Annotated in this window: 62 protein-coding genes, 1 tRNA gene and 1 pseudogene (2 of these 64 only partly in view); 31 read left to right on the top strand and 33 right to left on the bottom strand. The window is 59.8% G+C overall.

The genetic code is table 11. From position 1 onward, the window contains the following. Positions 1–191, bottom strand: a pseudogene (locus tag DSM110093_RS15370) (HAD family hydrolase); it reaches 517 nt to the left of the window's first position. Between the two features lie 156 nt (positions 192–347). Here DSM110093_RS15370 and clpS point away from each other — a divergent pair. The 7 genes from clpS to DSM110093_RS15335 all read left to right on the top strand — a co-directional run bounded on the left by clpS (position 348) and on the right by DSM110093_RS15335 (position 5,209). Then, entirely contained in the window at positions 348–671 is a 324-nt protein-coding gene (gene clpS, locus DSM110093_RS15365) for an ATP-dependent Clp protease adapter ClpS (protein ID WP_093927934.1), read from the top strand. 3 nt (positions 672–674) lie between these two features. Next, positions 675–1,667: a class I SAM-dependent methyltransferase gene (locus DSM110093_RS15360; protein WP_243265888.1), complete on the top strand. Its 993-nt coding sequence runs from the start codon at positions 675–677 to the stop codon at positions 1,665–1,667. Positions 1,668–1,686: 19 nt separating this feature from the next. Further along, entirely contained in the window at positions 1,687–2,487 is an 801-nt protein-coding gene (locus DSM110093_RS15355; RefSeq protein WP_243265887.1) for an SDR family oxidoreductase, read from the top strand. 89 nt (positions 2,488–2,576) lie between these two features. Further along, a tRNA-Met gene (locus tag DSM110093_RS15350) sits at positions 2,577–2,653 on the top strand. A gap of 148 nt (positions 2,654–2,801) precedes the next feature. Further along, positions 2,802–3,233, top strand: a complete 432-nt coding sequence (locus tag DSM110093_RS15345) for an acyl-CoA thioesterase (protein ID WP_243265886.1) — start codon at positions 2,802–2,804, stop codon at positions 3,231–3,233. 75 nt (positions 3,234–3,308) lie between these two features. After that, the gene (locus DSM110093_RS15340) at positions 3,309–4,277 is read left to right on the top strand and encodes a Gfo/Idh/MocA family oxidoreductase (RefSeq protein WP_243265885.1); all 969 of its coding nucleotides are present in this window, start codon (positions 3,309–3,311) and stop codon (positions 4,275–4,277) included. Then, a complete protein-coding gene (locus DSM110093_RS15335) occupies positions 4,274–5,209 on the top strand; it encodes an acetamidase/formamidase family protein (RefSeq protein ID WP_243265884.1) in 936 nt (311 codons plus the stop codon). Before DSM110093_RS15340 ends, DSM110093_RS15335 begins: the two co-directional genes overlap by 4 nt. A gap of 67 nt (positions 5,210–5,276) precedes the next feature. Here the strand turns inward: DSM110093_RS15335 and DSM110093_RS15330 are convergent, their stop codons facing one another. The 7 genes from DSM110093_RS15330 to hmgA all read right to left on the bottom strand — a co-directional run bounded on the left by DSM110093_RS15330 (position 5,277) and on the right by hmgA (position 12,867). Then, on the bottom strand, positions 5,277–6,956 hold the full coding sequence (locus DSM110093_RS15330; RefSeq protein ID WP_243265883.1) for an ABC transporter substrate-binding protein: 1,680 nt from the start codon (positions 6,954–6,956) through the stop codon (positions 5,277–5,279). Positions 6,957–7,190: 234 nt separating this feature from the next. Beyond that, positions 7,191–7,379: a DUF2783 domain-containing protein gene (locus DSM110093_RS15325; RefSeq protein WP_243265882.1), complete on the bottom strand. Its 189-nt coding sequence runs from the start codon at positions 7,377–7,379 to the stop codon at positions 7,191–7,193. After that, positions 7,376–8,983, bottom strand: a complete 1,608-nt coding sequence (locus DSM110093_RS15320) for an FAD-dependent oxidoreductase (RefSeq protein ID WP_243265881.1) — start codon at positions 8,981–8,983, stop codon at positions 7,376–7,378. Before DSM110093_RS15320 ends, DSM110093_RS15325 begins: the two co-directional genes overlap by 4 nt. A gap of 10 nt (positions 8,984–8,993) precedes the next feature. Further along, positions 8,994–9,248, bottom strand: a complete 255-nt coding sequence (locus DSM110093_RS15315; RefSeq protein ID WP_243265880.1) for a hypothetical protein — start codon at positions 9,246–9,248, stop codon at positions 8,994–8,996. Next, positions 9,248–10,198 (bottom strand): MBL fold metallo-hydrolase, encoded by a 951-nt coding sequence (locus DSM110093_RS15310; protein ID WP_243265879.1) that lies wholly within the window; start codon positions 10,196–10,198, stop codon positions 9,248–9,250. Before DSM110093_RS15310 ends, DSM110093_RS15315 begins: the two co-directional genes overlap by 1 nt. A gap of 54 nt (positions 10,199–10,252) precedes the next feature. After that, positions 10,253–11,506 carry a fumarylacetoacetase gene (gene fahA, locus DSM110093_RS15305; RefSeq protein WP_243265878.1) on the bottom strand — a complete coding sequence of 418 codons (1,254 nt, stop codon included), beginning with the start codon at positions 11,504–11,506 and terminating at the stop codon, positions 10,253–10,255. A 26-nt stretch (positions 11,507–11,532) separates the two neighbouring features. Next, positions 11,533–12,867 carry a homogentisate 1,2-dioxygenase gene (gene hmgA / locus DSM110093_RS15300; protein WP_243267733.1) on the bottom strand — a complete coding sequence of 445 codons (1,335 nt, stop codon included), beginning with the start codon at positions 12,865–12,867 and terminating at the stop codon, positions 11,533–11,535. Positions 12,868–12,960: 93 nt separating this feature from the next. Between hmgA and DSM110093_RS15295 the strand changes: the two genes are divergently transcribed. Both DSM110093_RS15295 and DSM110093_RS15290 read left to right on the top strand, forming a co-directional pair. Beyond that, positions 12,961–13,410 carry a MarR family transcriptional regulator gene (locus DSM110093_RS15295; RefSeq protein WP_243265877.1) on the top strand — a complete coding sequence of 150 codons (450 nt, stop codon included), beginning with the start codon at positions 12,961–12,963 and terminating at the stop codon, positions 13,408–13,410. A 26-nt stretch (positions 13,411–13,436) separates the two neighbouring features. Next, complete coding sequence (locus DSM110093_RS15290; protein ID WP_243265876.1) at positions 13,437–14,321, top strand: DMT family transporter; 885 nt, start codon at positions 13,437–13,439, stop codon at positions 14,319–14,321. Positions 14,322–14,323: 2 nt separating this feature from the next. Here DSM110093_RS15290 and DSM110093_RS15285 read toward each other — a convergent pair whose 3' ends face one another. Further along, positions 14,324–15,133: a division plane positioning ATPase MipZ gene (locus DSM110093_RS15285; protein WP_243261573.1), complete on the bottom strand. Its 810-nt coding sequence runs from the start codon at positions 15,131–15,133 to the stop codon at positions 14,324–14,326. 235 nt (positions 15,134–15,368) lie between these two features. Between DSM110093_RS15285 and DSM110093_RS15280 the strand changes: the two genes are divergently transcribed. Then, positions 15,369–16,052 carry a hypothetical protein gene (locus DSM110093_RS15280; protein ID WP_243265875.1) on the top strand — a complete coding sequence of 228 codons (684 nt, stop codon included), beginning with the start codon at positions 15,369–15,371 and terminating at the stop codon, positions 16,050–16,052. 187 nt (positions 16,053–16,239) lie between these two features. Here the strand turns inward: DSM110093_RS15280 and rpmE are convergent, their stop codons facing one another. The 12 genes from rpmE to DSM110093_RS15220 all read right to left on the bottom strand — a co-directional run bounded on the left by rpmE (position 16,240) and on the right by DSM110093_RS15220 (position 23,342). Further along, complete coding sequence (gene rpmE, locus DSM110093_RS15275; protein WP_093738122.1) at positions 16,240–16,461, bottom strand: 50S ribosomal protein L31; 222 nt, start codon at positions 16,459–16,461, stop codon at positions 16,240–16,242. 11 nt (positions 16,462–16,472) lie between these two features. Next, positions 16,473–16,856, bottom strand: a complete 384-nt coding sequence (rplS, locus tag DSM110093_RS15270; protein ID WP_243261571.1) for a 50S ribosomal protein L19 — start codon at positions 16,854–16,856, stop codon at positions 16,473–16,475. Positions 16,857–17,110: 254 nt separating this feature from the next. After that, positions 17,111–17,272, bottom strand: coding sequence for a DUF1328 family protein (locus tag DSM110093_RS15265; protein ID WP_243265874.1), 162 nt, complete (start codon positions 17,270–17,272; stop codon positions 17,111–17,113). Positions 17,273–17,333: 61 nt separating this feature from the next. Next, on the bottom strand, positions 17,334–18,122 hold the full coding sequence (trmD, locus tag DSM110093_RS15260) for a tRNA (guanosine(37)-N1)-methyltransferase TrmD (protein ID WP_243265873.1): 789 nt from the start codon (positions 18,120–18,122) through the stop codon (positions 17,334–17,336). Then, entirely contained in the window at positions 18,119–18,910 is a 792-nt protein-coding gene (locus tag DSM110093_RS15255) for a hypothetical protein (protein ID WP_243265872.1), read from the bottom strand. Before DSM110093_RS15255 ends, trmD begins: the two co-directional genes overlap by 4 nt. Positions 18,911–18,925: 15 nt before the next feature. Then, on the bottom strand, positions 18,926–19,453 hold the full coding sequence (gene rimM, locus DSM110093_RS15250) for a ribosome maturation factor RimM (protein WP_243265871.1): 528 nt from the start codon (positions 19,451–19,453) through the stop codon (positions 18,926–18,928). After that, positions 19,450–19,599: a hypothetical protein gene (locus tag DSM110093_RS15245; protein WP_243265870.1), complete on the bottom strand. Its 150-nt coding sequence runs from the start codon at positions 19,597–19,599 to the stop codon at positions 19,450–19,452. Before DSM110093_RS15245 ends, rimM begins: the two co-directional genes overlap by 4 nt. After that, the gene (bluB, locus tag DSM110093_RS15240; RefSeq protein WP_243265869.1) at positions 19,599–20,228 is read right to left on the bottom strand and encodes a 5,6-dimethylbenzimidazole synthase; all 630 of its coding nucleotides are present in this window, start codon (positions 20,226–20,228) and stop codon (positions 19,599–19,601) included. Before bluB ends, DSM110093_RS15245 begins: the two co-directional genes overlap by 1 nt. A gap of 16 nt (positions 20,229–20,244) precedes the next feature. Next, complete coding sequence (gene rpsP / locus DSM110093_RS15235) at positions 20,245–20,631, bottom strand: 30S ribosomal protein S16 (RefSeq protein ID WP_093927307.1); 387 nt, start codon at positions 20,629–20,631, stop codon at positions 20,245–20,247. A gap of 43 nt (positions 20,632–20,674) precedes the next feature. Then, on the bottom strand, positions 20,675–20,983 hold the full coding sequence (locus DSM110093_RS15230; RefSeq protein ID WP_243265868.1) for a chorismate mutase: 309 nt from the start codon (positions 20,981–20,983) through the stop codon (positions 20,675–20,677). Next, a complete protein-coding gene (ffh, locus tag DSM110093_RS15225; RefSeq protein ID WP_243265867.1) occupies positions 20,980–22,491 on the bottom strand; it encodes a signal recognition particle protein in 1,512 nt (503 codons plus the stop codon). The genes DSM110093_RS15230 and ffh overlap by 4 nt, the downstream gene beginning before the upstream one ends. Before the next feature lie 266 nt (positions 22,492–22,757). Then, on the bottom strand, positions 22,758–23,342 hold the full coding sequence (locus DSM110093_RS15220; protein ID WP_243265866.1) for an NAD(P)H-dependent oxidoreductase: 585 nt from the start codon (positions 23,340–23,342) through the stop codon (positions 22,758–22,760). A gap of 126 nt (positions 23,343–23,468) precedes the next feature. Here DSM110093_RS15220 and DSM110093_RS15215 point away from each other — a divergent pair, with 126 nt between their 5' ends. Further along, complete coding sequence (locus tag DSM110093_RS15215) at positions 23,469–24,356, top strand: LysR family transcriptional regulator (protein WP_243265865.1); 888 nt, start codon at positions 23,469–23,471, stop codon at positions 24,354–24,356. Next, on the top strand, positions 24,344–25,270 hold the full coding sequence (locus DSM110093_RS15210; protein WP_243265864.1) for a DMT family transporter: 927 nt from the start codon (positions 24,344–24,346) through the stop codon (positions 25,268–25,270). The genes DSM110093_RS15215 and DSM110093_RS15210 overlap by 13 nt, the downstream gene beginning before the upstream one ends. 196 nt (positions 25,271–25,466) lie before the next feature. Here the strand turns inward: DSM110093_RS15210 and DSM110093_RS15205 are convergent, their stop codons facing one another. Then, positions 25,467–25,823 carry a metalloregulator ArsR/SmtB family transcription factor gene (locus tag DSM110093_RS15205; RefSeq protein WP_243265863.1) on the bottom strand — a complete coding sequence of 119 codons (357 nt, stop codon included), beginning with the start codon at positions 25,821–25,823 and terminating at the stop codon, positions 25,467–25,469. A gap of 240 nt (positions 25,824–26,063) precedes the next feature. Here DSM110093_RS15205 and DSM110093_RS15200 point away from each other — a divergent pair, with 240 nt between their 5' ends. The 7 genes from DSM110093_RS15200 (at position 26,064) to DSM110093_RS15170 (ending at position 32,693) form a co-directional block, all read left to right on the top strand. Then, on the top strand, positions 26,064–26,414 hold the full coding sequence (locus DSM110093_RS15200) for an AtpZ/AtpI family protein (RefSeq protein ID WP_243265862.1): 351 nt from the start codon (positions 26,064–26,066) through the stop codon (positions 26,412–26,414). A 1-nt stretch (position 26,415) separates the two neighbouring features. Further along, entirely contained in the window at positions 26,416–27,177 is a 762-nt protein-coding gene (locus tag DSM110093_RS15195) for a F0F1 ATP synthase subunit A (RefSeq protein ID WP_243265861.1), read from the top strand. Positions 27,178–27,240: 63 nt separating this feature from the next. Continuing rightward, positions 27,241–27,465, top strand: coding sequence for a F0F1 ATP synthase subunit C (locus tag DSM110093_RS15190; protein ID WP_007118046.1), 225 nt, complete (start codon positions 27,241–27,243; stop codon positions 27,463–27,465). A 90-nt stretch (positions 27,466–27,555) separates the two neighbouring features. Continuing rightward, positions 27,556–28,113, top strand: a complete 558-nt coding sequence (locus DSM110093_RS15185; RefSeq protein WP_243265860.1) for a F0F1 ATP synthase subunit B' — start codon at positions 27,556–27,558, stop codon at positions 28,111–28,113. 15 nt (positions 28,114–28,128) lie between these two features. Further along, positions 28,129–28,689: a F0F1 ATP synthase subunit B gene (locus DSM110093_RS15180; protein WP_243267732.1), complete on the top strand. Its 561-nt coding sequence runs from the start codon at positions 28,129–28,131 to the stop codon at positions 28,687–28,689. A 98-nt stretch (positions 28,690–28,787) separates the two neighbouring features. Then, positions 28,788–29,078: a hypothetical protein gene (locus DSM110093_RS15175; protein WP_243265859.1), complete on the top strand. Its 291-nt coding sequence runs from the start codon at positions 28,788–28,790 to the stop codon at positions 29,076–29,078. A gap of 159 nt (positions 29,079–29,237) precedes the next feature. Then, complete coding sequence (locus DSM110093_RS15170) at positions 29,238–32,693, top strand: AAA family ATPase (protein ID WP_243265858.1); 3,456 nt, start codon at positions 29,238–29,240, stop codon at positions 32,691–32,693. Between the two features lie 117 nt (positions 32,694–32,810). Here DSM110093_RS15170 and DSM110093_RS15165 read toward each other — a convergent pair whose 3' ends face one another. Continuing rightward, positions 32,811–33,167 carry a helix-turn-helix transcriptional regulator gene (locus tag DSM110093_RS15165; RefSeq protein WP_243265857.1) on the bottom strand — a complete coding sequence of 119 codons (357 nt, stop codon included), beginning with the start codon at positions 33,165–33,167 and terminating at the stop codon, positions 32,811–32,813. 134 nt (positions 33,168–33,301) lie between these two features. On the opposite strand from DSM110093_RS15165, the gene DSM110093_RS15160 reads away from it, so the two are divergent. After that, entirely contained in the window at positions 33,302–34,240 is a 939-nt protein-coding gene (locus DSM110093_RS15160; protein ID WP_243265856.1) for a LysR family transcriptional regulator, read from the top strand. Between the two features lie 75 nt (positions 34,241–34,315). On the opposite strand, the gene DSM110093_RS15155 is transcribed toward DSM110093_RS15160, so the two are convergent. After that, positions 34,316–35,914, bottom strand: a complete 1,599-nt coding sequence (locus tag DSM110093_RS15155) for a phosphoenolpyruvate carboxykinase (RefSeq protein WP_243265855.1) — start codon at positions 35,912–35,914, stop codon at positions 34,316–34,318. Positions 35,915–36,293: 379 nt separating this feature from the next. On the opposite strand from DSM110093_RS15155, the gene DSM110093_RS15150 reads away from it, so the two are divergent. Genes DSM110093_RS15150 through DSM110093_RS15120 form a run of 7 tightly spaced genes read left to right on the top strand, consistent with a single transcriptional unit; the run spans position 36,294 to position 41,671 of the window. Then, positions 36,294–36,995 carry a response regulator transcription factor gene (locus DSM110093_RS15150; RefSeq protein WP_093927295.1) on the top strand — a complete coding sequence of 234 codons (702 nt, stop codon included), beginning with the start codon at positions 36,294–36,296 and terminating at the stop codon, positions 36,993–36,995. A gap of 42 nt (positions 36,996–37,037) precedes the next feature. After that, on the top strand, positions 37,038–38,726 hold the full coding sequence (locus DSM110093_RS15145) for a sensor histidine kinase (RefSeq protein ID WP_243265854.1): 1,689 nt from the start codon (positions 37,038–37,040) through the stop codon (positions 38,724–38,726). 20 nt (positions 38,727–38,746) lie between these two features. Next, positions 38,747–39,175, top strand: a complete 429-nt coding sequence (locus DSM110093_RS15140) for a serine kinase (protein ID WP_243265853.1) — start codon at positions 38,747–38,749, stop codon at positions 39,173–39,175. Continuing rightward, positions 39,172–40,077: an RNase adapter RapZ gene (rapZ, locus tag DSM110093_RS15135; RefSeq protein WP_243265852.1), complete on the top strand. Its 906-nt coding sequence runs from the start codon at positions 39,172–39,174 to the stop codon at positions 40,075–40,077. Before DSM110093_RS15140 ends, rapZ begins: the two co-directional genes overlap by 4 nt. Next, a complete protein-coding gene (locus DSM110093_RS15130) occupies positions 40,074–40,466 on the top strand; it encodes a PTS fructose transporter subunit IIA (RefSeq protein WP_093927291.1) in 393 nt (130 codons plus the stop codon). Before rapZ ends, DSM110093_RS15130 begins: the two co-directional genes overlap by 4 nt. A 16-nt stretch (positions 40,467–40,482) precedes the next feature. Beyond that, positions 40,483–40,752 (top strand): HPr family phosphocarrier protein, encoded by a 270-nt coding sequence (locus DSM110093_RS15125; RefSeq protein ID WP_093927290.1) that lies wholly within the window; start codon positions 40,483–40,485, stop codon positions 40,750–40,752. A gap of 52 nt (positions 40,753–40,804) precedes the next feature. Next, positions 40,805–41,671, top strand: coding sequence for a lysophospholipid acyltransferase family protein (locus tag DSM110093_RS15120; RefSeq protein ID WP_243267731.1), 867 nt, complete (start codon positions 40,805–40,807; stop codon positions 41,669–41,671). 79 nt (positions 41,672–41,750) lie between these two features. On the opposite strand, the gene DSM110093_RS15115 is transcribed toward DSM110093_RS15120, so the two are convergent. Continuing rightward, positions 41,751–42,626 (bottom strand): 3-hydroxybutyryl-CoA dehydrogenase, encoded by an 876-nt coding sequence (locus tag DSM110093_RS15115; RefSeq protein WP_243265851.1) that lies wholly within the window; start codon positions 42,624–42,626, stop codon positions 41,751–41,753. Positions 42,627–42,783: 157 nt separating this feature from the next. Here DSM110093_RS15115 and DSM110093_RS15110 point away from each other — a divergent pair, with 157 nt between their 5' ends. After that, the gene (locus DSM110093_RS15110) at positions 42,784–43,617 is read left to right on the top strand and encodes a DUF6473 family protein (protein ID WP_243265850.1); all 834 of its coding nucleotides are present in this window, start codon (positions 42,784–42,786) and stop codon (positions 43,615–43,617) included. Between the two features lie 78 nt (positions 43,618–43,695). Here the strand turns inward: DSM110093_RS15110 and DSM110093_RS15105 are convergent, their stop codons facing one another. The 6 genes from DSM110093_RS15105 to DSM110093_RS15080 form a co-directional block, all read right to left on the bottom strand. Continuing rightward, positions 43,696–44,622 carry an FAD-binding protein gene (locus DSM110093_RS15105; protein WP_243265849.1) on the bottom strand — a complete coding sequence of 309 codons (927 nt, stop codon included), beginning with the start codon at positions 44,620–44,622 and terminating at the stop codon, positions 43,696–43,698. Beyond that, a complete protein-coding gene (locus DSM110093_RS15100) occupies positions 44,622–45,380 on the bottom strand; it encodes an electron transfer flavoprotein subunit beta/FixA family protein (RefSeq protein WP_243265848.1) in 759 nt (252 codons plus the stop codon). Before DSM110093_RS15100 ends, DSM110093_RS15105 begins: the two co-directional genes overlap by 1 nt. Positions 45,381–45,545: 165 nt before the next feature. After that, complete coding sequence (locus DSM110093_RS15095) at positions 45,546–46,118, bottom strand: cob(I)yrinic acid a,c-diamide adenosyltransferase (protein WP_243261549.1); 573 nt, start codon at positions 46,116–46,118, stop codon at positions 45,546–45,548. Further along, on the bottom strand, positions 46,118–46,324 hold the full coding sequence (locus DSM110093_RS15090; protein ID WP_243261548.1) for a twin transmembrane helix small protein: 207 nt from the start codon (positions 46,322–46,324) through the stop codon (positions 46,118–46,120). The genes DSM110093_RS15095 and DSM110093_RS15090 overlap by 1 nt, the downstream gene beginning before the upstream one ends. Positions 46,325–46,381: 57 nt before the next feature. Continuing rightward, positions 46,382–47,215, bottom strand: a complete 834-nt coding sequence (locus DSM110093_RS15085; protein WP_243265847.1) for an SDR family NAD(P)-dependent oxidoreductase — start codon at positions 47,213–47,215, stop codon at positions 46,382–46,384. 58 nt (positions 47,216–47,273) lie between these two features. Then, entirely contained in the window at positions 47,274–47,975 is a 702-nt protein-coding gene (locus DSM110093_RS15080; protein ID WP_243265846.1) for an SH3 domain-containing protein, read from the bottom strand. Between the two features lie 212 nt (positions 47,976–48,187). Between DSM110093_RS15080 and DSM110093_RS15075 the strand changes: the two genes are divergently transcribed. Next, positions 48,188–50,629: a DNA topoisomerase IV subunit A gene (locus tag DSM110093_RS15075; RefSeq protein ID WP_243265845.1), complete on the top strand. Its 2,442-nt coding sequence runs from the start codon at positions 48,188–48,190 to the stop codon at positions 50,627–50,629. Positions 50,630–50,656: 27 nt separating this feature from the next. Here the strand turns inward: DSM110093_RS15075 and DSM110093_RS15070 are convergent, their stop codons facing one another. Further along, positions 50,657–52,027 carry a cytochrome P450 gene (locus DSM110093_RS15070; protein WP_243265844.1) on the bottom strand — a complete coding sequence of 457 codons (1,371 nt, stop codon included), beginning with the start codon at positions 52,025–52,027 and terminating at the stop codon, positions 50,657–50,659. Between the two features lie 124 nt (positions 52,028–52,151). Here DSM110093_RS15070 and DSM110093_RS15065 point away from each other — a divergent pair, with 124 nt between their 5' ends. Together DSM110093_RS15065 and tuf are read left to right on the top strand one after the other, a co-directional pair. Next, positions 52,152–52,730 (top strand): hypothetical protein, encoded by a 579-nt coding sequence (locus tag DSM110093_RS15065; RefSeq protein WP_243265843.1) that lies wholly within the window; start codon positions 52,152–52,154, stop codon positions 52,728–52,730. Between the two features lie 163 nt (positions 52,731–52,893). After that, entirely contained in the window at positions 52,894–54,069 is a 1,176-nt protein-coding gene (tuf, locus tag DSM110093_RS15060; RefSeq protein ID WP_067622157.1) for an elongation factor Tu, read from the top strand. Between the two features lie 209 nt (positions 54,070–54,278). Here the strand turns inward: tuf and DSM110093_RS15055 are convergent, their stop codons facing one another. After that, positions 54,279–54,359: the final stretch of a DUF892 family protein gene (locus tag DSM110093_RS15055; RefSeq protein WP_243265842.1), read on the bottom strand. It continues 417 nt past the right edge of the window; 81 of the gene's 498 nt are visible here — the last part of the coding sequence; the start codon falls outside the window, past its right edge; its stop codon occupies positions 54,279–54,281.

The following is a 54,359-nucleotide window of genomic DNA, read 5'->3' as shown; positions in this document are numbered from 1 at the left end:
CCTTTGATCCCGTAACCGTAATGCGGCAGATTGCGCCGCTCGGCCTCAAGAAGGCGTGCCATCAGGTGGTTGCGTTCACTATGTTCTGCCAAAAGGGCTGCAAAACGGTCATGGGAGAGTGCAAATTAGCGCTCATTATGCCACAATGTGTCATCCGCATCGAAGCCGATGGTGGTGAGTGCCTCGCCCATATGTGCTGCCTCTTTCCTAAATTGGTTCAGGGGTTATATAGACGGCTGCACGACGAACAAGCTCTACCCCCAGCCGCAGGAGCAGCAATGCACCGTGACGACGTGAAAGCAGATTGGATGACCCAAGCAACAGACCGGCACGCGCCGGGCTGGTTGATGATGGCGGACGGCCCAAAGGACGGCGACGACACCGAGTTGTTGACCAAGACGCGCCCCAAGACTAAACGCCCGCCGCTTTATAAAGTGATGTTGCTGAATGATGATTTCACCCCGATGGAGTTCGTTGTTCTGGTGCTTGAGCGGTTCTTTGGCCTGAACCATGCGCAGGCGTTTGAGATTATGCTGACCGTGCATAAGAAAGGGCTGGCCGTGGTCGGTGTCTTTAGCCACGAAATCGCCGAGACCAAGGTCGCGCAGGTGATGGATTTCGCCCGACGTCATCAACATCCTCTACAATGCACTATGGAAAAAGAAGAATAACACGTGATTGATCCGCGACTGGAACTGGCCCTGAACGGCGGTGGGCTGGACCTGCCCGAAACAGGCGAAATCGCTGTATTTCAGCCCTCTGTTGACGCTGACTTGGCCGATTTGCCGGTGGACCGTTGCAAGATCATTCACGATTTCAAACCGGCATATGATGCTTGGACCGCACGCGGCTATGATGCTGCGCATTCGGTTGAGGGGCGCTATGCCGCCGCGATTGTCTGCCTGCCGCGGGCTAAACACGAAGCGCGTGCGCTGATCGCCCAAGCCTGCGCGGTGAGCGATGGGCCGGTGGTGGTCGATGGGCAAAAGACCGATGGCGCAGATTCGATCCTTCGCGAAATGCGCGCGCGTGTGACAGTGCAGGGTCCGATCTCAAAGGCGCATGGAAAGCTTTACTGGATCGACGCAGGCTCAAGCGATTTCTTCACCGATTGGGAAGCGAGTCCAGCCCAGACCGAAGGCGGTTTTTGGACCGCGCCGGGGGTTTTCTCGGCGGATGGGGTTGATCTGGCCTCGGCGCTGCTGGTCGATGTGCTTCCTGACAACCTTGGGGCCGAGGTGGCCGATTTGGGTGCGGGCTGGGGCTTCCTCTCGGCGCATATCCTGACGCGGCCCAAGGTGAAGACCGTGCATTTGGTCGAGGCCGGGCATCTGGCGCTGGAATGCGCGCGCCACAACGTGACTGACAGCCGGGCAGTGTTTCACTGGGAGGACGCGACCCATTGGGAACCGCCACACCGGATGGATAGCGTGGTGATGAACCCGCCGTTTCACACAGGCCGCGCGGCAGAGCCGCAGATCGGGCAAGCCTTCGTCGCAGCCGCCGCAAGGATGCTATCGGTGCAGGGCGACCTATGGATGGTGGCCAACCGGCATCTGCCCTATGAGGCGGAACTGAAAAAACGCTTTGCGCAGGTGGCGGAATTGGGGGGCGATGCGCGATTCAAACTGTTCCATGCCACGCGCCCGCTGACCCGCCGCCGCTAAGCCTTTAGGGGGTATCCCGATGTCTTTCTCGATCTCTGGTAAAACAGCCATCATCACCGGCGCGGCAGACGGTATCGGCCTTGCCATTGCCCGGCATCTGGCCGACCGGGGCGCCAATGTGATGTGCGCCGACTCGAATGAGAAAAAGCTCATGGAAGAGTTGGGCGATACCCCCGATGAGGGCAACATCCGGGTCTTCGCCGGTGACCTGCGCCAGCGTCTGACCATTGCCAACCTCGTCTCTGCCACCATCGACGCCTATGACGAAGTGGATATCCTTGTGAACGCCTCGCGGCAGGTGATGCCCACTGATCCGATGGATATCGATGACAGTTCGGTGGAAACTCTGTTGCAGCAAAACCTGATGACGGCGCTGCAATTGTCGCAACAGGTGGCGCGGCGCATGATGAAACAGGCCGAAGGTCAGACCGAGGGGCAGGTTGGTTCGATTATCAATCTCAGTTCTATCGCCGCGCGGCAGCACCAGCCGGATATGATGGGCTATTCCATCGCCTCGGCAGCGGTGCAGCAGATGACCCGTTCACTTGCGCTGGTTTTGGCTCCGCATCGGATACGCGTGAACGCGATCTCTTTTGGGTCGGTAATGAGCGCCTCTCTGCGCGCGGCTGTCGCGGAAAACCGTGACTGGCGCGATGACATCCGCGCCCATACGCCGCTTGGCCGGATCGCAGGCCCGAATGAGCTTTGCGAAGCGGTGCAATTCCTCGCCGCCGAAAGCTCAGGTTTTATGACCGGCGAGATCATGACCATTGACGGCGGACGCACCCTGCTCGACGTGGTGTCGGCACCGGCGCATTAAGACGGGGCGGCACTTTTCTTGGGCAAAAACGGAATGATCCAGTTTTCGCCCTTGACCCCAATGCGAAGCTGCCTTATCCGACGCGCCACGGCGTTATAGCTCAGTTGGTTAGAGCGAACGACTCATAATCGTTAGGTCCCTGGTTCAAATCCAGGTAACGCCACCATCCTCCCCCTTGATTACAAAGTGAATTAGGCATTTTGCGGCTGTATGGGCGTGATTTCACCACGGCAAGCCCGTGGGTTGCACGCGGGGCTGGAAGGGGTAGAACTGGCGCAACGCCCCTGCGGGCTTGAGCAGTTGAAAGCACCCTTATGACCACGGAAAACTTCGTTCACGAGATCAACGTTACTTGGGGTGATTGTGACCCGGCGCAGATCGCCTATACGGCGCGGCTGCCCTATTTCGCGCTGGATGCGATCAACGCATGGTGGGAGGCGCATTTTGATGGCGACGGCTGGTTCCAGCTTCAGATTGACCGCAACATTGGCACGCCTTTTGTGAATCTTTCGATGGATTTCCGCAGCCCGGTCACACCGCGCCATAAGCTGATGTGCGAGACCTACCCAACCCGGTTGGGCAACAAATCCATCACCTTTGGCATGAAGGCCCGCCAGAACGGGGTGCTGTGCTTTGAAGGGTCCTTCACCTGTGTCTTTACCATCGCGGATGTGTTCGAAAGCCAATCCGCCCCCGAAGAATTGAGCCGCGTGATCAAGCCTCTGATCCGCGCCGATCTCGCTTGAAAGAACCGCTCCCGGAGTGGTTGAATTTTCCGTCATTGCAGCGTCTTATCGCGCTGAAAATTGAGGGAGATTCAGATGGCGATCAGAACGGCGGTAATCGGATTGGGGATCATGGGCCGGCGCATGGCCGAGAACATGGTGCTGCATCCTGAGTTCACGGTCGCCACGATGTGGGACCCTGATCCAGCGGCCTGTGCCGCAGCGCAAGGGATCGCGCCAGACGCGGTGCTAACCAAGACCGCGACAGAGGCCATGGCGGATGTCGATTTGGTCTATCTCGCGTGTCCCCCGGTCCCGCGCAAAGCCTACGCACTAGAGGCAGCGGCAGCGGGCAAGGCGATCTTCCTTGAAAAACCGCTTGGCGTGGATATCGCCGAAAGCCGCGCTCTGGTGGCCGAGTTGGCAGCCGCAGGCGTGCCAGCGGCGGTCAACTTTACCCAAGCGGCAGGCACGGCATTGACCGATCTGACACGGTCTATCAACCAAGGCGCACTTGGCGAGCTTTGCGGTATCGATATTGTCGTGACCTATCCCGCGTGGCCCCGCGCGTGGCAGCGTGATGCGGATTGGCTGCGCTTTGCGGAAGAGGGCGGCATGACCCGCGAGGTGATCTCGCATTTCTTGTTTCTGAGCGAGCGTGTGCTGGGGCCGCTAAACTTGCAGTGGGCCCACGCCGAATATCCCGATGACAAGCTTTGTGAGACTCATGTGGCTGCGCGACTGGTCAATGGCGATGGGCTGCCGGTTTCGATCCTTGGCTCTGTTGGTGGCGCGCAACCGGACCGCCAAGAAGTGACGGTGAAAGGCGCAGAGGCCAGTCGACGGATTTCCGAATTTGCCATCGACACGGTTTCAACCGGGGAAGACTTCGCGCCCACCAGCGATGCGCCCATTGACACCCGTGCCACCAGCCTTAAGGCGCAACTGGATGACATGGCGCTACTGATGGCGGGCAAGCCAAGCCGTCTGGCCACCCCAGAAGAAGCGCTGCGCGTGCAAGAACTTGTCGAGGGTATCTTGGCAAACCGAGGGGCCAGCGCATGACCGCAACCGTCAACGCAACGCCCGAGACGTGTCACTGGGGCTATTTTGAGGCCATGCGCAAACCCGTGCTGACGATTAAAAGCGGGGAGGAGGTGGTGATTAACACGGTCTCTGGCGCGCCGAATTGCCTGCCGCCCGAAGGCTTTCACGTCCCGCCCGAACTTTACGACATTCACAACGCGGGCCCGCCGCCGATGCCCGGCCATATCCTGACCGGCCCGGTGGCCGTCGAAGGCGCGATGCCCGGTGATGTGCTTAAGGTGGATATCCTCGACGTCGCGCTGCGGCAGGACTGGGGCTATAACTTCATCCGCCCCTTGGCCGGTACGCTGCCGCAGGATTTCCCTGAGACCTATCACACCAACATCCCGCTTGACGCAGAGCGGGGCATCGCCCGGCTGCCTTGGGGGCTTGAGCTGCCTTTGGCCCCGTTCTTTGGCGTCATGGCCGTGGCGCCGCCGCCCGAATGGGGCCGGATCGCCACCATTGAGCCGCGCAAGCATGGCGGCAACCTTGATAATAAGGAACTGGTGGCGGGCAGCACGCTTTACCTGCCGGTCTTCAATGAAGGGGCGCTGTTTTCCTGCGGGGACGGGCACGGCGCGCAGGGTGATGGCGAGGTCTGCGTCACAGCGATTGAGACGGCGCTACAGGGGCGCTTTCGTTTGACTGTGTTGAAGGACCGCGACCTCAGCTATCCGCAGGCCGAAACGGCGACACATGTGATCACCATGGGCATGGCCCCCGACCTTGACCGCTGCGCGGAGATGGCCTTGCGAGAGATGATCGCGCTTGTCTCCGAACGGGCGGAGATCAGCCGTGAGGATGCCTATGTGCTTTGTTCTCTGGCGGGTGATTTGCGGATCACCCAGACGGTGAACCGCGAAAAGGGCGTGCATATGATGATGGCGAAAGACCTGATCGGCGGCTGAGGCTGAACTCGGCAAAGACAAAGGGCCGCATCGCTGCGGCCCTTTCGCGTTTCTACCTAGTGGCAGATCATTCTTCTGCCCAAGCCATCCGCGCCGGGTGGTATTCAAACCCGATGTGGTGCGCGGCACCCACCAACCCCTCGCGGGTGTGGTTATAGAGCGAGCGCCAGTAGGGCTGGATCGTGACGCCATCGTCTTGCAGCATCTTCTCACCCTTAGCCATGATCTCGCGCCGTGCGTCGACATCGGCCGTGGCCAGTGCTTCGGAGAGCAGCGCGTCGAACTCGGGGTTGGCATAGCCAAACTCGTTCCACGCCTCGCCCGAGCGATAGGCCAGCGCCCAGATTTGCACGCCCAGAGGCCGCGCGTTCCAGTTGGTGGAGGAGAAAGGGTATTTCACCCAGTCGTTCCAGAAGGTCGAGCCGGGCAGGATCGTCCGCTTGACCTTGATGCCCGCGTCACGCAACTGCGCGGCCACGGCATCGGTCGTGTCCTTGCGCCACGCATCGTCGATCGAAAAGAGCTCATGCTCATAATCCGCCATACCGGCTTCTTCCATCAGCGCGCGGGCGGCTTCTGGATCGGTCTTGGGCGGTTCAACCTCTGCGTATTCCGGGTGCATCGGGCCAACGTGGTGGTTTTCGGCCACGATCCCGCGCCCGGCATAGCCCAGTTCCAGCAGCACAGCGTTGTCGACGGCGAGTTGCAAGGCGTTGCGCACGCGCTTGTCCTCGTAAGGCTTCATGCCGTCGATTTCAGCCAATTGGTTGGGGCGGATCACGATGGTCGCCGCCGTGGCAATCTCGTTCTCGATCCAACCGTCGAGCGTGCTCATCACGTCGATGTATTCGCCTTCCATGGAATAGAACGCATCGACCTCTTCGGCCTCAGCAGCGGCGATCCATGCAGATGGGTCGGTGCCATAGTCGATGTATTCAAGGCGGTCGATGTAGGGGCCGCCAAAGACCTCAGTGCCCCACCACGTATGGTCGGGGTTCTTGACCAACACGCTTTTCACGCCCACTTCGAGCGATTCCGGCAAATAGGCGCCGGTACCGACAGGGTTGTCGAGCATGGTGTCGGGGTCAAAGCCTTCGGGTGTGATCGCGGCGGGGTAGTCGGCCATGCCGGGGATCAGCGTGATATCGGACGTGGGCAGTGTCAGCTTGACGGTGTGGTCATCCACCACCTCAATCGCGCCTTCGATGGCCTTGCCGGTTTCTTCATCCACCAGTGTCGCGAAACGGCCTGCCATGGAGTTGCCTTCGAGCGATTTGTCACACCAGCCTTCGATGTTGCGCGCCACGTCCTGCGCGGTGAAATCGCTGCCGTCGTTCCACTTCACACCCTTGCGGACATTCAGCATGTATTCGGTGGCGTCGTCGTTGATCTCCCAGCTTTCCAGCAGGCCGGGGGTGAAGGTGCCGTCATTTTCCCAGATGGCGAGGTACTCCAACCAACCGCGGCTGAAGTTGGCGATCTGCGACCAGTCATAGGTGCGCGGGTCTTTCAGGGCACGCACTTCCATCTGCATCCGTACGGTGCCGCCTTCTTTGAGGTTGGCATGGGCTGCGGCGCGCGCAGGCGCGGCCATGCCAAGCATGCCATAGGCCGTGGCGGACGTGGCCCCGAAGGCGCTTGCAATGGCCAGAAATTCGCGTCTGTTAACGGGGTCTTTCTTGGCGTTCTCGGCTGAATTCAGCACGGATTGCGGCAGCGGTTTTCCGGTGCGTGTCAAAAATTCCATGATTTTCCTCTCTGTTGGCGCGGTGGCCGGGGCCGCCGCAAATCCCGAGTTTGGATCGGGTCAGGTGATGCAGTTGGCCTGCTTTCGTCGCCTCTTGCGGTGGGCGTGGGGTTGTTAGTCTGCCGATCAGGCGCGTTGCGTCAAGCCTGTCGCGGGAAGTTGAAGGGCAAGCTAGCGCAGGAACGCAGCCCGGCAAGCAGGATATCTAGGGAAAATGGTTGTAGAATGGGCGAACTAGGTCAGGTCGCGTGCCGCAGCAAAGAGCGCTTGAAGCCGGGTTCGGTCTCCGACCTCATTGGCCAGCATAAGCACCAGCCGCGCGTTGAGCGCGTGGCTTTCGGCGGTGCTTAGCCCTTCATGGGCGGTCATCAACGCGGCATAGACGGTATCGCCCTCAGCCCCTAGGTTGTCTTCAAGGATCATGCGGCAACTCCTTTCGCGCGGTCAAAGGCATGGCGGATCGCGGCGCTGTCGGGCTGATCAAAAACAGCGCAGACGTGGCCGTCAGGGCGCAGAAGATAAAGGAACCCACTGCCATAGCGCCGCGGCACATGGCCTTCGCTATCTGTGAAACAGGGATAGCTATCATGCGATTGATTGATCCCGATCCGCTTCAGCCCGGCGATCTCTGGCGCGGTGATCTCGCCCGCGGCCAGCAGGGCAAACTGCCCTTGTGTTTGGTGCAGCAGCCAACAACCACCGTCCGGTCCCAGTAAAGGGGCGTCAAGCAGGGCGCTGCCCACGGGCAGGGGCGCATCCCCTGCGGTTTGCAGCGGGCTTTGGGGCAGCACGCAGGGCTGTGACAAACGGCCTGAGTTGATAAGTTTGCGCGCAAAAGGATGTTCAGAGGCAAGGGTCAGTACCTCATCGCGGAACAAGGCTTCGATGGGTGATTTGGGCGTCATGAAGTTCGTCGCACGGGCAGAGTTGCGCATGTTCTCATCCGCGCCATGGCCGCGTTCGATATCGTAGCTGTCGATCAGGCTGGGCTGTGCCTTTCCGCGCAGCACTGCGGCGAGTTTCCAGCCAAGGTTGTCGACATCCTGCACCCCGCCATTGCCACCTCGCGCGCCAAAGGGGCTGACCACATGTGCGCTATCACCGACAAAGACCACGCGGTCATGCACGAACTTGTCCAACCGTGCGCAGCGGAATTTATAGACGCTCATCCAATCCAGCCGGAAAGGCGCATCGCCCAGCATCTGTTTCAAGCGCGGCACGACCTTTTCCTCGGTCGCTTCGGCCTTTGGGTCGGTCTCGGGTCCCAGTTGCAGGTCAATGCGGTAAATGTTGTCGGGCTGTTTATGCAGCAGCGCGGACTGGCCATTATGAAAGGGCGGGGCGAACCAGAACCAGCGCTCAGGCGTGTCATGGTCGCCAAAAGGAGAGGTGTCCATCTCGACATCAGCGATCAGGAAATGCTCGTCAAAGGTTTGGCCTTCAAAGGGCAGGTCCATGCGTTTGCGTGTGGCCGACCCTGCACCATCGCAGGCGATGTACCAGTCGGTTTCCAGCGTATATGGCCCGTCCGGCGTTTCGATCGTCAGCTCGACGTGATCGGCATGGCCCTTATGATCGGTGACTTTGTTAAGAAACCGCAGGTCTATCAGGTCGGGAAACTCTTGTGCGCGTTCGGCGAGGTACTGTTCGACGTAGTATTGCTGAAGATTAACGAAAGCAGGGTATTTATGCCCCGGCTCGGGCAGCAGGTCGAAGTTATAGACTTCCCTTTCGCCGTGGAACTGACGGCCCACTTTCCAAGTCACACCTTTTTCCAGCACCCGCTCACCGATGCCCAGTCTGTCGAAAATCTCCAACGTGCGTTTGGCCCAGCAGATCGCGCGGGAGCCGATGGAGACGACATTGTTGTCGTCCAGCACTACCGATCTCACGCCCCGCAGCGCCAAGTCGACGGCCATCGACAGGCCAATGGGGCCTGCGCCGACGATCACCACCGGATGCCGCGGCTCGGGCGCGGTGAGGCCGGGCGGGGGGCTGTAGGGGAAGGGTGTGTAGGCATAGGCCATGGTGGTATCCTCAGACAAGAGCGCGCAAAAGCAGCAGGAAAAGCAAGGCCAGCGTCGTCAGCGTCACCCGTCGGCGCGACGTGCGGTGCTCTGGCGCGCGCAGCATCTTTGACCAAACCTGTGCCGTATCGCGCAGCCCCGCATAGGGCTGCCCGCTCCGGCGCGCAGCTTGGCGGCGGTGATCCATCACCAGTGCAAAGACCAGATAGAACCAGATCGCCAGCGCCAGTATGATCAGGGCAGTAAGGAGCGCGGGCTGGGGCATCAGTCCGACAGCGCCTCCCACATCTCTTTATCGCGCTTGGCCGTCCAGATGCGCGGGGTGTCAATGTCGAGCGCTTCGTCATAGGCGCGTGCGACGTTGAAGGGCAGGCAGTGCTCATAGATCGCATAGTCACCGAATTTGGGGTCGCATTCGGCGCGCACGGCGTCCCATGCCTCTTTCAAGGTGCCGCCGCGCAGGGCCACGCGGGCCGCAGGGCTGTAGGTCGACCGCACGAAGTCGGCGGTGCTGTCGATCGCCGCGTTGACCATCTCGCGGCCCACCAGCGCGTCGCCACGCCCCGGTGCGATGGCATCAAGGTCAAAGGCACGGATGCGTTCCAGCGTGTCGGGCCAGTCGTGGAAATGCCCATCGCCGCAGTAGCAGGCGGAGTGGTATTCAACGATATCGCCCGTGAACATGACGTTCTGATCGGGCACATAGATCACCGCATCCCCCGCGGTATGGGCGCGGCCAAGCTGCATGATGTCGACCCGGCGCTTGCCGAGGTAAACGCTCATGCGGCCGTTAAAGGTGGTGGTTGGATATGTCAGGCCGGGGATGCTTTCATGGCCTTCAAACAGACGGGGGAAGCGTTCAAATTCGCTGTCCCAATCTTCTTGACCCCGCTCTGCGACCATCGCGCGGGCTTTCTCAGACATGATGATTTGCTGCGCGCCAAAGGCCGATGCCCCCAACACGCGCACGGCGTGGTAGTGGGTCAGCACCACATGGCTGATCGGTTTGTCGGTGACCGAGCGGACGCATTCGATGACCTTATTCGCCAGACGCGGTGTCGCCTGCGCTTCGATGATCATCACGCTGTCGTCGCCGATGATGACGCCAGAATTCGGGTCACCCTCGGCGGTGAAAGCGTAAAGTCCCTCTCCAACCTCAGTGAAAGAGATTTCCTTTTCGGTCATGTCGCCTTGGGATGCGAATTGCTTGGCCATGTTCTGTCCTTCTGTCTTGGTTTGCCTGCGATGCCGCAGGGCGCGTTCATGTGTTCAGGAAAAGTCGATTGCCGGGCGAATTTTGCCAGTGCAGGTGCCGAATCCCACGCGAAAGCCATCGCCTTGCGCGTGACCGGTAAGGGTTAGCGTGTCGCCGTCTTCGATAAAGCTGCGGCTGGTGCCGTCTGCGAGGGTGATTGGCTCTTTGCCGCCCCATGACATTTCCAACAACGATCCCCGTTGCGATTTTTCGGGGCCGGAGACGGTGCCGGAGCCGAGCAGATCGCCCGCGTTCATCGCGCAGCCCGAAGAGGCGTGATGCGTCAGCTGTTGGGCGGCGGAATAATACATCTCGCTGTAGTTGGTGCGGGCGATTTCCTCGGCTGCGCCCCCCTCGGGCTGGATCAGCACCGACAGGTCAATGTCATAGAGGCCGGGCTTGCTTTCGCGCAGGTAGGGCAGGAGGTCCTTTTCGCGCTCAGGCGTCGAGGTCCGGAACGGCTCAAGGGCGTCGCGGCTCACGATCCAAGGTGAGATCGATGTGGCGAAGGCCTTGGCCTGGAACGGGCCAAGGGGTTGGTATTCCCACGCCTGAATGTCTCGCGCCGACCAGTCGTTCAGCAGGACGTAGCCAAAGATCATCTCATCCGCCTCGTCGATGCTGACGGGCTGGCCCATCTCGGTCGAAGTGCCGACGATCGCGCCCATCTCAAGCTCGATATCCAACCGTTGGCAGGGGCCGAAATGTGGCGCATCGGCGTCTGGGGCCTTTAGCTGGCCATTGGGGCGGGTGATCTCGGTCCCCGAAACGACGACGGTAGAGGCGCGGCCATTGTAGCCAATTGGAATGTGCAGCCAGTTCGGCGGCAGGGCATTCTCAGCCCCGCGAAACATCGTGCCAACATTGGTCGCGTGATGCTTGCCAGCGTAGAAATCCGTGTATTCTGAGACCATCATCGGCATGTGCAGACGGGCATCGGCCATCGGCACCAGATGCGGTGCGACGGTGGCCTGATCGGCGGCATCGGCGCTGAGAAGTTCAATCAGCCGCGCACGTAAGGACGCCCATGCCGCCGGGCCAAGGTCCATCACATCGTTCCAATATGGCACGTCAAACACGGGGTCTTCGGCGAGGGTGATCAGCCCCTCCTCCTCCAAAGCGGCCATGTCGAGGATTTGATCCCCAATCGCCACGCCGCAGCGCGCTTCCAGCCGGTTGGTCGTGAAAACGCCATAGGGCAGATTGTTAAGGGGGAAATCGGTATCGGCGCTGTTGGCGCTTTCCACCCAAGAGGTCATCAGGGTCATGTCGGTCCTTTCAGGGGGCAGGCGGGTCACTTCTTGCCCGGTGTGCCGTCGAATTTCTTCTCAAGGCTCTCCCAGCAATCGATGTAATCATCCTGCAAGGGCGCTTCTTTGGCGGCGAATTCGGTCAGATGCTGCGGGAAGCGTGTCTCGAACATGAAGGACATTGTGTTGTCGAGCTTATGCGGCGCAAGCTCGGCGTTTGACGCCCCTTCGAACGCATTCCGGTCCGGCCCGTGCGGCAGCATCATGTTGTGCAGGGACATCCCGCCGGGGATGAACCCCTTGGGCTTGGCGTCATACTGGCCGTGAATGTTGCCCATCAGTTCGGACATGATGTTTTTGTGATACCACGGCGGGCGGAAGGTATCTTCGGCCACCATCCAACGGTCGCGGAACAGTACGAAGTCGATGTTGGCAGTGCCCTCCACGCCCGAAGGGGCTGTCAGCACGGTGAAGATCGACGGATCCGGGTGATCGAACAGCACCGCGCCCACGGGGCAATAGGTGTTAAGGTCGTATTTCACCGGGGCGTAGTTGCCATGCCACGCCACCACGTCGAGCGGCGAATGCCCGATCTTGGTTTCATGGAACTGGCCGCACCATTTGATCGTCACCGTCGAAGGTGTCTCGCGGTCTTCAAAGGCGGCCACGGGAGTCTTGAAATCGCGCGGGTTCGCCATGCAATTGGCGCCAATCGGCCCGCGGCCAGGCAGGTGGAACTTCTGGCCGTAGTTCTCACAAACAAAGCCCCGCGCCGGACCATCCAGCACTTCGACACGGTAGACCAGCCCACGCGGGATGATGGCGATCTCTTGCGGGGCGATGTCCATCACGCCCAACTCGGTACAAAAGCGCAGCGTGCCTTCCTGCGGGACGATCAGCAATTCGCTGTCGGCGGAATAGAAATAGCTATCAACCATACTGTCGGTAACTAGATAGATATGGCTCGCCATGCCGATCTGCGTGTTCACATCCCCCGCCGTCGTCATGGTGCGCATGCCGGTAAGCCACGTCAGCGGCGCGTCGGAATGCGGCACCGGATCCCAGCGGTATTGGCCAAGGCTGGTCACGTCCTGCGGCTGATGCGGGGCAGATTTCCAATAGGGCAGGTCGATCCGCTCATACCGCGATGAATGTTTGACCGAAGGGCGGATGCGGTAGCACCACGTGCGCTCGTTCTGATGGGACGGCGCGGTAAAGGCGGTGCCGGAAAGCTGCTCGCCGTAAAGCCCGTAGTTGCATTTCTGCGGGGAGTTCATGCCCTGCGGCAGGGCGCCGGGCAGGGCCTCTGTCTCAAAGTCATTGCCAAATCCGGGCATATAGCCCGGATGTGTGCCCAAGGTGGTGGCCGCGGTTGTCATCGTCGATGGCTTTGAATGGTTGGTCATCTGTGCCCCCTTGCAGAATCTGTTGCAACTGTAATAGTTGTATTTGTAACTAACAAGCGGCGTGATATGAAAACTGACGAATTTAATCTGCAGCACTTTCTGCCCTATCTTCTGAATCAAGCGGCAGAGGCGTCCTCACTTGAGTTTCAGCAGATCTATAAGGATCGCTACGGCATGCTGCGCACAGAATGGCGGGTGCTGTTTCATCTTGGCCTCTATGGGCGTCTCACGGCGAGCGACATTGGCCAGCGTGCACGGATGCATAAAACCAAGATCAGCCGCGCCGTGCACCGTTTGAATGAGCGCCGCTTTGTTGACCGCACCCGCAATGAGGATGACCGCCGGGTTGAATATCTGTCGTTGACCCGACAAGGCCAAGCGGCCTATGAGGATCTTCGCGCCGTGGCGCGGCGCTATGATGCGGCGTTAATGGATGCACTTGATCCCGCCGAGGCCGAGATGCTGCGGCGGGCGCTGCTCAAGCTGTCGGGAGCGGGGCCAGGGGGCTTTACTTAGGCGGCGGAAAACGCCACCGATGGCGCATGACTGATCAAACCAAAGGCCTCATGCTCACCTTTTTCGGGGTGATGTGCATTGTTCCCGAAGCGCTTTTCGTGCGGGTCATCGACGCGCCGATGCTGACGCTGGCTTTTTGGAAGGTGATTCTTGTGGGCTTAGCGATTGGCACGGGGCTGTTGCTGGCGCAGGGCGCCGCACCGTTTCGCGCTTTGCGGCGCGCCGGATGGGCCAGTGCGATCTATGTCGGCGGTGTCGCCTGCGCAGGGGTGGGCTTCGTGCTGGCGGTGCGGCTGACCTCGGTGGCAAATGTGGTGTTTATCCTTGCCTCCCTCCCGGTCTTTGCCACGATTTACAGCAGGGTCTTTCTGGGAGAGACGATCACCCGCCGCATGTTCTTTACAATTGCAGCGGTGCTCGCTGGGCTGGCGGTAATCGCCTTTGGGTCGGGCGAGACCGAAAATGCCTCACGCGCGGGCGATCTCTTGGCATTGGCGATCTCGGCCATCTTCGCGGGCGCGTTGACAGCGGCGCGGCACGCGCGGGCGGTGTCGATGGTGCCGGCGGTTGCGCTGGCGTATCTGCTGGCCGGGCTGGTGTTGTTTCCCGTGGCACAACCTTTGCAGATGCCGGTAGAGGAACTGCCACAAATGCTGCTCTATGCTGTCTTCATGGCGGCCAGTGCTGGGCTTATCGCGCTTGGACCGCGTTATATTTCAAGCGCCGAAGTGGGCCTGCTGGTGCTTTTGGAATCCGTGCTTGCACCGCTGCTCGTCTGGGCCGTGCTGGGCGAAGACCCGGGCATCTATGCATTGATCGGCGGGGTGATTGTGGTGGGCGCTCTGTTTTTATCGAACCTCGTCGCCCTCGCTCGCCGCCGCCGCGTGGTGCCGCCGCTACCTCACCACTAACCCTAAAAATCGGCGGTGACGCCCGGCAGATCCAGCGCTTTGATCAGATCGCGCAGTTCTTGCCGCGCGGCGATGTTTGAGATGTTCAACTGCTTCACCCCGATGTCTTTGAGGTCCAGCAGGGTCAGCCCGCGCGGGAACAACTCGCGGAAGATCACACGCTCATTGAACCCAGGCGCGGTGCGGAACCCGATCCGCTTGCTGAGGTTGCCAATCGCGCGCTCCATCTTTTCCTTGTTGACCATGCGCTGCGCACCCAAACGGTTGCGCACTACGACCCAGTCAATAGCGGTAAGCCCCGCCTGCGCACGCAACTGCCGCGCATTCCAAACCATTTCGGAATAGACGGACGGCCCTGTGATCTTTTCCCCATTGGCGTCGATATGAGCCAAAAGGTCAAAATCGATGAAACTGTCGTTTAGCGGGGTGATCAGCGTGTCGGCCAGCGAATGAGCGACTTGGCTCAGGCGCGTGTGCGAACCGGGGCAGTCGATCAGGATGAAATCATTGTCCGGCTCAAGCTCTGCCACGGCGGCGCTCAGACGGTGATCATACATGTTCTCACCGGGGCGTAGGGTGCTGGCCTCTACATCCGGTAGCTCACACAAAGTAGGGCTTGCCAGAGTCAGACCAGACTCGCGCATAAAATCGCGGCGGTTCTCAATATAGCGGCCAAAGGTCCGTTGCCGGAGGTCAAGGTCCAACCCGCTGACCTTATGCCCAAGTCGCGCCAGCGCCGTTGCCACATGCATGGAAACGGTCGATTTGCCCGCGCCGCCCTTTTCGTTACCGACGACGATGATATGCGCCATACTGCTGTCCCTTCGCGCCTGCTGTTCATGCAGGATATTGTTGAACCGCACTATATGTAGGGTTCACAGCTTTGGAAAGTGGTGAGGCCGCGAGTTCGGCCCGACCGTGGCCGCACTGCCGCTTTTGGACATCACGTAGATTTACGCTATTTTCAAGGTAAGACAGGCGGTGTACCACCGCTCTTCGCTGCCCCTCAGGGGGCGGTCCCAAGCAAGCGTTAAGGCGAGGCACCCCATGGCAGAACACACTCCCGGCAAACCAAGTGCCCCCAAAGCTGCCAACGCACGCGGCGTAGCGCCCTCGCTGGGCGCGGTATTTGCTGAACTGGTGCTGGTCTGCGTATTGGTGGCGCTAGTGCCGATCACTGTCTACCTTGATACAGCGGTTTGGGGCGAAGGTGTCACTGAGGACTCGCTAACCGAGCATCTGCACAACACTCTATTGGCCATCGCCGCGGGTGTCTTTGTGATGGGGGCCTATCAGAACATCGCCATGCGTGGGTATCTTGCATTGGCAGCAACCCTCTTTGCCTGCATGTTTCTACGTGAATATGACGCGGCGCTGGATCGCATCCGGCACGGTTTCTGGCTCTATCCCGCACTTGTGACACTAGCGGTCGGTGCCTTTGTGGCTTGGCGCAACCGTGGCACCACGCTTCTGCCAATGCTGCACCACCTGCAAACCCGCTCTGCCACCTTTGTCTATATTGGCGTGGTGCTGTTGCTGTTCTTCTCGCGCACTTTCGGAACCGGCGCCCTGTGGGAAGCGGTCATGGGGGCGGCCTATGATCCACAGGTCAAAACCACTGTCCAAGAAGGGACTGAGCTTTTGGCCTATCTGCTGATCGCTTACGGCGCGGTGCTGTCCCATCTTCACGGTTTTGGTGCTCAGGCCGTCTTGCAAGAACGCCGCCTGTAACCCACGCTGCCAAACACGCGCCTGCCTTATTCCGCGCGCTGCGCCCCTCCATTCATCCTTTCACAAATACCGTGCACAGCCTCAGCCCCAAATGCCCGGTCTCGCCCCCATTCCGACAAGGTCTTTAAAACGCAAAAGGCGCGACCCGCAGGGGCCGCGCCTTTGTTTTCGCAACGAGGGAAAAGGCTTAGAAGCCCAGACCGGCGTATTTGTTCTTGAACTTCGACACGCGGCCGCCGGTGTCCATGATACGGCCGGTGCCGCCTGTCCACGCGGGGTGCACGGAAGGGTCGATGTCAAGCGACAGCTGGTCGCCTTCTTTGCCCCATGTCGATTTCATTTCCACAACAGTGCCGTCGGTCATTTTGACGTTGATGATGTGGTATTCGGGATGTGTATCGGCTTTCATCGACCTGTCCTTTAAGCTTTCGCGCCCGAGAGCGGCTTGTAGTGGGCGTTTTCGACAATACGTGCGGATTTACCGCGACGGCTGCGCAGGTAGTACAGCTTGGCGCGACGAACGCGGCCACGGCGCACAACGGTGATGCTGTCGATGTTGGTCGAATGCAGCGGGAACACACGTTCCACGCCTTCGCCAAAGGAAATTTTGCGCACAGTGAAAGACCCGGCAATGCCGTGGCCGTTTTTGCGCGAAATGCAGACGCCTTCGTAGTTCTGCACACGGGTACGGGTGCCTTCGGTGACTTTAAAGCCAACACGAATTGTATCACCGGCACGGAAGTCGGGGATCTCTTTCCCCAGTTCGGCGACTTGTTCCGCCTCGATCTCTGCGATCAGGTTCATCTGACCTATCTCCTATGATGTTCGCGGTATTCCACGAAATTATGTCGCGACCCAGAGCTTCGGGTTCTATCGGGCAGCGCCGAAGTCAACTCTGACCGCAGGGCCCCCGCCGGAGGTATCGTCGTCATTGCTTTATTCGCTTGCGCCAAAACGCAAAGCACCGGAGCCGCCAAAGCGATTCCGGATGCGCGGGGTATAGGCCGCGATGCGTTCGGGATCAAGAGGGCAGTTGCCCCACCTGATCCCGCCTTAGTCTAGGCCAGCGCGATCACGCCTAAGACAACGAGCAGGAACAGCACCAGCACGATACCGATCAGCACCTTGGCCCCGGTCAGTGCCGCGCCCGAGACGCGACCAAAGCCGAGCAGTGCCGCAACGGCGGCGACGATTAGAAGTATGAGAATGAGTTCTAGCATATGTTTTCTCCCATGATGTGAAGGATCAACGTCGCGTATCAAATCTCAGTTCCGGATGCCCTTAGCTCTTGTTCTTATGGGCTTCCCACATGTCGGGTCGGCGTTTCTGGGTTAGGTCTTCGGCCTGTGCCTGCCGCCATTTTGCGATCTCGCCATGGTTGCCCGACATCAATACCGGGGGAATTGCACGGCCCTCCCAGTCGGCGGGGCGGGTGTATTGCGGGTGCTCTAGCAGCCCGCTCGCATGACTTTCTTCTTCGATGCTTTCGGCGTTGCCCAGCACGCCCGGCAACAGACGCACCGTAGCATCGAGCATCGCCTGCGCGGCCAATTCACCGCCGGTCATCACGAAATCGCCTAAGCTCACTTCGGTAATGCCAAAATGGTCAATCACCCGCTCGTCAACGCCCTCAAACCGTCCGCAAAGCATGGTTACGCCCGCGCACTCCGCCAGATCGCGTGCCATCGCTTGGTCAAACCGCCGCCCACGCGGGGACATGTAAAGGATCGGCCAGCGGCCATGGGCGTGGCTCTGTGCCTCGGCCAGTGCAGGTCCAACCACATCGGCCCGCATCACCATCCCGGCACCGCCACCTGCTGGGGTGTCATCTACGTTGCGATGCTTGCCGATCCCGAATTCACGCAGATCATGGGTGTGCATTTGCCAGCGCCCGTCTTGCAGCGCCTTGCCCGTCAGGCTCGCGCCCAGCACGCCGGGGAAGAGATCGGGGAACAGCGTGACGATCCGCGCCTGCCAAACATCTGCATAGTCCGGCGTGTCCTGCATCAAGCTGCGGGGTTTTAGGCTGGGGCGCACGCTTTGGCGACCGTGGGAGCGGGAGGGTTTCATGCAATGTCTGCCTGTTCGAGGATAGCGGTCTTAGCGCGTCGGCGCGCCTGCGGGTCATCGGCGTGTTGGCGGTTGGCGTCAAGCAAAGCTTGCAGCACTTCGGCGGGAGGGCGAACATTGACAAGCGGCGGCTGCACCAGCTTCGATACGACATTCGCCGGTAGTGCGCAAAGTTCAAGCAACGGTGTCGCCGGGCCGAGCGGCAGGCCGTGGCAGCTTTCCAGTGAGACATGCTGCACAGGGCAGGGCAGGCGGGCGGCTATGTCGGACACCATGGTATCTAGCTGCGCGGCAGGGGCGTAGCGGGCGGTAAAAGTCTCAAGGTCCAGTGTCATCGACGATGAATTGACGTGCTCCCAATAGGCGGAGCGCAGCCAGCTTTCCGGCGCGCGGGTAGAAAGATGGACTGAAAACTCGGCCTTTGGAAAACGGCGCTGCGCGATCTGCCACATCGCAAAAATCAACGTAGGGGCCGCACTGTAATCGGCCAAATCGCCGCGGCCCGGCATGTGCCCTGCTAATTCCTCAGCCGAGATCACCAGCGTCCGGCGCGGCATCGGGGGTAACGCTTCCAGCAAGGACTCGAAACGGTGTTCGACTTTCAAAAGCGTGATTGGATCGCGCCAAGTGGAATAGCCCCGCGTGGCATGGAGCAGGTCTTTCATATGCCAGCGGAGACGCAGCGCGGCATGGGGTTTCAGTATCGCCCGGTTGGCGCGCAGCGTGGCTTGGACGCTGCTGGTGCCGGTCTTGTGAAAGCCGGGATGCAGGATGATCCGGCGCGGCATTAACGACGCCTGCGATCAACTATCCGCTGCATCCGGCAGCACGCCGAGCGGTGGGTCCGCGACGATACGGCCAGAGGCCAGATCGACAGTCGGCACAGCGGCCTTGGTGAAGGGCAGGAATGTCGTGGCAGAGGTGCCCGCCAGTTGCAGCTCCAGCAGATCATCGGCCCCGTGGTTCTGCACGGTCTTCACCCGCCCCAGCAGCGTGCCACCAGTATCATAGACCTCAAGCCCGATCAGATCGGCGTGATAAAACTCGTCATCCGGCAGGCTCGGCAGTTGATCCCGCGCCGCGAACAGCGATAGGCCGCGCATCTCATCAGCCTCTTCTTTCGTGGTGATTTCGGCGATGCGGGCGGCGAAACCGTTTTTGACCTGATGCAACAGAGCAAGATTGAAGGTGCGGCTGCCGTCTTCGGTGTAAAGCGGGCGGTAGGTCTCGATATCCTCTGGTGCCGCGCAATAGCTTTTCACGCGGACCTCGCCGCGCACGCCATAGGCCCCGGCGATGGCACCGACGCAGATCAGGTCTTGGTCACTCATTGCAACAACTCCGAATTCACACAGATCGTCCCGGTCCATTCCCCGGCACCGGTTTTGCACTCGTCTTGCATTAACTGCCGATCATAGCGGATGCCAAGGACAAAGCCGAGCACCAGCACGGCCAGAAGGAACAGTAGTTTTGTCATCAACGGGCCTCGATCTTCAGGCTTGGGGCGCGGGTCTCCCAGCCCTTGGTTTCCAGTTCCGGCGTCTGGCTGTTGTCCTGCGGCCAGCCCATGCAAAGATAGGCCACCAGCGACCAGTCTTTTGGAACATCAAGATCACGGTTCAACCGCGCCGGGTCAAGCACCGAGACCCAGCCCAATCCAAGGCCGTGCGCACGGGCGGTGAGCCACATCAGGCTGATCGCGCCGACCACGGAATAACGGCGCATCTCGGGCATCGTCCCGGCACCCAGACCGCTGCCCTTTTCGGTGCTGTCATCGCAGTAAATCGCGAACTGCTCCGGCGCATCGCTCATGCCCGAAAGCTTGAGCCCGGCATAGAGCGCGGCCTTGTCACCGTCGTATCCGGCAAGGGCGCGGGCATTGGCTGTTTCGAAATTCTCAAGCGCGGCTTGGCGCGCGGTGTCGGACTGCACGCGGATGATCCGCCACGGTTCCGACAGGCCCACAGAAGGGGCGAGGGCAAAGCTGTCGAGGCAGGTTTGCACCAGCGCCTCGTCCAGCGGGTCTGTGCGAAAGCGGCGCACATCGCGCCGCCATCGCATCAAATCGTGCAGCCCAGCACGGAAGTCTTCAGAGAATTCATCCATGCCGGGCGCTCGCGGCTTATTCTGCGGAAGCTTCTTCGGCAGGTGCGTTGGCAGCTTCGGCAGCGGCAGCGGCCTTGTCGGCCTTTTCCTGCACGCGCTCTTGGGCTTTCTTGCCCGGTGTGCCCTTCTTGGGGTTGTTACGCTCGGTCTTTTCGCGAACGCCAGCGGCTTCCAGCATACGGACAACGCGCTCGGTCGGCTGGGCGCCTTTGGCGATCCATGCTTCGATCTTTTCGACGTCCATTTTCACGCGGTCTTCGCTGTCTTTGGGCAGCAGCGGGTTGTATGTGCCCAGCTTCTCGATGAAGCGGCCATCGCGCGGCATGCGGCTATCGGCTGCAACGATACGGTAGAAGGGGCGCTTTTTGGAGCCGCCGCGGGCGAGACGAATTTTCATAGCCATGGTGAGTAATCCTTTAGGTTGGTTGGGGGGACGGGAGGCCGTCCTATTCTTGGTGGGTTTTGTGGTGCCGAATGACTTCGGCGATGATGAAGTTCAAGAACTTCTTGGCGAAAGCGGGGTCTAGGTCCGCCGCTTCCGCCAAATCTTCGAGCCGCTCGATCTGGGCCGCTTCGCGGGCCGGATCGGACGGGGGAAGGTCGTGCGTGGCCTTGAGTTTCCCCACGGCCTGCGTGTGTTTGAATCGCTCACCCAGCGTATAGACGAGGATCGCGTCGAGCCGGTCGATGCTTGCGCGATGCTCTTTCAACAGCTCGGCGGCGCGGGTGGCGGTATCCATATCGGTCGCGGTCATTTCTTCTTCCCGAAGCCGCTGAGGCCGCCGGGCAGGCCCATGCCGCCGCCGCCCATGCCGCCCAGACCGCCGGGCAGCTTGCCGCCCATCTGCTTGGCCGCCGCTTCGAGCGCCTTTGGGTCCATCTGGGACGGGTCCATGCCGCCGGGCATACCGCCTTTGCCCATCATGCCTTTCATGGCCTGCTTGAGCATGCCGCCTTTGCCCATTTTGCCCATCTTCTTCATCATGTCGGACATCTGGCGGTGCATTTTCATCAGCTTGTTGAGGTCGGAAACCTCCATGCCGGCACCGCGTGCGATGCGCTTCTTGCGGCTGGCTTGTAGCAGGGCAGGGTTGGCGCGCTCTTTTTTGGTCATGGACTGGATCAGAGCGATCTGCTGCTTGAGGATCTTGTCGTCGAAACCGGCGTCTTCGACCTGTTTCGCCATTTTCCCCATGCCGGGCATCATGCCCATCATGCCCTGCATGCCGCCCATCTTGATCATCTGCTCAAGCTGCATCTTCAGGTCGTTCATATTGAACTGACCCTTGGCCATGCGCTTCATCATCTTCTCGGCCTGTTCGGCCTCAATGGTTTCTTGGGCCTTCTCGACCAGCGCGACGATGTCGCCCATGCCGAGGATGCGGCCCGCGATGCGCTCAGGCTCGAAGGTTTCGAGCGCGTCCATCTTTTCGCCCAGACCGACGAATTTGATCGGCTTGCCGGTGACAGCACGCATCGAGAGCGCCGCACCGCCACGGCCATCGCCGTCCATCCGGGTCAGCACGACACCGGTGATGCCGATACGCTCGTCAAAGTTCTCGGCGGTATGCACGGCGTCTTGGCCGGTCAGGCCGTCGACCACCAGCAATGTTTCACGTGGATTGGCCACGTCACGTACGGCTTTGACCTGTTGCATCAACTCTTCGTCGATGGACAGGCGGCCCGCGGTGTCGAGCATATAGACGTCATAGCCGCCCAAACCCGCCTGCGTCTTGGCGCGTTTGGCGATCTGGACGGGGCTTTCGCCTTTGACGATCGGCAGCGTGTCGACGCCGATCTGCGTGCCGAGGATGGCAAGCTGCTCCATCGCCGCAGGTCGGTTCACGTCGAGCGAGGCCATCAACACGCGCTTGCCGTCACGCTCTTTCAAACGCTTGGCCAGTTTCGCGGTGGTGGTCGTCTTACCGCCGCCCTGTAGGCCGACCATCAGGATCGGGGCGGGCGGGCTGTCGATCTTCAGCGCGCCGGGCTCGCCTTCGCCTTTCAGCACATCGATCAGCGCGTCATGGACAATTTTTACGACCTGCTGGCCCGGCGTGACCGATTTGGTCACCGCTTGGCCGGTGGCCTTGTCCTGCACCGTTTTGACGAATTCACGCGCCACGGGCAACGAAACGTCGGCCTCCAGCAGGGCGACGCGCACTTCGCGCAGGGCGGTTTTGACATCTTCGTCGCTGAGCGCGCCTTGTTTGGTCAGGCGGTCAAAGACACCAGAGAGCCGTTCGCTGAGATTTTCAAACATGGGCACAGGGCCTTTCGGGTCGGTTGCACTTGCCCCTACTTAAGGACGCGCGCGAAAATGCACAAATGCCCCAGTGGGCGCAACGCGCTGACTGGGGGCGATCCCGACGCCATGCCGGGACCGGAAGGCAATGCTTCCGGAGATTGAGGGGCGTTTACGCGCTGGCGCGGCGCGAGTCAAGCCGGGCAGGGCGGGCGGCAAAAGCTAGCCCAAGCAAAAGCCGCGCCCCGGTGACGGGACGCGGCTGTTTCTGGGCGCGAGGCTGCTTAGGCCGCGTCGCGCAGCGCGTCGATCTGGGCGTTGGCGCGGGCGATGGTGCCTTCGGCGTCCATGGCCAATTGGTCCGCCGCGACAAAGGTCACATCGGTGATGCCCAAGAAGCCCAGCACGAAGCGCAGGTAGCCACTGGCGAAGTCGGCGGCGGAATCGATGCCGGTGCCGCCTGAGGCGAAGGCGACGATCACGCGCTTGTCTTTCAGCAGGCCGACGGGGCCTTCTGCCGTGTAGTTAAAGGTCACCCCGACGCGGGCGATCAGGTCAATCCACGCTTTCAGCGACGCGGGAATGGTGAAGTTGTAGATCGGCGCGCTGATGACGATTGTGTCGGCGGCTTGGACCTCGGCGACCAGTTCGTCTGACAGGGCGAGGGCTTCTTGATCCAAGGTGCTGCGTTCGTCGGCGGGTTTCACGCGGGCGCTGGCCCATGTGGAATCGATCAGCGGCAGGGGCTCAATGGCGATGTCGCGGGTAACCACATCGCTGTCACCAAGGGTTGAGATGATGCGGTCTGTCAACTTACGGGTGACAGAGTTCTCGCGGTTCACGGATGTTTCGATACGCAGGGTGGCCATTTGGCGGCTCCTTGTTCCAAGGGTCAATCTGATGACATCCAATTGGGCATTGTGCTCGTGAACGCAACTGCCAGAATGAGTGTGACCATGTTCGTAAATGCACAAGTCAGGAAGGCAGGGTGAACCATGGACAATTGGGATGAGATCAGGACGGCCTATCAGGTCGCGCAGTTTGGCACCGTCAGCGGCGCGGCAGAGGTGTTGGGCGTGCATCATGCCACCGTTATCCGCCACATCGACGCGCTTGAAGGGCGGCTTGGCGTGAAGTTGTTCCAGCGTCACGCGCGCGGTTATACGGCGACCGAGGCGGGCGAGGATCTGCTGCGGGTGGCGCGGGCCACGGATGATCAGTTCAGTCAATTGGCCGGGCGGATCAAGGGGCGTGGCAGCGATGTTTCGGGCGAGTTGGTCATCACCTCGCTCGATTTTCTGGCTCCGCAGCTTGCCCCCTTGCTGACAGAGTTTCAGCGCCAGAACCCCGAATTGGTCGTGCGCTATCTGATCGGGGATCGACTGTTCCGTCTTGAGTATGGCGAGGCGCATGTGGCCATCCGCGCCGGGGCCGCACCGGATCAGCCCGACAATGTGGTGCAGCCCTATGCACAACTGGCAGTCGGGGCCTATGCGAGCCGGGATTACGTGGCGCAATTCGGCATTCCGCAGGGGCCGGAGGACTACCACAAGCACCGCTTCATCGCTGCCGATAACCGCGACAGCCGCGCGCCCTATCACAAGTGGCTCTGGGCCACGGTGCCAGAGGAAAGCGTGACGTGGCGCAGCACCAGCGGAACGGCGATGGAGGCAGCCTTGCGGGCCGGGGCAGGGATCGGTGGGTTGCCCGCCGCCATGGGGCGCAATGATCCACAGCTGGTCGAGATTCACGCCCCCCGTCCCGATTGGGGCAGTGCCTTGTGGTTGGTCACCCATGTCGACCTACACCGCACCAGCAAGGTGCAGGCGGTGCTGCGGTTCCTGAAGGAACATGCCGAGGATGCGGTCACATGTCCCGAATAAGCGCTTCGGCGCAGGGGCATCTGGCCATGCTCTGCTTCTCGGCGCTGGTGGCGGGGTCATTCTCGCTCGGGGCGCAGGTGGCGAATGAGATCACGCCCACGGCTCTCAATGCCGTTCGGTTCGCCTTGGCAACGGTGTTGGTTGGAGTCTTGGCCTGGGGACGGGGCGATATCAAGCGGGCAGGCTTTGCAGCACCTTGGCGCTATTTCGTGTTGGCGGGGCTCTTTACGCTCTATTTCGTGTTGATGTTCGAAGGGCTGAAGACCGCGCCACCGGTTGCCGCGGCGGCGGTCTTTACCCTTGTCCCGCTCATGGCGGCGGGCTTTGCTTGGGTTTTGATGCGGCAGATCATGACGCCGCGCATGGCGCTGGCATTGGCGATCGGCGGGGCCGGGGCACTGTGGGTGATCTTTCGCGGCGACCTCGCGGCGCTGTTGGCGTTCGACATCGGCCGGGGGGAGGCGATCTATTTCATCGGCTGCATCAGTCACGCACTTTATACGCCCATGGTGCGGCGGCTGAACCGAGGCGAGAGCGCGGTGATGTTCACCTTTGGCACCTTGCTGGCGGGAACGGTGCTGTTGGGGTTGTACGGCTGGCAGGATATCCGCGCGACGGACTGGGGTGGGCTTCGGCCCTTGGTCTGGATCACCATCCTATACGTTGCGGTCTTTGCCACGGCGGCCACGGTGGTTCTGCTGCAGTTCGCGGCGCTGCGGCTGCCCTCGGCGAAAGTGATGGCCTATACCTATCTCACGCCAAGCTGGGTGATCCTGTGGGAGCTGGGCTTTGGCAATGCCTTGCCGGGCGGGCTGATTTGGGGTGGTGTCCTGCTGACCATTCTGGCGCTTTACCTGCTGCTGCGCGACGACAGCCCGGAAAAATCACAAAAATTCAAAAAGATGCAGATTTGATGGAACCGGATCGCGTGGTCCCGCGTTGGGGCGTGAAATCAAAGTGAAGGACACAACCATGCGTAGTATTATTTACCTGATCGGGTTGATCGTAGTGGTATTGGCTATTTTGCGTTTTGCATTCGGCGTCATCTGACCGTCGATTGATCCTCCCCTTGTCTTATTTACCTCGTGGCAAGGGGGGATCACTCTCTCTCTACTCAGACCCTGAGCGCGTCACGCCTTCCGCAGTCTCAGGCAGTTCGATTTCCAAAAATCGCTCGAAGGCATCAAGGTTCACCGGTTCAAACTGCCCGAACCCCTGCATCCAGACCGACGCATTCCGCAAGGCATCCGGCTCCAGTTTGCACCACTTCACACGCCCCCGCTTTTCCTGACTGATCAGCCCTGCCGCTGTCAGAACACCCAAATGTTTTGAGATCGCGGCCAGCGACATCTCGAACGGCTCGGCCACGTCGGTCACGGCCATATCATCCTCCAGCAGCATCGCGAGGATGGCGCGGCGGGTGGGGTCCGCAAGGGCGGCAAACACCTGATCTAGGTCTTGGTTCATGCGCCTGCATAGCGTGGGGCGCGGGGGTGGGAAAGCGGCCATTGCTACTAACTTAACCACTAGGTTGAATAAGCATCCGGCGCGGTTTCACTGGGATTTGCCTGCGCTGTTTCAAGGGGGCCGACGTCTCGCGCCGCCTAACCTACTGTAAAGACGCCAAAACCTGAGACGCCCAAGGTTGTTGACTCTAACCCGCCCTGACAGTAGCACCGCAACAGATATTCCTAAGGGGATTTTGGTGTGACCAGCCCGGACCAACGGCAGCAGATGGAGCAGCTTGAGGCCAAACTGGCGGCTGCGAAACAACGCGGCGCACCCAAGCCCCGAGCGGATGAGCATTATTCTCAGGCCAATATGGCATGGCGGATGGTGATCGAACTTGTGGCCGGTCTTGGGATCGGTTTCGGCATCGGATACGGGCTTGATGTGCTGTTTGGCACGCTGCCCATTTTCATGGTGCTATTTGTAATGCTGGGCCTTGCGGCGGGGGTGAAGACGATGCTCCGCACCGCTGAGGAAATCCAGGACAAACAACAGGCCGAACCGGCCGAACAGGATACGCCCCATTCGGGCAAGGACGAGGGAGCCTGAAATGGCAACAGAGACAAACGGCGCTGAAACAGGCGGTCTGGAATTCCATCCGATGGACCAGTTCATCGTATCGCCACTCTTTGGCGATGGCGCTTCCGTTGCTTGGTACACCATCACCAACGCGACCTTCTGGATGGCGCTGGCGGTTCTGGCCACTTTCGTGATGCTCGTTCTGGGCAGCGCGCGCCGCTCTGTCGTGCCGGGCCGGATGCAATCGGTCGCTGAGCTGGCCTATGGCTTCATCCACAAGATGGTCGAAGACATCTGCGGCAAAGAAGGGCTGAAGTTCTTCCCCTATATCATGACCCTGTTCATGTTCATCGTTATGGCGAACTTCCTTGGCCTGATCCCAACAGCCTTTACCCCAACCGCGCATTTCTCGGTGACCGTGGTGCTGGCGCTGGCCGTGTTCATCACCGTGACCGTCGTGGGCTTCGTCAAAAACGGCGCGGCGTTCCTGAGCCTCTTCTGGGTGTCCTCGGCCCCTCTGGCCCTGCGCCCGGTGCTGGCGATCATCGAATTGATCAGCTACTTCGTGCGCCCGGTTAGCCACTCCATTCGTCTGGCGGGCAACGTCATGGCGGGCCACGCGGTTATCAAGGTTTTCGCCGGTTTTGCTGCCATCGCAGTGATCTCTCCGGTGTCGGTGCTCGCGATTACCGCGATGTACGGTCTCGAAGTGCTGGTGGCCTTTATCCAGGCCTATGTCTTTACCATCCTGACATGCGTGTACCTCAAGGACGCGCTGCACCCCGCACACTAACAACCCCAACAACGGCGGGCTTCCCGTCAAAGTTTTAACTTCCAATCGTAAGGAGATACCCCCATGGAAGGTCAACTCGCACATATCGGCGCAGGCATTGCAGGTCTCGGCACGGGCATCGCAGCCCTGGGTGTCGGCAACGTTGCCGCCAACTTCCTGTCCGGCGCACTGCGCAACCCATCGGCAGCCGCAAGCCAGACAGCGACCCTGTTCATCGGCATCGCGTTTGCAGAAGCTCTGGGGATCTTCTCGTTCCTCGTCGCTCTGCTGCTGATGTTCGCTGTCTAAGCTCTCGGAACTGTAATCCTTACGAGCGGGCAGGCGCGCATCGCCGTGTCTGCCCGGCTGTAACGGCAAAGTTTCCAAGGAGAAGCCACGATGGCAACTGTAACAACCAGCGACGGGCTGGCCGACGCGACCGGCATTGCGACCCATGCCGCCGAAACGCCGGGCATGCCGCAGCTGAACTTCGATCACTGGGGCAACCAGATTTTCTGGCTGATCCTGGCGCTGATCGCCACCTACCTGATCCTGTCGCGCGTAGCTCTGCCCCGTATCGGTGCGGTTCTGGCTGAACGCCAAGGGACCATCACCAATGACATCGCTGCCGCCGAAGACCTTAAGGTCAAGGCGCAGGAAGCCGAAGCCGCCTATGACAAGGCCCTGATCGACGCCCGTGCCGAGGCACAGCAGATCGTGGCCCAAGCCAAAGCGGACATGCAGGCTGATCTGGATGTTGAAATGGCCAAGGCCGATGCCGAGATTGCCGTGCAAGTGGCAGAATCGGAAAAAGCCATCGCCGAAATTCGCGCGGGCGCCATGGACAACGTACAAGCCGTTGCCAAGGACACCGCAGAAGCTCTTGTCGCCGCCTTGGGTGGCACGGCTGATGTTGCAACCGTTGATGCCGCCGTCGATGCGCGGATGAAAGGATAAGCCATGACCAAATCCATGCGCCTGACACTTTCGACCCTGCTCGCCGGTCTTGCGGCTTCGCCGGCGCTTGCCGCCACGGGGCCTTTCTTTTCGCTGCGCAACACCGATTTCATCGTGTTGCTGGCGTTCCTGCTGTTCCTCGGGATCCTGATCTACTTCAAGGTTCCGACGCTGCTGGTCGGCATGCTCGACAAACGTGCCGATGGCATCAAGACCGAGCTGGAAGAAGCCCGCGCCCTGCGTGAAGAAGCGCAGACTTTGCTCGCCTCCTATGAGCGCAAGCAAAAAGAGGTGCAGGATCAAGCGGACCGCATCGTGTCTTCCGCCAAGGAAGATGCCCGTCTTGCTGCCGAACAGGCACGGGCGGATATGGCCAAGTCGCTTGACCGTCGCATGGCCGCCGCGAAGGACCAGATCAGCTCGGCCGAGGCCGCCGCTGTGAAGGAAGTCCGCGACCAAGCCGTGACCATCGCTGTGGCCGCTGCCCGCGACGTGATCGCCAAGCAGATGACCGCTGCACAGGGCAACAAGCTGATCGACGATGGCATCGCCCAAGTCGAAGCCAAGCTGCACTAAGCCAGCGCCCCATCGAATTTAGAAGGCCCCGGTTTTGCCGGGGCTTTTTTCGTTAGATGGTAGGGTTTTGTTAACTCTCTAACTGCATGGTTAAAGCCATGCGGTTCTTCTTGTTCATCATGATGCCTGTCTGGCTGACGGCCTGCAATGCACCCAGCCGGGATTTTCGCGGCGTAGCCGCCCAACAGGTCACGGTTGATGGTTCGGTTTTTGACGTGCGGGTCCGTGGCGAACGGGCAGAGGCGATGCGCGTCAACGCGCAATATGCCCCGCGGTTTGGTCCGATCCGGGTGCGGGCAGGCCGGGCGATGGCCCTAGCCAGCGGTTGCGATGTCAAAGAGGTGCTGGGCGATCAGGCATTGGCACTTGGTGTGTTGGACTGTGATTAGGCCCTCGCTAGGCTTGGACGGCCTACGCCTGATGGCCGCGACAATATCTTGTGGATAACCGCTCATTGCCCCCCTTCCCTTGGGGCTTTTGATTGACTCGGACCCTCCCAAAACGGCAAGTTCGCCGCTCAGGTAAGAATCAATTACGGCAGGGCTAACTTGCGCTTTTCCAAACTCAGACTGACCGGCTTCAAAAGCTTCGTGGACCCGACCGACCTCGTCATCTCAGACGGGCTGACCGGGGTCGTGGGGCCGAACGGCTGTGGCAAATCCAACCTGCTTGAAGCATTGCGGTGGGTCATGGGCGAAAACCGCCCGACCGCAATGCGTGGCGGTGGTATGGAAGATGTGATTTTTGCCGGGGCTGCCTCGCGCCCGGCGCGCAATTTTGCCGAAGTCTCGTTGCACTTGGATAACAGCGATCGGTTAGCGCCTGCGGGCTTTAACGAACAAGACGCGCTGGAAATCGTTCGCCGCATCACCCGCGATGTGGGCAGTGCCTATAAGGTGAACGGCAAAGACGTGCGGGCGCGTGATGTGCAAATGCTTTTCGCTGATGCGTCCACCGGCGCCCATAGCCCTGCGCTGGTGCGACAGGGGCAGATTGCTGAATTGATCAATGCCAAACCCAAAAGCCGTCGCCGTATTTTGGAAGAGGCAGCTGGGATTTCTGGGCTTTATCAACGCCGGCATGAAGCTGAATTGAAGCTGAATGGCGCAGAACAAAACCTTGCTCGTGTCGATGACGTGATCGAACAGCTTGCTGCCCAATTGGCCACGCTGGCCCGCCAAGCCCGCCAAGCCGCGCGCTATCGCGAAATCGGCGAAGCCCTGCGCCGTGCCGAGGGGCTGCTGCTTTACCACCGTTGGCGCGAAGCGGAGGATGCACGCGGCAAGTCCGAAGAGGAATTGCGCGCCCGCGTCGCGTCCGCGGCCGAGGCCGAAGCGCAGGTGCGCCAGATCGCCAAAGGACGCGAAGAGGCCGAAGCCGCTTTGCCCGCTTTGCGCGAAGAAGAGGCGATCTCTGCTGCCGTTCTTCAACGCCTTGCCACGCAACGCGACACATTGACCGAACAGGAATCCCGCGCTGCTGCGTTAATCGAAACGCTATCCGGGCGGATCACGCAACTGACCCGCGATATCGACCGCGAAGGTGGGTTGAACCGCGACGCCGAGGAAACGATTGAACGTCTCGAATTGGAAGCGCGGGAATTGGCCAAGGCGGGCGAAGGGCATGACAACGCGCTAGAGGCTGCCGGAGAGGCCGCGCGTGAGGCCTCTTCCGTGTTGCAAATCCGCGAGGGGGATTTGGCCCAACAAACCGAAGATGTCGCCCGGTTGTCGGCGCGTCACAGTTCGGCGGAACGGTTGCTTCAGGACAGCCGAAAGACCCTACAGAAATCGGAAGCAGAGGCCGCTAAAGCACGTGATGCAGTGGCCCAAAGCCAAGCGACGCTCGATCAGGCTGGGTTAGATTTCGCAACGGCGCAGAAGGCAGAGGTGGCGGCCGTCGATGCCGCCGCGGCCGCGGATGCCGCCCTTTTGGCCGCCGAGGAAACCCGCGCCGATACGCAATCGCGCGAAGCCGACGCGCGGGCAGAGCGGTCAGAGGCGGAGGGCGAAACCAACGCCTTGCGGGCGGAAGCTGGGGCGCTGGCGAAGTTGGTGGAACGTGATACCGCCGAGGGCGGGCAGATCCTCGATCGGTTGCAGGTTGAACATGGATTTGAGAAAGCGCTTGGGGCTGCTTTGGCAGACGATTTGCGCGCGCCTGAGGTTGATGCGGATGGGCCTTCCGGCTGGTCGGTGCTTCCGGGGTATCTGGAGGCGCAACCGCTGCCTGGGGGGGTGACCCCGCTGACGCAGCATGTGTCGGTGCCTGAGGTGCTTGAACGCCGTATGAGCCAGATCGGACTCGTCGATCCCGATGGGGGTACGCGGCTTCAGGCGCAGTTGTTGCCGGGGCAGCGTTTGGTTTCGCCCGAGGGTGATCTTTGGCGGTGGGACGGCTTCCGCGCGTGGGCCGAAGACGCGCCATCGGCAGCGGCCCTGCGCCTGCAGCAGTTGAACCGGCTTGAAGTGTTGAAGCAGGCATTAGAGGAAGCAAGCCAACGGGCCGATGGCGCGCGGGCTGCTCATGAGACATTACAGCGCCAATTGGCAGAGCAGGCCGACGCCGACAAGCGTGCCCGTGAGGCGCGGCGCGATGCGGACAGGCAGGTCGCAGATGCGGGCCGCGCGCTGAGCCGTGCAGAGGCAGATCGAAATCTTGCGCAAAGCCGATTGGAATCCCTTGGCCTTGCTGTGAAACGCCACGAAGAGGCCGCGATTGCCGCCCGCGCGGAAGTGCTCGACGCCGAGCGTACGCTGGAAGGGTTGGACGACCTTTCTGCCGCGCGGGCTATGGTCGAAGATATTCGCATGACGGTCGAAGCCTCGCGGATCACCATGATGTCGCGCCGCTCCGCTCATGATGAGTTACGTCGAGAGGGCGAATCCCGTGTCCGGCGGGCGGAGGAAGTGACGAAAGAGATAAGCGGTTGGCGGCACCGGCTAGAGACCGCAGGCAAGCGAACGGCAGAATTGGTCGAGCGCAAGACCGCCTCGGAGGCGGAACTATCGCAAGCAAGCGCCGCTCCCGCAGAGATTGCGGCCAAGCGAGAAGAGCTCATGGGCGCGATCACGGCTGCCGAAACGCGCCGTACCCGTGCAGTAGAAACGCTGGGCGCTGCGGAGAATGCGCTAAAGGCTGCGACAGAAGCTGAGCGTGACGCTGAACGTCAGGCCTCGGACGCGCGTGAAGCCCGGGCGCGGGCCGAAGCGCGCAGCGATGCCGCCCGTGAAACTGTGTCGCACGCCGCTGAACGTATTCAGGACGAGCGGCAGGTCACCCCCGAAGCGCTACGTGATGCGCTCGACCTTAGTGTGGAGCAGAATCTCCAAGCCGAAACCTTGGAAGAGGATGTGAACCGCCACAAACGCCAGCGGGATTCGCTGGGGGCGGTGAACCTTCGCGCGGAGGATGACGCGAAAGAGGTCCGCGAAGAGCATGATGCGCTTCTGACCGAGAAGGCCGATCTAGAGGAGGCGATCAAAACCCTGCGAAGCGGTATTGCCGGACTGAACCGCGAAGGGCGTGAGCGGCTGTTGACGGCCTTTGAACAGGTGAACGCGAACTTCTCGATGTTGTTCACCCATCTCTTTGGTGGTGGCGAAGCGAACCTTGTGATGGTCGAAAGTGATGATCCGCTGGAAGCCGGGCTTGAGATCATGTGTCAGCCGCCGGGTAAGAAGCTCAGCACGCTGAGCCTTCTGTCGGGCGGAGAGCAGACATTGACCGCGATGGCACTGATTTTTGCCGTGTTCCTCGCGAATCCAGCGCCGATCTGTGTGCTGGATGAGGTCGACGCCCCGCTTGATGACGCAAATGTGACCAGATTTTGTGACCTCTTGGACGAGATGTGCCGTCAGACCGATACGCGCTTCCTCATCATCACGCACCACGCGGTGACGATGGCGCGGATGGATCGGCTCTTTGGAGTCACCATGGCAGAGCAGGGCGTGAGCCAGTTGGTCTCTGTCGATCTTAAGAAAGCGGAAACGCTGGTGGCGTAACGCCGAATTGATGCGGACACCGGAACTCCGGCTCTGGTGACTGCTGCCTGCCGTTCGACCTGCGCCCTTCGTTGCCGCCTTCGGCGGGTTCGTAGGCGCGAGGGGCGGCGGCAGCCCTTAGCCCCGGCGGGCGACCGTAACGCCTGATACGTCTTCAATAAACGTTAGAATACGGGCTCTTACAGTGTCATCCTTGATGGAGCCAATCGCGTTTACGATATCGAGAGCCGGGTCATTTTTGGTCTCTGGCGTATCATCATCAAGCCCTTCAAAGAAATAACCGGGGGTGACTTCGAGTATCCGAGCCAGTTCATGCAGGCGGCTGGCGGCGATCCGATTGGACCCGATTTCATACTTTTGGATCTGCTGAAACGAGAGTTTAAGTTCACGCGCAACGTCGGTTTGGGACTGCCGCCGCAGGGTGCGGGCTTGCTTGAGTCGCCGACCAACGTGAATGTCTACAGGATGGGACATGGTTCAATACCTCAGGTTGAGTACATTACATTCACTACCCGCAATGTATTGAGGATCAATTGCCTAGTTCTGACCCAATTGTGTTAACCAATTTACCTTAGCTGGATGGATTATGTTGCGTTGTGGGGTGGTTCATGTACCATCCTTTGCTTATGAACCAGCATATGTCCGATATCGCGCCGGTCGACGCCGCGCCAAAGCCCCCGCTAAAAGAGCCCGCCCCGGCGCTTCTGTTCGAGATGATCCGCTCGTTTGTGACGCTGGCGAGCACCTTGAACCTGAGCCATGCGGTCGCACAATTGTCTAGTACGCGTCAGACGGTTCGGCGGCATATTCAGCAACTGGAAGACACGATGGGCGCGGCGCTCTTTTCGATCGAGAATCGGCGCTATTCTCTGACCAAAGCCGGGATAGAGGCGCTGCCGGAAGCGCGCGATATCCTTGATCGAGGCAAGCTGTGGCTAGATGGTAAAACCCGCCACGCCGATGGCATGCTGCGTCTGTCTCATGAAGAGCCGAACGGTTGGTGCTTTCACCAGCAACAGCAGCCATTGTCGCTGATCTGGGATGGTGGGTCACCGATGTTGCAAGCCGCGCTTCAGGCTTGGACACAGAGCCAAGGGGAACTGGAAAGTGAAGCATTCCGCGCCATGCGCCCCTATGTGCTGGTCTACCGCGATTCGCCCAACGGCTGGATTTGTACCGAGGTGGGGGAGAAATCATTTTACACGCAGTGGTGGGGCTGGAGTAACGCGCGCAGCAGCATCGGGCGGCCGCTTAAGCTGTTTCCCGGCGGGCCGGAGTTTGAGAATATGTTGAACTTCCCCTTTCGTGAGGTTGAGGCGACCTATGGCGTTCGTCTGGACGAAGTGGTCACTCAGATCCCGCGAGAAGAGGGGGGGGCCCCCGTGCCTTTGGCCTATAAACGCTTGCTGATGGCGGGGCGCTATCCTGACAAGAGCTTTGCTTTGATCGCTGCGGTGGACCGTTCCGCATCAGTGAATATCGTTGGGGTGGATGAAACCTTCCTTCGGGAAATGCCGCTGGATGCGAAGGTGACTTTCGGTGGTTAGTTGATGCCATCGGCTAATGCAAAAAGGGCCGCCCATTGAGGCGGCCCTTTGCTTTTGGAATGTGTTTGCAGCGTCTTAGCTGATCGCCGCCGCTTTCACATCGTCATCGATATAGGGCAGATACTGCTCGAAGTTGTCCGAGAACATCTTGACCAGTTTAGCCGCCTGACGGTCATAGGATTCCGGATCGTCCCATGTGCGACGTGGGTCAAGCAGGATGTCGGCAACACCGTTCACTTCAACAGGCACATCGAAACCAAAGTTCGGGTCTTTGCGGAACTCGGCGTCGGCCAGACGGCCCTCAAGCGCTGCGCTCAGCAGTGCGCGGGTGGCTTTGATAGGCATCCGGGAGCCGGTGCCATGGGCGCCGCCCGTCCAGCCAGTGTTAACCAACCAGCAGGTCGCGCCGTGTTGTGCGATCTTTTCACGCAGAAGGTTGCCGTAAACCTCGGGGCGGCGGGGCATGAAAGGTGCGCCGAAACAGGTCGAAAAGGTCGGCTCAGGCTCGGTCACGCCACGTTCGGTGCCTGCGACCTTGGAAGTGAAGCCCGATAGGAAATGGTACATCGCCTGCGCCGGGCTCAGCCGCGCGATTGGAGGCAGAACGCCGAATGCATCGCAGGTCAGCATGATGATGTTCTTGGGGTGGCCGCCGACGGCTTTCTCGCTGGCGTTAGAGATATAGTGCAGCGGATAGGCCGCGCGCATGTTGGCGGTCAGCGAATCGTCGTCGAAGTCGAGCTCGAATGTGTTCGGGTCGAAGACCATATTCTCGATCACCGTGCCAAACTTGGAGGTCGTCGCGTAGATCTCCGGCTCGGCTTCGGGGCTCAGGTTAATGGTCTTGGCATAGCAACCGCCTTCAAAGTTGAAGGTGCCGTTGTCGGACCAGCCGTGCTCATCATCACCGATCAGCGTGCGCTCGGGGTCGGCGGAGAGGGTGGTTTTGCCAGTACCCGACAAGCCAAAGAAAACAGCCGTATCAACGGGGTTTCCAGTGGCGTGGTTGGCCGAACAGTGCATCGGCATGATACCTTTTTCCGGCAATAGGTAGTTCAGCAGCGTGAAGACAGATTTCTTGTTCTCGCCCGCGTATTCCGTGCCGCCGATGAGGATCATCTTGCGGTCGAAGTTCATCGCGATAACGGTCTCGCTGCGGCAGTTGTGCTTGGCCGGGTCAGCTTGGAAACTGGGGCAGTTGATGACGGTGAAATCGGCGATGAAGTCTTGCAGCGCTTCGGCATCGGGGCGGCGCAGCATGGTGCGGATGAAGAGGCCGTGCCATGCAAGTTCCGTTACCATACGCACGTTGATCGCGTGCTTAGGGTCGGCGCCCCCAACGAGGTCTTGAACAAAGTAGTCTTTGCCCTGCATATGCGCGACCATGTCTTTGTACAGTGCATCAAACCCTTCGGGCGACATCTCGGCGTTGTTTTCCCACCAGATGCTGTCGGCCACGCTATCGGTTTTGACCACATGTTTGTCCTTGGGTGACCGGCCCGTGAACTTGCCCGTGGTAACAAGGAACGCACCGCCCTTGCCCAGATTACCTTCGCCCCGTTTCAACGCGGCCTCGACCAGCGCAGGCTCGGTTAGGTTGTAATAGACATCGCCGAGCCCGCTGATCTGTTGATCTTCGAGGCTGAACTGCGGGTTTACCCGTCCAAATGTCATGTGATGTCTCCTGTAGTAGCGCGTGAGCGGCGCAGAACGTGTCCGAGCGGGCGCAATTGCCCTGGGCATCGGGGGCCTTGAAAGCCTCTTAACACGGGCGTTTTAAGGTTGAACAGGCAGCTTTGTCACAGTTAGCGCCACCATCTAAAACTTTGTTTCGATGCGCATAGATCCCGACCCAATGCGGCGACTGCAGAGCAGGGTTCAATCAATCTGTGAGGAATTAAAGTGCGGCAATTTAGCCATTCCTAACCAAATTATGACCGAATTGGTGCATCTCAATGGCACGATTCGCACTTAAGGATTGATTCGATCTCTAATATTGGGGATCACTGGCTCCAAAAATAAGAACGAATTGAGCAGCATAAGGAAGCGGGCAATGTCAAAGATTGCATTGGTAGACGATGACAGGAACATCCTGACATCTGTTTCGATGACTCTTGAAGCTGAAGGCTTCGAAGTGGAAACCTACAACGACGGTCAGGCCGCGTTGGACGCATTCAACAAAAAACTGCCGGATATGGCGGTGCTGGACATCAAGATGCCCCGCATGGACGGCATGGACCTGCTGCAACGGTTGCGTCAGAAAACCGCGATGCCGGTCATTTTCCTGACATCCAAGGATGATGAGATCGACGAAGTGCTTGGTCTGCGTATGGGGGCAGACGATTACGTCAAAAAACCCTTCAGCCAGCGTCTGTTGGTCGAACGTATCCGCGCCCTTCTGCGCCGCCAAGACGCGGTGGAAACCAATGAGGTGGGCGATACAGAAGAAACCAAAGTGATGGAGCGCGGCGAACTGCGGATGGACCCGCTGCGCCACGCGGTCAGCTGGAAGGGCAAAGACGTGTCCCTGACCGTGACCGAGTTCCTGCTGCTGCAAGCGCTCGCGCAGCGCCCCGGTTTTGTAAAATCGCGGGACCAGCTAATGGACGTGGCCTATGACGATCAGGTCTATGTGGATGACCGCACGATCGACAGCCACATCAAACGTCTGCGGAAAAAGATGCGCACCGCCGATGATGAATTCTCGGCGATCGAAACGCTTTATGGCATCGGCTATAGATATAACGAAGAGTAAACCCGGCGGTTAACGCTGGTCGAAAGGAAGCATGTGCGGGACATGGCTGTGGGTAGGGACGGTGATGTTGTATTGGGGGACGATTGGGTCACTCCCGACAGCGCCGCGCCGGATGAAATTCGGGTCAAGCGCGAACGGCGAGGGCTGTTTTCGCTGCGTGCCTCGCCGCTAACGCGCAAGATCATCACCTTTAATCTCATCGCGCTCAGCGTGTTGGTTGCGGGTATTCTTTACCTTAACTCTTCGCGTGACAGTCTGGCCATGCAGCGTGCCGCGGCGCTGGTGTCCGAGACTGAGCTGATTGCCGATGTAATCGAAGCGCAGCTTCCCGCGGGTGCGCCTGTGAACCTGACCACCGGCGACGGTGTTGATGTGGCCGCCACGCTTGAGGGGCTAGACCTGCGCGGCGGCATCGAAGTTTTCGTCTATGACCCGGCGGAAACGCTGGTGGCGCGCACCGCTGGCAGCCTGACCGTCGCCGAAGCGCTCGCCGCTTCAGAGGCAGGGGAACGGACCCTGCTCAATGACGGCCTGAATTGGCTATGGGATCGCGTCTCTGCCCCCTTCAGTACTGAAGAAATCGCTGCAACCCCACCGTTGGAAGAGCAATTCCGCAGCATGGTCGCGCCTAGCGTATCCGGCGGCACCCGGCTTGAAGGCACCCTCGCCATCGAAGGCGGCACATTGTTTAGCGTCGTGACGCCAATCATGCAGGGCGATACCCCGGTGGGCGTTGTCGCCGTGGCCAGCGCCGCAGGAGAGATTGACCGTCTGGTGCGCAGTGAACGTGAGCGTGTGTTGCAGATGTTCGTCATCGCGACATTGGTCTCGATCGGGCTCAGCCTTGTGTTGGCGTCCACCATCGCCAATCCACTGGCTGACCTGTCGGCGGCTGCCGAACTTGGCCGTGACAAAGACGCGCGCAAGATGAACCCAGGCCGCATCCGGATTCCCGATCTGACCGCACGCCCCGATGAGATCGGCCGCCTCTCCGGCGCGTTGCGCGGGATGGTTTCGGCGCTCTACAACCGTATCGATGGCAATGAACAATTTGCTGCCGATGTCGCCCATGAGATCAAGAACCCGCTGGCCTCACTGCGTTCCGCTGTGGGAACCCTCCGCATGGTGAAACGCGATGATCAGCGCGAAAAGTTGCTTAATGTCATCGAACATGATGTGCGGCGTCTAGACCGGTTGGTCAGCGATATTTCCAATGCTTCGCGGCTTGATTCAGAATTGGTCAAGGAAGAAGAAGAGCCCTTCGATCTGCTGCAAATGCTGGGCAACCTTGGCCAGTATCTGGGTGAAGATGCGAAATCTAAGGGCATTGATTTCATAACCGATCTGCCCGCCGCGCCGATCACCGTTCATGGGCTTGAGGCGCGGCTTGCGCAGGTTTTCGTGAACCTTATCACCAACGCGATCTCCTTTTGCGAAGACGGCGATGCGATCCGCGTTTGGGCCCGCAAACGCGCCAATCGTGTGTTGATCGTGGTCGAAGACACAGGCCCCGGCATCCCCGAACAGGCGCTTGGCAAGATCTTCAAGCGCTTCTATTCGCAGCGCCCGGAAGAGCATTTTGGCAATAACTCCGGCCTTGGCCTCGCGATCTCAAAACAGATTGTCGAAGCCCATGGCGGCGTGATTTGGGCCGAAAACATTCGCCCGACCGAAGCTGACATCACATCTGAGCCCCTAGGCGCACGTTTCGTTGTGGGCCTGCCGACCTAAACGCGGCTTGAGGCCGAGAAATGACCATTAAACGCGAGAACCTCCACGCAAGCTGCGTGGCCATCGGCGGGAGCGGGGTGCTGATTCTTGGCCCTTCGGGCGCTGGTAAATCGGCGCTTGCGTTGCAACTGATCGCCCTCGGTGCCACGCTGGTGGCGGATGATCGCACCGATGTAATCCGCAGGGGGGATGACGTGATTGCGAGCGTCCCCGATAACATTCGTGGTCTCATCGAAGCGCGCAACGTGGCAATTTTGCGGCTTGAGGATCACGGCCCGGTGCCCTTGGCCCTTGCCGTTGATCTTGCCCATCCCGAAGAGCAACGCCTGCCCGAGGGCCATACCCACTTGATACAGGGTGTCACATTGCCCTGTTTTCACAAATGCGATAGCGCTCATTTTGCGGCAGCAATTCATCTGTATATGTCAGCTGTGAAAGAACCGAATTGAACAGTCAGACCCCCTCCACAGACCATGCGCCTCGGCGGCTGGTCCTTGTCACCGGCCCCTCGGGCGCCGGGCGTTCCTCTGCGCTTAACGTGTTGGAAGACGCGGGGTTCGAAGCGATCGACAACCTTCCATTGCGGCTCTTGCCTGCGCTGCTCGACCGACCCGGCGATGCGCAGTCGGTGGCCTTGGGCATTGATGCGCGCAACCGTGATTTCTCAACTGAGGGCGTGCTGGAGCTGATGGGCCGCCTCTCTGCCGAACCGGGATGGAGCGCAGAACTGCTCTATCTCGACTGCGCGCCAGACGTCCTGTTGCAGCGCTTTTCCGAAACGCGCCGCCGCCACCCGCTGGCCCCCGCCGATCGCCCCGCCGATGGCATCGCCCGAGAACAAGAATTGCTCCACGCAATTCGCGCCCGCGCGGACGTTCTGATCGACACGACAACGCTCAACGTTCATGAGTTGCGCGCCGAGGTGGAGCAATGGTTCGCTCCTGGCGGCCAACGCCATCTTACCGTTTCAGTACAGAGCTTCTCTTACAAACGTGGTCTGCCCCGTGGTGTCGATGTGGTGCATGACTGCCGCTTTTTGCGAAACCCCTATTGGGTCCCTGAGCTGCGCAACGGCAATGGCCGGGACGCGGCTGTGGCGGCCCATGTGGCGGGCGATAAACGTTACACGGATTTCGCGGATAAAGTTCTCGATCTCAGTCTTCTGCTGCTGCCCGCTTACCGCGAAGAGGGAAAATCTCATATCTCCATCGCCTTTGGCTGTACTGGCGGGCAACACCGCTCTGTCGCCATGGCGGAAGATCACGCTTTGCGCCTTGCAGAGCAGGGCTGGCAGGTGTCAATTAGGCACCGTGAACTGGACCGCCAGCATCGTGAAGGAAGCAAGCCGTGATCGGGATCGTCATCGTCGCACATGGGGGGCTTGCGCAAGAATATCTTGCCGCCATCGAACATGTCGTGGGATCCCAATTCGGCGTGCGCGCCATCGCGATTGAGGCAGACCACGACCGCGCCAATAAAGAACGCGAGATCTGCGCCGCCGCCGATGCAGTGGATCAAGGCGCAGGCGTTGTGGTCGTCACCGATCTTTTTGGTGGATCACCATCAAACCTCAGCCTCTTGGCATGCCGCCCCGAAAACCGGCGCATTATCTATGGCGCGAACCTGCCAATGCTGATCAAACTCGCCAAGTCACGGCAATTGGATGTGCCCGATGCCGTGCGCGCGGCACTCGAAGCTGGTAAGAAGTATATCGACAGCCAGAATGTCAGCGCAGGTTAAAAGGCCCCAAGACGTCATGCCCGAATTTTCTCTTAAGATCGTAAACGAAAAAGGCCTGCACGCGCGCGCCTCCGCTAAATTGGTTGAGGTGGTAGAAGCTTTCGATGCCCGCGCCGAGGTCAGCAAGGATGGTATGTCCGCTTCAGGCGATAGCATCATGGGGCTGTTGATGCTTGGCGCCTCGCGTGGCACCACGATTGAGGTGCAAACCTCTGGCCCCGATGCCGATGCCTTGGCCGACGCTTTGACTGCTCTTGTGGCGGATAAGTTTGGCGAGGGATACTAACCCCGCACAGCGGGAAAAAGGATCCTCCGACTACATGGATGACGCGCAAAAGATGGCGGCCCAACAGGCTCAGACAGGCGACGGTATGGTGACTTTCACCAAATACGACCGCCGCAGCCTCTCCTATGCTTCAACCTTTGATGATCCGTGGAAAGCGCGGGTCATTTCCGCGATGGAACTGTTTACCGGAAAAGTCAAAATCCTACGCTTGATCCGCAAGTTCGAGCAACGCGGCACACCATCGGGCCAAGCCTTCTGGCGCGCGGCGCTCGACACGATGGGGATCGACCTGACCACCCCGCAAGAGCAGTTGGACCGTATCCCCAAAAAGGGGCCGGTGGTCGTTGTGGCAAATCACCCTCACGGTATGGTCGACGGCATGATCTTTGCCGATCTGATCGGTCGCGTGCGCCCAGATTACCGCATTCTCACCCGGTCGCTGCTCACCTCTATCGATGAGGTGGCCGGCAGCTATATGATCCCGGTGCCTTTTCCGCATGACCCCGACGCACAGCGCAAGGGCGTGGAGATGCGGGCCAAGGCCATGGTCCACCTTAAAGAAGGCGGCGTAGTCGCGCTTTTTCCTTCAGGGGTTGTCGCCTCATCTGAACGCTTCTGGGGCCCGGCGGTCGAGGCTGAGTGGAATGTCTTCACCGCCAAGATGATTCGCCGTTCTGGCGCGCAGGTCGTGCCGATGCGCTTTCCGGGCCAAAACAGCCGCGCTTACCAGATTGCAAACCAGATCAGCCCGATGCTGCGCCAAGGGCTGCTGCTACACGAAATTGCCCATGCCTGCGGCAAACCCCAAGGCCCAATCGTCGGCCATCCCCTCATCCGGGAAGAGATCGACCGCTGGGCAGAGGACCCACGCGGGTTTATGGCGTGGCTGCGGGCCCATACTCTGGCACTGACCCACTAAGCTTCGTTCTTTCAAAAATACCCGCGGTGGAATCGCGCCTTTGGCGCGATGGGGGCAGCGCCCCCAACAACGTTCCTGCTTAGCGCGTCGGCACCGGTGTTTCGCCGCGGTAGTCGTAAAAACCGCGTTGTGTTTTGCGACCCAGCCAACCGGCTTCGACATATTTGGTCAGCAGTGGGCAGGGGCGATATTTCGTATCTGCCAGCCCATCATGCAGCACATTCATAATCGCCAGACAGGTGTCCAAACCGATGAAGTCCGCCAGTTCCAGCGGACCCATCGGATGGTTCGCGCCCAGTTTCATCGAACTGTCGATCGACTCTACATTGCCGACCCCTTCATAAAGCGTATATACCGCCTCGTTGATCATCGGCATCAGAATGCGGTTCACGATGAACGCAGGGAAATCCTCGGCCGAAGCGGCGGTTTTTCCCAACCGATCCACCACGGCTTTGCAGGCGTCATAGGTCTCCTTATCCGTGGCGATGCCGCGGATCAGTTCAACCAATTGCATCACCGGGACGGGGTTCATGAAGTGGAATCCCATGAATTTCTCAGGCCTGTCGGTGCGGCTGGCCAATCGGGTGATAGAGATCGACGAGGTGTTCGACGTAAGAATCGTTGTCGGCTTAAGGTGCGGCATCAGGTCTTCGAAAATCGCCTGCTTCACTGTCTCCCGCTCCGTCGCGGCTTCGATCACCAAATCGCTCTGGCCTAGGTCGCTCAGCGTCTGCGTTGTGGTGATCCGCGCCATCGCCGCATCGCGGTCGGCGGCGGTGATTTTTTCGCGGCTGACTTGGCGGTCCATGTTTCCGGTAACGGTTTTCATCCCTTTCGCCAGCGCATCGGCGCTGACATCGTTCAGCAGCACATCATAGCCCGCCAGCGCCATGACATGGGCAATCCCATTACCCATTTGCCCCGCGCCCACGATGCCGATTGTCTGGATATCCATGGCCTGTCCTTTACTTGAGTTCGGCGCACAATAGGGCGCGTCGCGGGGGTGCCGCAAGGGCAGCTGTTTACGAAATCTATCGGCAAATTTGCCCGTTAAGAGAATCGCAGCCCCTGCTGTGCAATCTGGCTTTGGGTGAACAATAAAGGTGGGTTCAATGACCTATGATGCACTGGGGCCAGAGCCTCTGGATTATCTACCGTGTCGCTATGGCACTTCAAAGTTGATGTTTCGCGGCCCCCGCCGCCGGTTGGAGGCGCCTTATATCGCCTTTCTTGGTGGGACAGAAACCTATGGCAAATTCATAGAACAGCCTTTCCCGGCACGGGTCGAGGCTGTGATGGGAAAGACTTGTGTAAATTTTGGCTTTCCCAATGCTGGGATCGACGCATTCGCACATGACCCCTTTGTCGCACAGGCGGCCTCACAGGCGGATGTAACGGTGGTTCAGGTCATGGGGGCACAGAATATGACCAATCGGTTCTACTCGGTGCATCGGCGCCGGAATGATCGCTTCGTCGGAGCCTCGGCCTTGTTGCAGACAATCTATCGCGAGGTGGATTTTTCAGAATTTCACTTTAACCGTCATATGCTGACCCATCTAATGCAGGTTTCACCTGAGCGGTTCGAGGCGGTGCGTACCGAATTGCAGCAGGCGTGGATGGCACGCATGCGGCTGATGTTGGGGCAAATCCAAGGACGGACGCTGCTGCTTTGGCTGGCCGACCGGCCGCCAGTGGCCACTGATGAACAGCCTGTGGGAGAGTTGGGCTATGACCCGCTATTTGTCACCCGGGAAATGTTAGAAGCGGTGGCCCAACATGCGACCGCTAAGATTGAAGTCGTTGCCCCCAAGTGCCCATCTGTCGCACCCACCGATGGCATGGTGGTGAGCGAGATGGAGGTGCAGGCCGCGTCAGAGATGCTCGGCCCGATGGCCCATGCCTCCGCTGCTGCCGCTTTGACCGACGCATTGCAAAACATGTCCTGAAAAATTGCGGGTAGGAGCGTCCGTAACGAAAAAGGCCCGCCAAATCTGGCGGGCCTTTAGTGTTTCACGTGAAGAGCTTTACAGCTTTTCGATCAGCTCAGGCACGGCATCAAAGAGATCGGCAACCAGACCGTAGTCCGCTACTTGGAAGATTGGCGATTCTTCGTCTTTGTTGATTGCGACGATGATCTTGGAATCTTTCATCCCGGCAAGGTGCTGAATCGCACCCGAGATGCCAACCGCGACATAGAGGTCTGGGGCGACAACTTTGCCCGTCTGGCCAACCTGCCAGTCGTTCGGCGCATAGCCCGAATCGACCGCCGCACGCGACGCGCCAACGGCGGCGCCAAGCTTGTCGGCCAGTTTCTCGATCAGCGCGAAGTCTTCTTCGGAGCCGACGCCACGACCACCGGACACCACGACGCCTGCGCTTGTCAGCTCAGGACGGTCGGATTCGGCGACCTTGTCTTCGACCCATGTCGACAGGCCGGGATTTTCGGCAGCCGAGATGGTCTCGACCGAGGCAGAGCCCCCGTCACCGGCCGCATCGAAGGTCGATGTGCGGAAGGTGATGACTTTCTTGGCGTCGTTGGATTTCACGGTCTGAACCGCGTTACCGGCATAGATCGGGCGCTCAAACGTGTCGGCATCGACAACGCCGGAGGCATCCGAGATCACCATGACATCCAAAAGCGCTGCCACGCGTGGCATCACGTTTTTGGCGTCGGTGGTGGCCGGGGCGACGATGTGGTCATAGTCACCCGCCAGCGACACGATCAGCGCGGCGGTGGCTTCGGCCAAACGGTGGCCCAGCATCGCGTCTTCGGCGACCAGCACTTTGGACACGCCATCGATCTTGGCCGCTGCTTCGCCCGCTGCCGCAGCAGAGCTGCCAGCCGCCAGAACGGTCACGTCGCCCAATGCCTTGGCTGCGGTTACCGCCTTGGCGGTGGCATCCATGGACAATTCGCCATCGGAAATTTCGGCAATCAGAAGAACAGCCATTACACAGCCCCCGCTTCTTTAAGTTTCGCCACAAGCTCGTCAACCGAACCGACCTTGATACCAGCGGCACGTTCGGCAGGCTCTACGGTTTTGACGATTTCCAAGCGGTTGGAGACATCGACGCCGTAGTCTTCGGCGGTCTTTTCATCCAGCGGCTTTTTCTTGGCCTTCATGATGTTCGGCAGCGAAGCGTAGCGCGGCTCGTTGAGGCGCAGGTCGACAGTGACGACTGTCGGCATGGTAACCTCGATGGTCTGCAAGCCGCCGTCGACTTCGCGGGTGACTTTCGCTTTGTCGCCTTCGATGGCGATTTCAGAGGCAAATGTCGCCTGCGACCAACCCATCAACGCCGAGAGCATCTGGCCGGTGGCGTTCATGTCGTTGTCGATCGCCTGTTTGCCGCAGAGCACGAGGCCCGGCTGCTCTTCGTCGACGATGGCTTTGAGGATTTTGGCCACGGCCAGCGGCTCGATGTCTTTGTGTACATCGTCCGATGCCACAACAAGAATCGCGCGGTCTGCACCCATGGCGAGCGCGGTGCGCAGGGTTTCCTGCGCTTGCTTCACACCGATGGAGACTGCGACGATCTCTTCAACCTGACCGGCCTCTTTCAGACGAATCGCCTGTTCGACGGCGATTTCGTCGAAGGGGTTCATCGACATTTTCACATTGGCAAGATCAACACCCGTTCCGTCCGCTTTGACACGAACTTTCACGTTATAGTCGATCACGCGTTTGACAGGTACCAGTACCTTCATGAGCGGTCTCTCTCCTCAGTTTGCGACACGGGCTGGTTGGCCCGGTCTCCCTAATTCTCCAGACGGGTGTAACGAAGCGGATCGGATCAAAACAGGCCAAAATCGGCAGATAGGCTATTTTGAACGCGGCGTTTTCCCGGTTTTTCGTCTGTTAGCGCTATTTTCTTAACGGTTCGCGCCCGGCACCCACAACACGTCTTCTTGGCCCGCGTTGTTGGCCATACGCGCGGCGACGAAGAACCAGTCGCTTAGACGGTTCAGGTAGGTAACTGTTGCGGGGTTGATCGTGGTTTGTTCCGACAGCAGCACTGCGAGTCTTTCGGCGCGGCGGGCAACAGTGCGGCAGACATGCAGATGCGCCGCTAACGCGCGGCCACCGGGCAGGATGAAACTGCGCAGTGGCTCCAATTCGGTATTCATTACGTCGATTTCGCGCTCAAGCCGGTCGACCTGTTCTTGGGTGACCCGCAGGGGCGGGTATTCCGCATCGCGGTCAGCCGCCATATCAGGGCGGCAGAGGTCGGCACCAAGGTCGAACAGATCGTTCTGGATGCGCGCCAGCGCTGCATCGGTGTCTTTCGTGGCCTCAAGTCGGGCCACGCCGACAAAGCAGTTCAACTCATCCGACGTGCCATAGGCCTCGACCCGCGCGTCGTGTTTGGCCACGCGATCACCATTGCCAAGCGCGGTGGTGCCCTTATCGCCGGTACGGGTGTAGATTTTGTTAAGCACAACCATCAGATCGTCCCCCCTCTGAAATAGACATAGGCAAGGATCAGCAGCACGGCGATAAACTGCGCGATGATCCGCCAACGCATCAACTTGTTGGCGTTCCGCTTGTTGAACTTGCCCCCCGTAGCAAATCCACCGAGGCCCATCATAAGCACAACGGCAACCGCCACGACGGAAAGCAGGACGATCACGAAAAACGGATCATTTGGCATGGGCTGTCCTTTCGTTGCCCCGAGATGTAGCGGCGCAAAGCAGTCGCGCAACCAAAATCAACGGCTGGTAACCCAATCCAGCGCCCGCGTCGGCAGGATACGCCGCAAAACATTGGCGATGTGGGTGGGGGTTGTGACGAAATAGCGCGGACGGGGGCGAGGGGATTCCACGGCGTGAACAAGTTTTGCCACCACCGCTTCGGGGGGCAGTTCAAACCGGTCTTTCTTGCCGCTGTTATCATAGAGCCGGGGGCGCATGGTCGCTTCGTATTCCGCCGCGCGGGGGCTGTTTTCCCAGTCGATCCAACGTTCGAACCGCGGGATTGCTTTGGCACGCAGTTTGGACGTGACCGGGCCGGGTTCGATCAGGATCAACTCAACCCCCGTGCCGCGCATCTCAAGCCGCAGGGTGTCGGTCAGCCCCTCCAGCGCGAATTTAGTGGAGTTATACGCCCCGCGCCACGGCATCGCCACCATGCCGAGGACCGAGGAACATTGCACGATCCGACCATGCCCCTGATTGCGCATCACGGGGATCACCGCGCGGGTCAGGCTGTGCCAGCCAAAGAAATTCGCCTCGAATATTTCGCGCAGGGCATCTGTGGGCAGGTCTTCGACCAATCCGGGCGTGGCGTGGGCACCGTTGTTGAACACTGCATCAAGCGTACCGCCCGTCTGGTCCAGCACATGGGCGAGGGCGGATTGGATGCTGGCCTCATCGGTATAATCGATCCGGGGTGCGTCGAACCCTTCGGCGCTGAGGCGGTCGCAATCCTCCTGTTGCCGACAGGCTGCGAAAACCCGCCAGCCCCGTGTGCGCATGCCATGAGCGGCGGCGTAGCCGATGCCGCTGGAACAGCCAGTGATTAGGATGGAACGGGTCGCAGACATGCAAAAGGGCCCTTCGATTGAAAGGCCCTTCATCGCGCGATGCTATTGGATTGGCAAGTTAGCCATTGTTGAGCAGGAAGTCGGCCATCCAGCCTGTTTCCGTGCCATCCACGCTGCGGAACCGAACCCAACCTGCGCCGTTGTCTTCGATCACCTCAACGGCATCTCCTTGGCCCAGTTTGCCGACCACATCAAAACTGGTGCCGGGCCCACCGCGGACATTAACGCGGGTGCCGCTGACTGTGCGGATCTCAGCTTGCGTGGTGCTTACATAGGTTGCGGCGCTATCAGCGCCATCTATTAGGCTGGGGAGGACAGCGGGCGTCTGCGCAGTGGTGGCCGAATAGGATGCGTTTTGCACTATTTCGCCAGAAGCATTCGCAGGCTTGGATTTAACGACCTTTGCACCGGCACGGTCAGCCGATGAGGCAACAATCTTTTGCACCACGGCGTCATTGGCCTGCGGCAGATCGCTCAATGTGGTCAGATTCAACGCCACGCGGGTCGCGGCGTGTTCGGGCGCTGTGGATTTTTGGGCGAAGGGGGTGATCGGGCTTTCAGCTTTGCGTGCCGCGTTCGCGGCGGCAGCCGTAACAAGGTCTGAGGACGGTGTTGCAGCATTCGCGCTGGCAATGAGCGCCGAATCGGTGGCTTTGGCGCTTACCATTTGTGCGCCCGCGGGTGCGAAATCTGCACCGCCGCTCATCTCATAGAAGGCCCAGCCCATGAAACCAAATGTCAAAAAAATGAACCGTTTCATTGTGCTGTTCCCCGTCTCTGTCAAAATCGTGTCTTTGTTGAGAGACCAACGCGAAACTTCGCGAATGGTTCAATTTCAATTGGCAAGAAATCGCATAGCACAAAAGTATTGCTTTTTTCTCTCTTGAAACCGTGCAAGCGGCATATTTTCAGAACAAGGCTTGCGGAATCTGTCGCTTGCTCGCCCTGCTAGGCTTGGCTAAAAGACCCGTCATGTCAGACACAACCACACCCCCAGAACTCGACCCGAATGACCTGTCCGAGCCGCTCCGCCGCGCCTTGGGGGAACGCTATCTGACCTATGCGCTGTCAACCATCATGCACCGTGCATTGCCAGACGCGCGCGATGGGCTGAAGCCGGTGCACCGCCGTATCCTGTTTGCGATGCGCGAACTGCGGCTGTCGTCCACAGGTGGTTTCCGTAAATCCGCGAAGATTTCCGGTGACGTGATGGGTAACTATCACCCGCACGGAGATGCCGCGATTTATGATGCGATGGCGCGTTTGGCGCAGGATTTTAACGTTCGTTATCCGCTGGTCGACGGTCAGGGTAACTTTGGCAATATCGACGGCGATAACCCCGCTGCATCGCGCTATACCGAAGCGCGGATGACCGCCGTGGCCGAGGCGATGCTGGAAGGGCTGAACGAAAACGCAGTCGACTATCGCGAGAACTATGACGGCACGTTGACCGAGCCTGTCGTGCTGCCCGCGCAGTTTCCGAATCTGTTGGCCAATGGCTCTTCGGGGATCGCCGTGGGCATGGCGACCAATATTCCACCGCATAACATTGCCGAACTTTGCGATGCTTGCATTCACCTGATCAAGGTGCCGGATGCCCGCGACGATACGCTGTTGAACTATGTGCCTGGCCCCGATTTTCCCACGGGCGGGATCATTGTCGAACCTGCGGAAAATATCGCCAATGCTTATCGCACGGGCCGTGGTTCATTCCGTCTGCGCTGCCGATGGGAGGTCGAGGACCTTGGCCGGGGCGCGTGGCAGATCGTGGTCACCGAGATTCCTTATCAGGTGCAGAAATCCAAGCTGATCGAAAAGATCGCCGAGCTGATTCAGACTAAGAAGATACCGATTCTCGCAGACGTTCGCGATGAGTCTGCCGAAGATATTCGCATGATCATCGAGCCGCGCTCGAAGAACGTCGATCCGGCAGTGTTGATGGGGATGCTATTTCGCAACTCCGATCTTGAGGTGCGGTTCTCACTTAACATGAACGTGTTGATCGACGGGCAGACGCCGAAGGTCTGTTCGCTCAAGGAAGTACTGCGCGCGTTTCTTGACCACCGCCGCGAGGTGCTGCAACGCCGGTCACGTCACCGTATGGACAAGATCGATCACCGGCTTGAGGTGTTGCAGGGCCTGATCACGGCCTTCTTGAACCTCGACCGGGTGATTGAGATCATCCGCTATGACGACGATCCCAAAGCGGCCTTGATGTATGAGGACTGGAGCCGGGTGCATCAAGATACGCTAGCCCGCGCGATGGATGAGCGCGCATATGTGTCGCCGTTGGCGGGGGTCGACGTCTCCAAGCTGGCGGTGATCGCGGATGCAGAAGCACAGGCAACCGGTGTCTTGACCGAGAGCGGTGACACCCGCGCCGTGCCGCACAGCTATGCGGGCCGCGAAAACGGACTGTCTGATGTGCAGGCCGAGGCAATCCTTAACATGCGCCTGCGGTCATTGCGGCGTTTGGAAGAGGACGCGCTGGTGCGTGAGCGCGACACGTTGATGTCGGAACGCGCCGGTCTAGAAGACCTGCTCGACAGTGAAGACCTGCAATGGACCACCATCGCCGACCAGTTGCGCGCGACGAAAAAGCAGTTTGGCAAGGACTGGGTGATCGACGGGGTCAAACGCGGCCAGCGGCTTAGCACCTTTGAGACGGCAGGCGAAGTAGAAGAAGTTCCAATCGAAGCGATGATTGACCGTGAGCCGATTACGGTGGTCTGCTCTCAGATGGGCTGGATTCGTGCGATGACGGGCCATATCGACCTGAACCGCGAGTTGAAGTTCAAAGATGGCGATGGCCCTCGTTTTATCTTCCACGCTGAAACGACGGATCGCTTGTTGGTCTTCGGCTCGAACGGGCGCTTTTACACCGTATCCGCCGCTAATTTGCCCGGTGGGCGTGGCATGGGAGAACCGCTGCGTCTGATGGTCGATCTACCGAACGAGGTGCAGATCGTATCGCTCTTTATTCACAAGCCGGGGCGTAAGCTGCTGGTCGCATCCACAGCGGGCGATGGCTTTGTCGTGCTTGAGGATGAGGTCGTGGCGCAGACCCGCAGTGGTAAACAGGTGCTGAACGTGCGCGGCGAAGGTGTCGCGGCGCTGGTCTGTCATCCGGTGTCGGGTGACAGCGTGGCCACCGTGGGCGAGAACCGCAAAGTGCTGGTCTTTGGCCTTGATGAGCTGCCTGAAATGGGCCGCGGTAAGGGCGTTCGCCTGCAAAAGTACAAAGACGGCGGCCTTTCGGATGCCACCACCTTCGAACGTGCGGCGGGGCTAAGCTGGCAAGACCCTGCAGGGCGAACCCGCACCGAGATCGACCTCGCGGAATGGACCGGCAAGCGCGCTGGTTCTGGCCGGATGGCGCCACGTGGCTTCCCGCGCGACAACAAGTTCAACTGATTTGCTTGACCCCGCTTTGCGGTGGGGTCAATCCAGTGGCTCTGCCGTCATCCAGACGCCGCCTTCGGGCCGGAGGGTCAGGATCATCACAGGCTCAGGGTCTTTGCCAGGCACAGGGGTGAATTTGAACCGCCCGAGCAGCGTGGCAAGAACGATGACCGCTTCTTGCAGCGCAAAGCTCGCCCCGATGCAGATGCGCGGGCCATCCCCAAAGGGCAGATAGGCATAGCGGTTGATCGCCTTGCGGTCGGCAAAACGCTCGGGCCGGAAGGCGTCGGGCGCGTCCCACAGCAGTTCGTTACGGCCAAGCGCGTATATCGGGATCATCACTGTGTCGCCGGGGCGGATCTCGCGGTCGCAAAGCGTGTCGTGCTTTTGCGCCGTGCGTGAGATGATACCGGCAGCCGGGTAGAGACGCAGCGCTTCGTCGACGATCATTCGGATCAGGGGCAGTTGATCCACGTCCTCCCCGGTGCACGCGCGGCCTTGTAGCACCGATTGTACCTCTGCCCGCGCGCGGTCCTGCATGCCTTGGTCAAAACCCATCAAGTACATTGACCACGCCAGCGTCAGCGCGGTGGTCTCATGCCCCGCGACGATGAAGGTCAGCAGATTGTCACGTAGTTCTGCGGTATTCATCTTGCGCTTGGTCATGGGATCAACACCTTCGAGCAGCAGATCCAGCAAGTCGGGCGTGCCTTCATGCCCACGAGCAACGCGGGCCTCGATGGCGCTGTCGGCCATGGCCTTCATCTGCTTTAACGCTTGGCCCGACATCATCCGCACCGGTCGCGGCAGCCAGTCGGGAAAGCCCAAGATGTCGAACAGGCTGATTTTGCCAGCCTCGGCGATGTAATCGTCAATTGCGCCGTGCACCTTGTCACGGTCAAAGGTTCCATCGCCGGAAAAGGTTACATCGCCGATCACATCAAAAGTGGTTGTGACCATTTCATCCAGCATGTTCACCGCGCGCGGGCCAGCAGCGGCGATCCGGTCGGCGGCGCGGGTCGCGGCATGAGACATCACCGGGGCAAGGTTGCGCACATTGCGTTGCGAAAACACCGGGGCGGCGGTACGCCGTTGCCAGCGCCAATGCGCACCTTCGGCGATAAACAGCGATTCCCCGATGGCCGGGCGCAGCAGGTTCTTGGTCACGTCCGACTTGGGGTAATCCTCTAACCGGTCGAGCAGGATTTCCCGAATAGCACTGGGATCCATCACCATATGCCAACGCTTGCCGGTTTTGCCCGAAACGATGGGCTGGGTCGTGGCGATCTTGGGGATGATACTCAGCACATTGCGCCGCGCCATTTGCAAGCTGCCAAGCAAGCCAACGGGTTCGGTGACAAGTGGTACGTGAACGGGCAGGGGGCCGGGCGATTGTTCTGGCTGGGTCATGATGATGTCCTCACTCTTTGCCAAAGTAGGGCGGAGCGGCAGGGGCGCAACTGCGGCAAATGATTGCGCCGCCTCTGGCCATCGGCTACCCCTTTGCCGATATTAACGCCTTGGGGATGTGCCAATGATCCGTGTTCTTGCCGTGCTGATGACTGTTGCGACGCTGGCCGCCTGCAATGGCGCATCTGATTTGGGCGACGCGCCCACGCCGCTTGGCGATTTTAACCTGCACCACAATATCGTCGTCGCCCCCAAGGCCCAAAAAGGCCCGCTCAGTCGTGAGGTCAGTAAGGATAAATTGGCCGCCGCTGTTCAGGCCGCCACCGCCGAGCGGTTTGACCGCTATGATGGGGAGCGGTTTTATCATTTCGGCATCAGCGTCGAAGGCTATGTACTGGCCCAGCCCGGCGTCCCGCTGGTCTTTGCGCCGAAATCCATTCTGATCCTTAATCTGACCGTTTGGGATGACGCCAAGAACAAGAAGCTGAACCCCGAGCCGCATCAGATCACTGTGTTCGAATCCTTGGATCAGGGGCCGGTCGTTGGGTCGGGCTATACGAAGTCTGCCGAAGAACAGTTGAAGAATCTCAGCCAGAATGCGGCCAAGTCGATTGAGAATTACCTTGTGAAACAAAACCGCGAAGAGGGCTGGTTTAACGGCGGTAGGGCAGTGGCTTCCCCCTCGGATCCAGAGGATAAATAACCCCGGCCACGGCGGTTTGAATTGGGCGGCAATCAAGGGAGAGCGGGTTTTAAGTGGCACCAAGGCACAAGTCCCGCTTGATTTTACCGCCCAGACCCAATACATCGCCCGCCAGATAGGGTTCGGGTCCCCGTTGGGTCCCCTCAAATAAAAGGGCGCCACCATGGCAAAGGCAAAGTTTGAACGTAACAAGCCACACGTCAACATCGGCACAATCGGCCACGTTGACCACGGTAAAACCACGCTGACCGCGGCGATCACCAAATACTTCGGTGACTTCCAAGCGTATGACCAGATCGACGGCGCGCCCGAAGAAAAGGCCCGCGGCATCACCATCTCGACCGCGCACGTTGAGTATGAGACCGAAGCACGTCACTACGCCCACGTCGACTGCCCCGGCCACGCTGACTATGTGAAAAACATGATCACTGGTGCCGCTCAGATGGACGGCGCGATCTTGGTTGTGAACGCGGCCGACGGGCCGATGCCCCAGACGCGTGAGCACATTCTGCTCGGCCGTCAGGTTGGCATCCCCGCCATGGTCGTCTTCATGAACAAAGTTGACCAGGTCGACGACGAAGAGCTGCTCGAGCTGGTCGAAATGGAAATCCGCGAGCTGCTGTCTTCCTACGACTACCCCGGCGACGACATCCCCGTCGTGCCCGGTTCGGCTCTGGCGGCGATGGAAGGCCGCGACGAAAACATCGGCGAGAACGCTATCCGCAAGCTGATGGAAGAAGTCGACAACTACATCCCGACACCAGAGCGTGCTGTTGACCAGCCGTTCCTGATGCCCGTCGAAGACGTGTTCTCGATCTCTGGTCGTGGTACCGTTGTGACCGGCCGTGTTGAGCGTGGCGTGATCAACGTTGGCGACGAAATCGAAATCGTCGGCATCCGCGACACCAAGAAAACCACCTGCACCGGCGTGGAAATGTTCCGCAAGCTGCTGGACCGTGGTGAAGCTGGCGACAACATCGGCGCGCTGCTGCGTGGCGTTGAGCGTGATGGCGTTGAGCGCGGTCAGGTTCTCTGCAAGCCCGGTTCCGTGAACCCGCACACCAAGTTCGAAGCCGAAGCCTACATCCTCACCAAAGAGGAAGGTGGCCGTCACACGCCGTTCTTCGCGAACTACCGTCCACAGTTCTACTTCCGTACAACTGACGTGACTGGCACCGTTCAGCTGGCAGAAGGCACCGAGATGGTCATGCCCGGCGATAACGTGTCCTTCGGCGTTGAGCTGATCGCACCGATCGCCATGGAAAACGGTCTGCGCTTCGCGATCCGTGAAGGTGGCCGTACAGTTGGCGCCGGCGTTGTGTCGAAGATCACTGAGTAATTATGGGTTGGGCCTTCGGGCCTGACTTGTAGGACTTTCGAAAGGCCGCAGCGTTTGCTGCGGCCTTTTGCGTTTCTTTTTGGGGAGGATTTGTCGGGCAATCCCATGATAAGGGGGGGGCAGGCGGTTCTCGTCTTGTTCAAAGCCCTATAAATAAAAAAAGGCCGGCTCGTGTTGAGCCGGCCCGTGTTAATTCCTGCCAAGAGTGCTTATGCCGCGTCAGCGTTCACGCCACCTCTTGTCGCAATCTCAGTCATTCGGCGATCACCGTCATAGGTATGATCAAGTTG

Source organism: Sulfitobacter sp. DSM 110093 (assembly GCF_022788715.1).
Taxonomy (GTDB): domain Bacteria; phylum Pseudomonadota; class Alphaproteobacteria; order Rhodobacterales; family Rhodobacteraceae; genus Sulfitobacter.
Note: the sequence above shows the minus strand (reverse complement) of the source record. Positions and strands in the feature narration are given on the sequence as shown.

Coding starts and splice junctions, on each gene's coding strand:
- clpS (WP_093927934.1), top strand. CDS start 348: ATGATGGCGGACGGCCCAAAGGACGGCGACGACACCGAGTTGTTGACC.
- DSM110093_RS15355 (WP_243265887.1), top strand. CDS start 1,687: ATGTCTTTCTCGATCTCTGGTAAAACAGCCATCATCACCGGCGCGGCA.
- DSM110093_RS15345 (WP_243265886.1), top strand. CDS start 2,802: ATGACCACGGAAAACTTCGTTCACGAGATCAACGTTACTTGGGGTGAT.
- DSM110093_RS15340 (WP_243265885.1), top strand. CDS start 3,309: ATGGCGATCAGAACGGCGGTAATCGGATTGGGGATCATGGGCCGGCGC.
- DSM110093_RS15335 (WP_243265884.1), top strand. CDS start 4,274: ATGACCGCAACCGTCAACGCAACGCCCGAGACGTGTCACTGGGGCTAT.
- DSM110093_RS15330 (WP_243265883.1), bottom strand. CDS start 6,956: ATGGAATTTTTGACACGCACCGGAAAACCGCTGCCGCAATCCGTGCTG.
- DSM110093_RS15325 (WP_243265882.1), bottom strand. CDS start 7,379: ATGATCCTTGAAGACAACCTAGGGGCTGAGGGCGATACCGTCTATGCC.
- DSM110093_RS15320 (WP_243265881.1), bottom strand. CDS start 8,983: ATGGCCTATGCCTACACACCCTTCCCCTACAGCCCCCCGCCCGGCCTC.
- DSM110093_RS15315 (WP_243265880.1), bottom strand. CDS start 9,248: ATGCCCCAGCCCGCGCTCCTTACTGCCCTGATCATACTGGCGCTGGCG.
- DSM110093_RS15310 (WP_243265879.1), bottom strand. CDS start 10,198: ATGGCCAAGCAATTCGCATCCCAAGGCGACATGACCGAAAAGGAAATC.
- fahA (WP_243265878.1), bottom strand. CDS start 11,506: ATGACCCTGATGACCTCTTGGGTGGAAAGCGCCAACAGCGCCGATACC.
- hmgA (WP_243267733.1), bottom strand. CDS start 12,867: ATGACAACCGCGGCCACCACCTTGGGCACACATCCGGGCTATATGCCC.
- DSM110093_RS15295 (WP_243265877.1), top strand. CDS start 12,961: ATGAAAACTGACGAATTTAATCTGCAGCACTTTCTGCCCTATCTTCTG.
- DSM110093_RS15290 (WP_243265876.1), top strand. CDS start 13,437: ATGACTGATCAAACCAAAGGCCTCATGCTCACCTTTTTCGGGGTGATG.
- DSM110093_RS15285 (WP_243261573.1), bottom strand. CDS start 15,133: ATGGCGCATATCATCGTCGTCGGTAACGAAAAGGGCGGCGCGGGCAAA.
- DSM110093_RS15280 (WP_243265875.1), top strand. CDS start 15,369: ATGGCAGAACACACTCCCGGCAAACCAAGTGCCCCCAAAGCTGCCAAC.
- rpmE (WP_093738122.1), bottom strand. CDS start 16,461: ATGAAAGCCGATACACATCCCGAATACCACATCATCAACGTCAAAATG.
- rplS (WP_243261571.1), bottom strand. CDS start 16,856: ATGAACCTGATCGCAGAGATCGAGGCGGAACAAGTCGCCGAACTGGGG.
- DSM110093_RS15265 (WP_243265874.1), bottom strand. CDS start 17,272: ATGCTAGAACTCATTCTCATACTTCTAATCGTCGCCGCCGTTGCGGCA.
- trmD (WP_243265873.1), bottom strand. CDS start 18,122: ATGAAACCCTCCCGCTCCCACGGTCGCCAAAGCGTGCGCCCCAGCCTA.
- DSM110093_RS15255 (WP_243265872.1), bottom strand. CDS start 18,910: ATGCCGCGCCGGATCATCCTGCATCCCGGCTTTCACAAGACCGGCACC.
- rimM (WP_243265871.1), bottom strand. CDS start 19,453: ATGAGTGACCAAGACCTGATCTGCGTCGGTGCCATCGCCGGGGCCTAT.
- DSM110093_RS15245 (WP_243265870.1), bottom strand. CDS start 19,599: ATGACAAAACTACTGTTCCTTCTGGCCGTGCTGGTGCTCGGCTTTGTC.
- bluB (WP_243265869.1), bottom strand. CDS start 20,228: ATGGATGAATTCTCTGAAGACTTCCGTGCTGGGCTGCACGATTTGATG.
- rpsP (WP_093927307.1), bottom strand. CDS start 20,631: ATGGCTATGAAAATTCGTCTCGCCCGCGGCGGCTCCAAAAAGCGCCCC.
- DSM110093_RS15230 (WP_243265868.1), bottom strand. CDS start 20,983: ATGACCGCGACCGATATGGATACCGCCACCCGCGCCGCCGAGCTGTTG.
- ffh (WP_243265867.1), bottom strand. CDS start 22,491: ATGTTTGAAAATCTCAGCGAACGGCTCTCTGGTGTCTTTGACCGCCTG.
- DSM110093_RS15220 (WP_243265866.1), bottom strand. CDS start 23,342: ATGGCCACCCTGCGTATCGAAACATCCGTGAACCGCGAGAACTCTGTC.
- DSM110093_RS15215 (WP_243265865.1), top strand. CDS start 23,469: ATGGACAATTGGGATGAGATCAGGACGGCCTATCAGGTCGCGCAGTTT.
- DSM110093_RS15210 (WP_243265864.1), top strand. CDS start 24,344: ATGTCCCGAATAAGCGCTTCGGCGCAGGGGCATCTGGCCATGCTCTGC.
- DSM110093_RS15205 (WP_243265863.1), bottom strand. CDS start 25,823: ATGAACCAAGACCTAGATCAGGTGTTTGCCGCCCTTGCGGACCCCACC.
- DSM110093_RS15195 (WP_243265861.1), top strand. CDS start 26,416: ATGGCAACAGAGACAAACGGCGCTGAAACAGGCGGTCTGGAATTCCAT.
- DSM110093_RS15190 (WP_007118046.1), top strand. CDS start 27,241: ATGGAAGGTCAACTCGCACATATCGGCGCAGGCATTGCAGGTCTCGGC.
- DSM110093_RS15185 (WP_243265860.1), top strand. CDS start 27,556: ATGGCAACTGTAACAACCAGCGACGGGCTGGCCGACGCGACCGGCATT.
- DSM110093_RS15180 (WP_243267732.1), top strand. CDS start 28,129: ATGCGCCTGACACTTTCGACCCTGCTCGCCGGTCTTGCGGCTTCGCCG.
- DSM110093_RS15175 (WP_243265859.1), top strand. CDS start 28,788: ATGCGGTTCTTCTTGTTCATCATGATGCCTGTCTGGCTGACGGCCTGC.
- DSM110093_RS15165 (WP_243265857.1), bottom strand. CDS start 33,167: ATGTCCCATCCTGTAGACATTCACGTTGGTCGGCGACTCAAGCAAGCC.
- DSM110093_RS15160 (WP_243265856.1), top strand. CDS start 33,302: ATGTACCATCCTTTGCTTATGAACCAGCATATGTCCGATATCGCGCCG.
- DSM110093_RS15155 (WP_243265855.1), bottom strand. CDS start 35,914: ATGACATTTGGACGGGTAAACCCGCAGTTCAGCCTCGAAGATCAACAG.
- DSM110093_RS15150 (WP_093927295.1), top strand. CDS start 36,294: ATGTCAAAGATTGCATTGGTAGACGATGACAGGAACATCCTGACATCT.
- DSM110093_RS15145 (WP_243265854.1), top strand. CDS start 37,038: ATGGCTGTGGGTAGGGACGGTGATGTTGTATTGGGGGACGATTGGGTC.
- DSM110093_RS15140 (WP_243265853.1), top strand. CDS start 38,747: ATGACCATTAAACGCGAGAACCTCCACGCAAGCTGCGTGGCCATCGGC.
- DSM110093_RS15125 (WP_093927290.1), top strand. CDS start 40,483: ATGCCCGAATTTTCTCTTAAGATCGTAAACGAAAAAGGCCTGCACGCG.
- DSM110093_RS15120 (WP_243267731.1), top strand. CDS start 40,805: ATGGCGGCCCAACAGGCTCAGACAGGCGACGGTATGGTGACTTTCACC.
- DSM110093_RS15115 (WP_243265851.1), bottom strand. CDS start 42,626: ATGGATATCCAGACAATCGGCATCGTGGGCGCGGGGCAAATGGGTAAT.
- DSM110093_RS15110 (WP_243265850.1), top strand. CDS start 42,784: ATGACCTATGATGCACTGGGGCCAGAGCCTCTGGATTATCTACCGTGT.
- DSM110093_RS15105 (WP_243265849.1), bottom strand. CDS start 44,622: ATGGCTGTTCTTCTGATTGCCGAAATTTCCGATGGCGAATTGTCCATG.
- DSM110093_RS15100 (WP_243265848.1), bottom strand. CDS start 45,380: ATGAAGGTACTGGTACCTGTCAAACGCGTGATCGACTATAACGTGAAA.
- DSM110093_RS15095 (WP_243261549.1), bottom strand. CDS start 46,118: ATGGTTGTGCTTAACAAAATCTACACCCGTACCGGCGATAAGGGCACC.
- DSM110093_RS15090 (WP_243261548.1), bottom strand. CDS start 46,324: ATGCCAAATGATCCGTTTTTCGTGATCGTCCTGCTTTCCGTCGTGGCG.
- DSM110093_RS15085 (WP_243265847.1), bottom strand. CDS start 47,215: ATGTCTGCGACCCGTTCCATCCTAATCACTGGCTGTTCCAGCGGCATC.
- DSM110093_RS15080 (WP_243265846.1), bottom strand. CDS start 47,975: ATGAAACGGTTCATTTTTTTGACATTTGGTTTCATGGGCTGGGCCTTC.
- DSM110093_RS15075 (WP_243265845.1), top strand. CDS start 48,188: ATGTCAGACACAACCACACCCCCAGAACTCGACCCGAATGACCTGTCC.
- DSM110093_RS15070 (WP_243265844.1), bottom strand. CDS start 52,027: ATGACCCAGCCAGAACAATCGCCCGGCCCCCTGCCCGTTCACGTACCA.
- DSM110093_RS15065 (WP_243265843.1), top strand. CDS start 52,152: ATGATCCGTGTTCTTGCCGTGCTGATGACTGTTGCGACGCTGGCCGCC.
- tuf (WP_067622157.1), top strand. CDS start 52,894: ATGGCAAAGGCAAAGTTTGAACGTAACAAGCCACACGTCAACATCGGC.